This window comes from Paenibacillus sp. J2R1T-4 (genome assembly GCF_059692235.1).
Genome location: NZ_JCAUBA010000003.1, coordinates 57,672 through 115,342 on the forward strand (window position 1 = coordinate 57,672; position 57,671 = coordinate 115,342).

Here is a 57,671-nt window from a genome sequence, read left to right on the forward strand (position 1 = left end):
TTGCTGCTCAAGATCGCTCATACCTGGTACCTTCATTGTTGTACCAACTCCTCATGATCATATGTAATTTATATAAATTATATATAATATTTTCGAAACCGTCAATTTAGATTTATTTATTTAGGAAGGATTTAAATAGAAAAAAGCTGCCCGATAGCAGATTATCTACTAAAGAGCAGCCTTTCTATGAAATGCCTGCAGACTGATAGAGTTAGAGCCACTCGTTCTTGGCCAACTCCGATTGGTCGAACTGTCCGATATGGACGAACTCGCGATAGGAACGGTGTATATGCTCCCTCATTACCGCTTCAGCCTGATCCGGATCTCCTTGCTTCAACGCCTCGATCAGTTCCCAGTGCTCTTCCACTTCCCTTTCTTTGGTGAAGGTTCGGCCGACAATTCGGTTGACCAATTGAATCCGAAACGAAATGTACTCGAACATGCCGAGCAGGACGGAATGTTTAGACAGCTTGAAAATGTAATGATGAATATACGCGGAATCTTGTGACAAGGAGCGGATAGACTCGTCTGCCAGCTTCTCCTTCATCTCACTGTAGAACTGCTCCAAATGCCGAATATCTGTATTAGAAGCGTTATGAACCGCTAATCGGATGGCCATCCCTTCGAGTACAGCCCTATAGGAGTATAATTCAAAAATATCTTTGGCACTGAACGTTCGCACTAACGGGCCTTTATTCGGGACGATCGTCACAACCCCTTCTCCCGCAAGTTGACGAATAGCTTCCCGAATCGGAGTTTGACTGATATCCAGTTCACGGGCCAATCTGGTCTCTACGATCCTGTCCCCAGGATTCAGTTCACCTGCAATGATTTTCTGCTTGATCAGTGACACAATATCGGAACTTAAGCTATTTTTGTCTATGGCATTCGATTGATCGGTAACTAGCATCATTATCCACCCTCGGCAAATTATATAATATTGTCAAATTATATATATTATTAGTGGTGGAAGTCAAATTTCTCTCTTATGCTAAAAGAAAAACCTGACCTGAAGTTCGATATGAATATCGAATATACCCGATCAAGCCATTGCTGTATCCGAGTGGCAAAAACGGATGTTTGGAAATATACCTTACACCTTTTTTCCAATCAAATGTTGGCGAATCCGTTCAATCGTCATCGCATATTCCTCGTTGGTCAGAAATTTCTCATTGCCCTCGCCCGCCGTCAGTTCGAACGACCAGCCCCAGTTTTTCGATCGATCTCGTTTGCATCGAGCGCCCGATCGAACAACTCGACCTCTCGTATGCGTCCGGAGTAATGGCATTGCGGCCCCTTCCCCAACACGAACGGGAATCCGCTCACCGATAACGCGGAAGCACGACCAGATTCGTCGTTCGCCTGTGGCGGAACCTCAACCGATGAAACAAGCGCCCCGTCGATATATAGGGAGAGCCGTTCCCGATCATAAATCGCGGTCGCACGGTGCCATCCGTTGGAAAGACTCTCATCGCTGGTCGCAAGCGGATCGTGCGTCAGGCTCCAGACTTTGCCGCCCGGCAGCGTCCCGGTAAATAGTTGACCATTGTAGACCGCCATCGTCCATATCCGACGGTACCGAATATGGGGATCCGGCTGCTCCAACACCCCGATCAGCTCCCATTGATGGTCATTCCCAGCATAACGATACACGTGTCCGCCAGGCAGCGTCCCACCGTAGAGCTTGCCGTTGAACACGGCGATCCCCATCACTTCTTTTTCCTTACCCATCAGACCGTAGTTGCTCCAGTCTTGTCCATGCTCATACTTGAGCATTCTCGCCTCCGGCCAGATGCCTGTCAAGAGTTCGTTGTGGAATACTGAGAAGCAATACACCTGATCGCAATTCGCCACAGCACCGCTGTCACTCCACGGATCGCTGAGCGTTCTCCTAGATACCCCTTGATGCTCATTACAGCCGACGAACAGTTGGCCCCGGAACGGCGACAGCGTCATCGTCCTCGTCTTGCCTTCCGGACCCGGCGCTCCAAGCGACTCACAGGAGCCGTTCTCACTGAACGCGAATATGCCATGCGGGTAGAACGACATGGCGATCAGCTTGCCGTCATAGACGGTAAGTGCGCCAACGCTGTCGTTGTTCTCGACCGGTAGCCGACCGAACAGCGTCCATTTCTTGCCGCCATCATATCGGTATATACTGCCGCCCAATTCCTGATTCGGCGATTCGGGCAATGCCGAGCCGGACGCTCGATACTTCATCGTCCCAACATACAGCTTGCCATTGTATTCTGCCATCGACCAGACAGAGTTGCTGTTATCGGGATTGCCGCAGTCTACCCAAACGCCGTCCTTGCCAAGCCGGTACACATGACCCCGATGATCCGATGCATCATCGAACGTCCCAACGTACAGACTGTCGTCATATACACACATCGAACAGATCAACCTGCCGTTACCCGGGCTCCCCCAGTCCTTCCATTGGATCGGCGATTTTCCGGTGCTCCAGCCGAACTGCACGTTACGCCAGTTCGGCTGGCTCGATGTCACCCCTGCTTGGCTCAGCACGGACAGGTGCCATCCTTCCATTGTCTCTTCCGAGTAACGGCTCGCAAGACCGCCGGGGAGATAGCCGCGCCCATCGTTCACTTCAAACTCGAGCGACAACGTGAACGGTCGACTGCCATCGGTTTCGGGAAAATCAGGCAGTTTCACCACCGATGAGACCCCGTCAAATATGGCGCCGTCCTCGAACTTCACGCTTTGTGCAGCTCCGTGCCGTCCAAATTCGCTATAATCGTCACTATTTACTCTAAGCGGCCAATATCCAATCCGTCCAGGACGCTTCTCCTGACTCATACCTTATCCCACCTCATGCTCCGAATGTATCGGGTACTGTCGAATCTTCATCCAGCCCCAACCCTCTCAAATCGCCAATCGTATACATCGACCACTTCTTGTATCCCACTTCAAAGGGCTATCCTTTCACGCTTCCAATCGTAACGCCTTGAATGAAATATTTTTGCGCTGCAATAAACACGATCAGAATCGGCAATGCAGCACTAACAGAACCGGCCATCACACCCGCATACTGGACAAAATATTTGTCCTCCGACATTACTTTCAGTGCCAGCGGCAGCGTGTATAGCTCAGGAGAACGCAAATAGATCAGCGGGCCTTCGTAGTTGTTCCAATACCCAATAAAGTTGAAAATAACCATGGTTGCAATGACGGGCTTAGCTAACGGCAGCATAATGTTGATGAATATCCGAAAGTGTCCCGCTCCATCTATCTCCGCTGCTTCATTTAATTCTATAGGAATTGCAGAGAAATATTGCTTAAACAGGAACGTCCCGAACGGAGAACCAAGACAGGCTCCCAGCCAGATTGCGGCATGTGTGTTTACCAAACCAAGTTCTTTATAAATCATAAAGTTGGGAAGCATGACGACCTGAGAAGGAATCATCATCGTCGCCAATAGCATTAGAAAAATAACATTTCGACCTGGGAAATTCATTCTTGCGTAAGCATATCCTGCGAACGAACATGTAATCAGCGCACCGAACATGGCGATAAACGTCACTTTGATACTGTTCCAGTAATATAACCACATGGAATACCCGAGCACCGGCTTAATCCACACCGATTTGTAACCATCCCAATTCACTGGGTCTGGAATCATTGCAAACGGGAAATCAAATATTTTTCGCTCCACAGTAAAGGAAGCCACCGCCATCCATATAAACGGATATACCATACCTAGACAAAATGTAAGCAAGAGCACCGTTCGAACAACTTTCCAGAATAGATTTCGTTTTGTCAAAGTTAACCACCTCCCCCGCCCGGCCTCAATAGTGGACCCATTTTTTCTGTAAACGCCATTGCAGCAAGGTGAACAGAAATACGACAACGAATAGTACCCAGGCCATCGCAGAAGCATAGCCCATCTGACCGAATTCGAATGCAGCTTTATAGATGTAGTATCCAATAACTGTGCTTGAGCTTCCCGGACCACCACCGGTCAAAATCTGTATGTGCGCCCAGGATTGAAACACGCTGATCATCGAGGTGATGACGATAAAGAAGGTTGTAGGTGATATAAGCGGAAATGTAATGTACCAAAACTTGCTGATCGGCTTGACGCCATCAATCTCCGCTGATTCATAAATTTCCTTGGAAATACCAACCAGTCCAGATAGAAACAGGATGACATTCAATCCAATCCCCGCCCAGGTATTCATCAAAATAATGGCTGGCTTCACCCATGCGCTGCTGCCAAGCCATCCTGGCGGATCCATAATCCCGATCAAACGAAGCACATTGTTTATAATACCGTCTCCTGGGTTTAGTAGCATTCCCCAAACAATCGCAATAATGACCGCATTGGTCACGTAAGGCAGGAACAACGCAGTACGAATGGTTTTACTAAAAAAAACGTTTTCGTTAATTACGACGGCAATCAACAGCGCAAGAAAAATTTGCAAGGGAACGAATGCTGCAAAATACAATATATTTAGCATGGAATCGATGAACCATGGATCATCTAACATCTTCACAAAATTTTTGATACCGTTAAATCTCATATTTCCAAGACCGGTTGTTATATCCCAGTCGGTAAAGCTGACGACCAGCGAAAAGCCTATCGAAAATAAAGTAAACACCAGGAATCCAACCAGATTGGGAAGAATAAACAAATACCCTTCAATAGCTCTTCTTACTTTTCTCTTAGTTCCGCCTCTCATTCCACCACCACCGATTATCGGGGACCGTCAATCCCATAAGGTAAGACGATATTGACGGCCCGATTATACTTGTTATTTCTTTTCTTGCTCGTAAATTTTGAAAGTAGCGACTTTGGCCTTCTCAATCGTTTCGTCCAGCTTTGCCTCTTTAGCGAACAACAGTGACAAATGTTTCTCCAGTTCAATTTCCATCTTTGCCGCGTACGTATATTTAACAGAATTTTTGAAGTAGATCGGCGTAATTTTCGGGTCCAGCATTCGGCTGTAGAGATCATTCCGCTCTTTACCAAGTGTCAGCTTGCCATCTTTATTGTTGAAATAACGCCAGTTTTCCAGCAGTGTGGACTTATTCAACAGTTTAGATGCCGGCACCCGGTGTGCGACCTTCGAGGCAATCTCGATCGATTTCGTTGCATGCCACTTGATGAAGGTAAAGGCCTCGTTCGGATTTTTCGTCAACTTGGAAATGGAGTCGCCGACAACCGTTTCGAAAGCGAGCTTTTTCGGCGAACTTGCATCCCATCTTGGCATCGGAGCCAACGTATGGTAACCAGCCGCATCTTCTTCAGGAGTCAATTGACCATATTCAACTGCAAGATCCTGGAATATGGCGCCATTACGACCGCCGATGCCCATTGAGTTGACACCTTTATAATAATCATTCTGCCAATGCAGTTTTTTCGCGATCAATTCTGCCGGACTTGCCATCGACCTATCCACATAAACTGCATCGTAGAGCAGTTTAACTGCTTTCTTGAAATTCGTCCAATCCGTGTTGAATGAGCCGTCTTCCTTCAGAATTTCCCAACCGCTGTACAAAGCGATCTGCAGGGCAGTAGCCGCTAAGCCATCCGTACCGAAGCCCCAATCCTGTACTCCGTAGCGAACAATTTCCCCTTTCTCGTCATACTTGGTCAGCTTTTTCGCGGTTCTGAAAAATTCCTCCCATGTCCAATCACCAGAAGACGGGTCGGGCAGCCCTGCTTCTTCAAAGTGCTTCTTGTTGTACCAAACGCCATTCGGTGCTACTGCACGCGGAATACCATACAGCTTGCCGCCGATTTTAAACTGACTCATGTAATCGCCATATTCGGCAGCCAAATCCCATCCGTCTTTTGCGACTAAATCGTCTAGCGGCAAGTATAAGCTATTCGGATTAACTCGCTCTAATTCGGTACTTCCAGTATAGACGATATCAATCTGTTCGCCGGCGATGGTTGCCATCTTGACGCTAGTATTGAACTCGCCGCCTGAAATCAATACCAGTTCCACTTCGATGTTCGGATACAGTTTCTGCCACTCAGGGTAAGCTGCTTTAAATTCGACTTGATCATAAGCGGAAGGCGTGTAATACCTCAGCTTGACCTTTTTGTTTGGATCAAGCTCTAATTTCCCGGGGCTTTCCGATTTTGCCGGTTTTTCTGGTGTTTTCGGTGTTTCCGTAGGCTTCGTTTCTACATTTCTGCTGCATCCGGCAACTATGAGCAGACAGACAAGAGAAAAGACGATCGCCAATTTGACCCTTTTCCATTTTTTCATACTCTTCAATACCTCCCCAATGTGACTCTGATTTTTGATACACCTTAATTATAGCGACAGCTTTGCGACACAAAAATGAGCGCCGTTTAATAAACGGTGGAGTATTTTAACCGTTTGCATGGGAACCGCTTTCATCCGCAGGAATCCTTACCATTACTGAAGTGCCTTCGTTAGCGACACTGCCAATTTCAAACCCGTATTGTTGACCGTATAACATCTTTATCCGCTGTTGAATATTTAACAGGCCATAACCCCCTCTACCATAGTCAGCCCCCGTCACGCCGAGTTTCGAGATGTGCTCTTGCAACCGCTCCATCCGTTCTTCATCCATTCCGACCCCATCGTCCCACACTGTAATCTGTAATTCTCCCCGCTCAACCACAGCTTTAATCCCGATTTTCCCTCTGCCGCTCTTCAGCTTGATCCCGTGATACAATGAATTCTCCACAATGGGTTGCAGCGTAATTTTAGGGACAATACATTTCAAAGCCGCATCGGAAGCCTCACAAATAAAATCGATTTTATCCTTATAACGGTGACTCATAATTTTTATATAACGATTCACATGCTCCAGTTCTTCTGCGAGTGTTATCGTTCTTCTTCCTTGACTCAGACTGAGGCGGAAGTATTCGGCCAATGTCGTCACCAAATCGGATACTTCATTATCGCCACCCATCTGGAATGCCGTTTTCCAGCGAATGACTTCCAATGTGTTGTAAAGAAAATGAGGATTAATTTGCGACTGCAGTGTGATCAATTCGGCTTCCTTCTGCTTCAATTCCGCTTCGTTCTTCTTGAGCTGTATTTCATAAACTTCCTTAATTAATGTGTTGATCTTTGAAATCATTAAATAAACATTACTTCGCAACTGCTCAATCTCATCTCCATCACTCATCGCCTGCTCATATTCATCGACATATTCGTATGCCAAACCGACTACTTGATTAGTTAATTGCTTCATAGGCCTGCTGATTTGTCCCGTATATCGGATGACAAAAATCCCTATGGACAACACGCTACCCAGCAATACAAACAAGCCGTAGAGTAGTATCCTCTCCATACTCTCATCAACGGACATCAATGATGCAATGTTGACAATTTTCCACCCTGTAGTTCCGATTTCAGCGTAGCTGACAACAATATTGCCCCGAATTCCTCTTACCACTTCCCCTTCACTTTCAGTATGATCGATATAGCTCGCTAGCTGCGGTTCAAGCTGAGAGCCAATCTTGTTCTTGTTGGCATGCGACATGATCCGATTATCGTGGTTAATAATGAACGAATTGTTCCAAGCCGTCTGTGCCCCGCTATAATTTTTTGCCAAATCCGTCTCTCTGAATGTTATAAAGATATAGCCTAGCATGCGATCGGTTTCTACATCACCGATCTTCCTTCCGAACGTGATTAGATCGTCCTTGTAATAATCCCGATACGTATCAAGCCACGCATGATTCTCAATCGATTCTGGTTTCGTTGCCGGATACATAAACCGGTCGCTTCTGTTTTCCGATGCATAGATTCTTTGCATGTCTGGACGATAAATATCGATGTACACAATATCTTTTTTTTGATTTAACACATTCTCAACTGTACTTTCCAGTGTACGATAGGGTTCTGATTGCGGCATGCTGATATAAGCTTGGTCGCTTCCTAACGATGAAATGAATGGGTCATGGTAATAAAAATAATAGACTGTTTTCTCCAGATTGGACGTATAGGATTTAACTCTTTTGATCGTTTGTTCTGCATTAATCGTACTCACTTCAATGACTTTCTGCTTGACAAGCGAATGTGTAAAGCTATAGGAAAGAACCATCAGGATGATTACGGGCATCACAATACAAGCGATCAAGACGACAGCCAGTTTAGTTTTAAATTGAAAACGCGCAAGAAACCCGGAACGGGGTGTATAGGGTGGTAATGCATTGATGGGAATGAATGCGGCTCGATTCATGGAATCGACGGTATCATTCAACGCATGCAACGGGGCAATTAACCGTTTGGCAGCAAATATGATCAAAGAGGTAAATACCAAGAGACATAGAATCGTTAATATTACCCATCCGGTCCCTTCCGTCAGTAATAGGACAAATATATCCTGATAGGACGTTGCAATGTACAGCTTCCATCCGGTATAACCGGATTCGACGGAGGATACAAGGAAGGATTCATTTTGCACAGATCTGATTTCATGAACACCCGCGGGCAGAGCAAGTTGTTCAGGGATCAGAGTACCTATCCGCGCAGCATCATTAGATGAAATAATGCGATTGTTCCGATCCACAATCATCATCGTCTTGGTTTTCGCATCCGGATAGAAATTTTCGAAGGTTCGCTCTTTCAGCAACACAAGCATAAAACCGTTATATGTACCGGCATCGTCATAGATCGTGCGACCGATACCGATCAATTTTCTACTAACGGCATCAATATCCATCACCGTGTATGTCCATACAAAACTGCCGTTGCCCTGTTCAAGCAACTTGCGAAACATCGCTTCATCCCATCGGGCACCCCCCCCTCCAAGTACGCTGGAGTATTGCTGACCTTGCTTCCCGACAATATATACTTGCTCTACATGGTCCATGACGTTAATGAAACGCTTAATTATTCGGGACATCTCAATCTTATTTCGCACAATCGTATCGATGTTAGTGGTTGGCTGTAGATATGGATTAAAATCGATTTCCTCGAATGCGTTTATCGTCTCGCGTTCAATTCCATGCAACACAAAATCAATGTTTTCTATTGTCTGCTCGGCGATACTCCCATTCGTTTCCACGATACTGTTATAGATCGTTGCCGAAGCAATCCTGTAAGAAACTAAACCGATAATAAGCCAGTTGATCAGCAGTACAACGACTGAATATACAATGATCTTGTTCTTGAGATTCAGCGAACGCATCCCCGACACCTCCTCATGTCTCCAATAAATCGTCCATGTAACCGAGCACTAGCTTGCGATACTCCTTTGGGGTTACTCCGACGGCCTGTTTGAACACCTTGCTAAAATACCTGGGATCGCTGTAACCAACCATATCGCTGACGGCATATATTTTCAAACTGTAGTCGCCAAGAAGCTCTTTCGCTTTCGTAACGCGAATCTCCGTCAAGTATTCGACAAAGTTTTTCCCTGTTTCCTTCTTAAACCATCTACTGACGTACACCGGGTGCATATACACACGCTCAGCCGCTGTCTCTAACGTAATCTCCTCGGCATAATGGTTTTCCAGGTATGTAATCAATTCATCCATCATCCGGTTTTGCGATTGCGCTCCATTCACACCCAACCGCCGAATGATCTCGGCATACATCTGAATGATCGAATCTTTGAGTTCATCCATCGTCTCCATATCACGTATATTGTAATAGTCCTGCTCTCTTACCATTTCCATATTCGATAGCAACGGTTGGTATTTCTCTTTCAGCTTGACCGCCACCTTCATAAACTGGGCATAGGTTTCAACCGCTGCTTCTTTCGTCCTGATTCCCGAGAAAGCAGTATCCACATATTCGCCTAGCTCCGAAAAATCCGATTCCTGCACCAACGCAATCAACCGTTCAATATGAAGAGGGACTAACGGAGTTTGTGAATCAGTTTGAAAGGAGAGGTACTCCTCCTCCGTAATCCGACGATTCTTTCCGAAATAAAATTTCAGTTCTGTCAGGTCTAATGCCCTTTCAAACGACTCATGAATAAGATAAGCGCTTTCAACAGTTGGGCCGATATAAACCGTTATCTTGAGTTTTAACAATTCCGTTGAAGTTGCAATAAGCTGATCCGTAATTTCATTAATAAGAGTTGTGCTGCTGGACCCATGTGCGTAAAGGAACCCACACGCCGGATGATCACAATCGAAGAACGACACCTCACCTGTGGATTGGAACAATTCCTCAGCGATATTTTTCAGCGCATACTGCAACAGCTCCATATCATCCTTGCTGTACCTTGCCCGGATGCGGTTCAATTCGTCAAATTCTATCAACAGCACCGTGAATAAATTATGCCTGAGATTAATACCAACTCCATTTGCCCGCTGGAATAATTGTTTCATGATTTCCGGTCTTCCTTGCACGAGCTCTGTAACAAATTCTTCTCGAAGCAGCTTGAAGGCCTGCTTCTTCTTCATATCCTCCGTAATCAGCAAATCCAATTCCTGCTTTAGCTTTCCGAATACTTCTTTCATTTTGTCGATATTGATCGGCTTTAACAAATAGCCAGAGGCGCCCGAATCAATTGCAGCATTCGCATATTCAAATTCATCGTAACCACTTAAAACAACAAATTTAACCGTCTTGTTATGCTGTCTTACTTTCTCCATAAATTCGATCCCAGTGCAGAATGGCATTCGAATATCTGTCAGCACGACATGTGGTTGCAACTGGTTCACTAGCTCCAAAGCCTGTTTTCCGTCCTCCGCCTCTCCCACAACTGTAAACCCCATCATTTTCCAATCAATGAACGTCTTTAAGCCGTCGCGGATCCATTCCTCGTCATCGGCTATAATTACTTTGTACATGTGACCACCCCTTGCGTTTTATGACTTGCTACGACAGGTTTCGTACGAGAGCAGCGCCCATTAAAGAAACAATAATATCCCGAACGAATGGCTCGAGCCATTCGTTCGGGATACACAATCTGGTTAGTTCGTTGAATATAAACTCATCACTCATTAAAGCAACGTAATTGCCTGACTCAGATGATACCTACTTTCTTATTCTACACAGGAGTGACGAAACCTTTTCGTGGTGGCTTTGTTCTTAACTTAGGTGACATGTACATAGCGTCCTCATCTCTTAGGACCTTCCAACCTACCTCTACTATAAATCAGGTGATTGCAGGAAATAAGGATGCATAATAAATAAAAAGTGTAATAATTTAACCTGAAATTCGAAAGTCCATTTAAGAAAAAGCCATTTTGCGCTCAACTACCGCAAAATGGCTTCCTTCTCGCTTCTTATCCTTTCAGGATCCTCACCGCTTTGGACCATTCGGAGATGGCTTCCGTGTATGGACCAGATAGTCGTACACCTTCTGGGAACCATCCTTTGCTGTTACGGTAACCGCAAGGATTCCGACTTTTGAATCCCCTTCTACAAGCTCGGAATAGTTTGTTGCTGTTACTGCAGCGCCGCTGCTTACTGTCACATCCAGCTTTTTGGTATCCACCTTATCATCGTATACTTCCATGGAGTTAATCCCAAAGCGGCTCACTAGCTCAAACTTGTTTTTATTTTTGTACGAAATGGATTCAATGGCCACAGCATTAGTACTCGCAGATAATTCAACCCATACCGGGTTGGAGAAGGCAAAACCAGTACCGGTTAGAGGCCCTATCCCTGAGCTATTCTCATTGGCCTTTTCACTGAATACCTCCAGACGGTAAAACTCCTTGTTCGCCACAGGCAAAGATAAGCTTTTAATTACAGTATTCGTCTTTAATGACGTAAGATCGGCTTCAAATACAATTTCTCTGCTCGCATAATCCGCTATATCGCCGGTAACAGGATATTTGATCACACGCACACGGGTCAGATTAGAGTTCGGGTCATACGCTTGTATAGTAAATGGAGCGTCTCCGCTTCTCTCGAGCTTCAACGTCCCGCCCATATCAACTCCGCCAATGGAGAACCGGATCTCAGGACCGTTGCTTCCGTAGTAGCCTCCGTTCCTCAGCAGCGTCAATACATTCGCTTCGGTAAGGCTAGGCATCCACCCCTTGCTATACGTATCGCCTACCTTATCCTTCGTATGGCCGTCGGTATTGGCGATCCCGTAGTACTTCGCTTCGCCGCGGATGTTGATTTCGTCCCAGAACTTGAATGCTCTTTCATTCACGCCATTGTCGAGCGCATGCCATGTGCCGTTCCATACTTCAACGCCGGTGAATCCTGTCCATTGATAAGGATCTTGGAACAGATACGTCTGTTCGAATGGATGGGCAATATAGATCAATCCACCCTGACTTGTTACCTCGTTGATGCTATCCTGCCAGCTGAATCCTTCGGGACCTGCATTGTTATTAATGTCGAACCGGGGCAGGCTGTTCAACCCGTAGACAAGCGCGTGACCAGCATGCGTTGTTATTTCGGTACCCGCTAGGCTAAGAAACCGGTCGCCATAGCTCGCTGTGACGGTATCTGCATCTTGCTTATGCGAGTAAATATTGTGCTCTGTACTCCAAACCCAGTTCAGCAGCCTTTTGTTATACACGCTGTCCGCATTCTGGGCAATGGTGTGAACCCCGTCCGTATGCTTGGTATGGGTATGGTTGTCACCAGCGTAATAACCGCCGCCGTTAACGTCAAAGCTGCTTTTTCTTGTTATGTTAAAGAGGTCGTGGGATACATTGGCTTTGATAACCGATCTTCCGCCCTCCAACGCAACAGCCCTGATGGTAACCTCGACTTGGGATTGTGCTTCCATCATGGGGATTGTGACTGTTCCATCATCTAGCAGGTCCACAAAGTAAGGCGGCTGCACATCAACGGTTACATCGTTCAATATCTCGTTTGTAAGATTGCGTACAGTTATCGTAATGTCGAACGGAGTATCGGTTGTTAAATCCGAAGGCAGCCCTACAGTGACGTCGGCATACTTCTTCAACACGAAGTCAGCCTGTATCCTTCTGACATCCGCGATTTCGATTGTCCTGCTGTCGACCGAATATTCTTCATGCACAGGAGTGATCTCGTACGTACCCTTCTTCGCGAAAATCTGATATTTTCCGTCGCTTGTAGTCATTGCTCGAGCGTAAATGTTCCCGCTGCTGTCCCTGCTAACAACTTCCGTAAAGGCCACAGGAGCTCCTGCCTCATCGGTAACCTTGCCGATTATGCTTCCATATTCCTCCGGATTGCCGTGTTCTCTAATCACTTTGGCCCAGAATTCAGCAAGCCCATAAGGCTTATCTGCCGGTCCGGCAATATGAGGCATATGGTAGATCACATAGCTCTTGCTCTGCCCATTCGGTATGGATGCATCGAACCAGGCTCCGACAAATACTCCCTCGTGGATAATGATTTCAGGTTGCTGTTCCTGAGGCCAAATAATGGCGTGTGCGCTTTTGCCTGTAAATGAATTGTTGATTCCGCTGAATAGGTAGTTATCGGTCCAGCCGCTCTTGATCGCATTCTTCTCCTGGCTGAACACCCAATTTCTCCCCGGCAGGTAGCTGTGCTGCTCTCCTGGTTGATCCGGATCTACGATATAGCCGAAATTGCCGTTGAAATCGACACCCGTCTGGTTGTTCAGCGTAATATCCATTCGGATCAAAGGTGTGCCCTCTACAATGGAATACTGTACAGACGATTTCATCTTATCATTCTTGTCCCAGTCCCCATTGGCCACAATACTATTGCCATTCCGGCTTATATCGGGCAGCTCCAGCTTGTTCAACGGGTGGAACCAGGACCATTCCATATGCAAGCCATTTGCTTCGTCCTCCGGGGTAACGCCTAGGTTGTCGCTCAAAACAAACTCCGTGTAGTCTATATTTTCCTGCATATTAAGCTTGGGAACCGCATCCATCATGTGGCCGGGTGTCAGCGTTCCCCACTTGTTGTTGCCTGATGCATCATTCGTCCAGTTGACAGGATCCATGCCCGCCGTCCTTACCGTACCAACGGTCAGCTTGATTTCGGGGCTTTCGATGTAGTAGTAATCGTCTCTAGGCCACCAATCTCTGGATGTCCCTTCATAGGTGAATCCCGGATCTCCCTTGGTGACTCCAGTAACAATCTCCTTCACTGGCGCCGCCATTGTAAAATCGACCTGTGCCCTATTCCCAGCTAGCCGTTCGGGTTGTGTCAAATCAAAATGATCGGTTCCATTGGTTGCATGCAAGCTATACACACTCCCTGTAACCGTGTATACACTGTACATCCCACGACTGTCAGTCGTGGCCGACGCAACCTTGCTGCCCGATTGTGATCTCAGCTCGATCTCTACATTACGGGAAGGGGTCCCTTCCAGATCGGTTACAGTGCCTGTTATTGAACCTATTGTTGATGGATCGATTCCGTTCTTTACCGCGTCCGCCCAAAACTCCGCTGCCTTATAGGACTCATACGCTGGCGCAGGATTATGCGGGAGATGGTAGATCACAAGCTCCTTCGTTCCATTCGGAGCCAAGGCAACTTCAAACCAGGCACCGGTTATGTAACCTTCCGGAATAAGTGCGCTAGGCTGTTGGTTGTCTGGCCAAATGATGGCGTGAGCTGTATTCCCCGTATACTTGTCCTGAATCCCGTTGAAGATATAGTTCTTGTTCCAGCCGGAAGTGATAAATTCACTCACTTGTCCGCCTCTCCAGCCCCAGCCAGGTACATAGCTTTGTTGCTCTAATCCCTCTTCCGGGTCTATGATATAGGCCAAGTTGCCGGTAAAATTAGCGGTTCCCTCATTCGTCAGCCTGACCTTCATTTTGATGAGTGGAGAGTTTTCTACTGTTGTATAAGTTACTTGAGCTTTAATGTTCGGATCGCTATCCCATGTTCCTTTTGAGACAATCGAGTGGTCCATTACCTGAATATCGGGCATGCTGAGCTTTTGCGTCGGATACCACCACGTTCGCCCCACATTCGGACTGAGCACAAACTCTGAATAATCCAGGTTATCCCTTCCGCTGAACTTGGGAGCCGTATCCATAATATGTCCGGGCGTCAAAGTCCCCCATTTGTTATTACCCGATAAAGCATCGCTAAAGTCTGTAGGATGCGGAGTAGCTAATGTACTCGTCCCAATGGTGAGCTTAACCTCATCGCTCTCTATATAGTAATACTCTTGATCCGCTACCCAATCCCTTGAGGCGGGGCCATATGTAAAACCAGGATCACCGCTTCCCGTATTGGCAATAGCAGCCGTTGAATCCGGAAGCTCTGGAGCAGCGGCACCTGTAAGCAGCAAGCTGAAATTGGTTTCTGCCCGGTCAACTGCAGCGAGGCTAGTATTCTTCGACGCGGTTTGATAGCCGTTTTTCACAGCTTCCACTCTGTAATTCGAGCCTTTCATGGTATAGAGCTGATAAAAACCCGCGCTGTTCGTGACTGCCCTCGCAACCGTTTGGCCTAATGCATCTTTCGTATAAATTTCGGCATTGGGAATTCCGAGTCCGTCGCTATCCTTCACCGTGCCAGTGATCATGCCTGCGCTAGAAGGGTCAGTTCCCTGCCAAATCATATTAGCCCAAAACTCAGCCGTCATGTAAGGACTGTCCGCAGGTCCAGCCACGTGAGGGAGGTGATAGAACGTTATCGTTTTGCTTTCTCCGATTGCCATATTGGCATCAAACCATACCCCTTGGATGTAGCCCTCCGGCACAAGAGCAGTCGGTTGATTCTGCTGCGGCCAAATGACGGCATGGGCAGGTCTGCCTGTGAACTTGTCTTTCACGCCATTAAAGATGTAATTTTTATTCCAGCCTGAAGTAATCCACTCACTCGCTTGAGCCGTACGCCACCCCCAACCTGGGACGTAGCTGTGCTGTTCGGCAGACTCATCCGAGTCTAAGAAATAACCAAAGTGTCCGCTGAAATTAATCGTGCTTTGATTCGTAAGCGTAAGCTCCATTTTAATTAGAGGCGTATTCTCCACTAGGGAATATACGATTGATGATTTAATAGCAGGGTTCTTATCCCAGTCCCCGCTTGCCGTAATGGTATGATCGGTATTGCCGATCGTGTCCATTTCCAGCTTTTCGGTCGGATACCACCAGGTCCTGTGGGGTTGTTCCCTAAGGACAAATTCCGTATAGTCCAGGTTGTCGCGCATATTGGGTTTGGGAGCGGCATCCATCAAGCTTCCCTTTGTCAGAGAGCCCCACTTATCATTGCCTGTTGCATTCGAGCTGGAGTCCGTGGTGCTCATGGTGCTCAGTCTTACCGTTCCAACCGTAAATTTCACATGCTCGTTCTCCAGGTAGTAGTAGTCCGCCGAGGTCACCCAATCTCTTGCAGCAGGTCCGTATGTGAACCCGGGATCCTCACGCGAGACGCCGTACACTGCAGTAGTAACAGCATCAGCCTGTTGAGTGTTGAAGGTGCCTAGTACTAGGATAACTATTGTGACTAACGTTGCTGCGAAACCAGTTGTTAGAATACGCTTTACCATCGATTTTCCTCCCTCTTTCTGGATTGCAGCATAATCATAATGTACAGGTGGGGGGAAGGAAATAATACATTATTAACCAATTCATGCTGTTTTATGAACATTGGGCGGCATCTTAACAAAGGCATATGGATTGTTGAAAAAGTGCTATATGGATTCCGTGCCGGACGTGCTACAATGTGATGTTTCAATGAAACAAAAGAAAACTGCCGACCCGGTACGAATCAGCAGTTCCATATCTTTAACCCTATTCCTGTAGAATCACGAGGTCTGTTTCCCTTGCAAAAGCCTGAATTTCTTAGGCGGCACTCCCTTAATCCTCACTTAAGTAATCGTATTGTAAATCGCTATAAATCCAATGGAGCTGCCATCCTTGTCAAAGACCTGCATTTTTCTCGAAACGGTTCCGAGTGAAGTGGCCGTCTGCGTTCCATTCGTACTGATGCTTGAGTTAACCGTAGAGAAGATATTCGGCGTCGTTCCTGCGTCATATCCGATTTTTCGAATATTTACGTTTTCAATCGTGTTCATGGTGCAGTTTACGTTCGTTTCCGTCCCGAAGCAATAGACACCGTAATTGGTTTGGCCCGTTTTTCCGATGATGACATTTCCAATCAAATGACAATTTGAGATGCCGGTGTTAAGAACGACCCCGAACGAACCGCCGTATATATAACAGCCTTCGACTATGACCCGCTCGCAAACGCCCTGAGATTGGATCCCCGCATTGGTCGTATTGTAGATGTGGCAATTGGTAATCAAGATATCGGTAGCGTTGAATAAAATCCCTTGCGTTCCGGCTCCATTAATCCGTATGTTATCCAAGGTCAACCCGATAATCTTCCCGCCAATTTGTCTGACATATATCGACGGGCCCAAACCCGCTACCCGTTCCATCGTCACATTGGACACCCTGGTGTTCAACAATGCCCCGGGTGCGGCGCTCGGGGTGCCGATCTGAATGCCTCCCGTATTCGATGCGCTCCAGTCATTGATCGTAAGCCCGTCAATGAAGTTTCCTGTAACATCTGCCGGCGAAGCGTTCGTAATGGCGGCCCCCGCTCCGCATTTTTTGACGGTGCAGCCGATAATTCCCGATAGACTGGATTTTTCAATGACAAAACCCGTATCCGTACAATTCTGGGCGATGCAGTTCATAATCAGATTTTGCGTACCGCTCGTATATACTCCGTCAGCTGCTTTGCCGGCGACGCCGCAATCTTTGAGAATGCAGCTGGTTATTCTGCAACGTACCGAAGCTCCCCCGAGCGCGATTCCTACTCCCGGTATGCCGTTCCCGCCAATCGTATTCTGAACGGTGCAATTGTCGACCGACGAATCTATACAACTTGCCAGATATATGCCTACCGTTCGGATCGACAAGCTAACCCGATTCCCATGATTAGCATCCACGACCAAATCGGCAACCTCGATCCCGTTCAACCCGCTTGCTAGAATCATCGTTTCATAGTTGGATGTGTTAGCCGCTTTGATCACCGTCGAGTTACCGCTTCCCATGATCTTAACGTTAGGATAGGGAATGTTTAGGGTCGAGCTGACGATATAGGTCGATGCCGGCAGAAACACAACACCGCCGCTTGTCAGACTATTAATTGCGGCTTGTATGGCCGCGGTATCGTCCACACTCCCGTTGCCTTTTGCCCCGAACCATTTGACATTGACCGGGCCTTCGTAAATTCGCTTGAATCGGTTCCCGGAAGTACTGACCAGCACCAGGCCTGTATTATCTGGCGATACGGTATCGGCGGCATCGTAGTAGAAATGCCCTTCCTGCATCGTATCAGTTACATAGTAAACGCTACCCGAAACCGGAGTCACCATGGCTCTTAGCTCTGCTATTGTCGCCAGAACAACGCAGCTTTCGTCAATCATGGTTGAAACGTAGCTTTCTACTTTCCGTTCCAATCCGTTTCCGAGGTTATCCCCCTCCCCGGATTCCGACGGTCCGTAAACCGATTCCGAAACGGAGCCTCCCGACTTGGCGAATGCAGTCCCATAGTTCAACATAGTCCCGGCCGCCATACCCAATCCGGCGATCCCGATGGTAGAGAGCAGTTTTCTTCTGCTGATTAGGCTATTCGTATCCCCTGTTTGGCGATCCCCTTGATCCTCTTGTACCTCTAGTACCTCTTGATCCACTTGCCCTGAATGCAAACGATTTTTCATTTCATTTCCCTCCTCATTTTTAATAAATGATTGACTTGGAAGCGCTAACAAAATAGCGAGCGTACACAAGTTCCTTTTTTCCTATCATTCCCTCCTCCTACTAATTTTCGTCTCGCTATTATCATGATAGAACCAACCCCGGAATCGATCTTTATCCTTCTTTCCGTTTTTTTTGCACATTCGTGTCATTCACTACCCGCCGCTTATAGCGTTAAATAACGCGATTTTCTTGCTGGCTCCTCGGTCGCTTAACTGCATACGGCTCTCATACTCCGCCTACACAGATAAGCCATGTTACTACTGTCTATTTGGGCGATTTCATCATTCAGCCAAGAATTAGCCAATCGGACTATCCTCTATTTCCTCATTGTGTACCCATTTTTCTCAAAACCTGGCCAATAACCAATAGTAAACTTGCTATTACAGAAAAAGCCGTCTTTTCAGCCCAAATAACCTATACTAGCGCTGGCTAACAGATCTTCTCCATAATATCTAAGTAGTAACACCCACTGATAGAAAAGACCAGGAGACGCCGTTATTATTAACCGCGAAAGGATGGCGTCTCTAATAATCGGTCAGCTCATCTTCAATTCCAAATAAAACGACTGCAGAAATTTTTTGACGTTCACTTTGCTGCTTGTCCCTTCCGTTTCTTGTTCCAACTCCCGCATGCGCGTTCGCACTTCCTGAAATTCGAACAGTCGGCTAGCGTAATGCTCGAATATCGGGTTTGCATAATCGCTCAGCCCAAGCGAAGACAAATGGGTAAGCGACTGCAGCACCATTCGACGCATCCGCTGCTCTAATGCGCGAACCTCTCTTTCCGAATGCTTGTCGGGTCCCGGCTCCTTTTCCTTCCGCAGCACTTGACTGTACAATTCCTTCAGGGGCGGCAATTCCCGAAGAGGTCCACTTCGGCGTTCCTCCTCCTCCAACCATCGGATCAACTTCATTAAATCTCCCGCTCCCGCTTCGCCTGCAATTCCCAACTGCAGCATCAGCGTCCCTGCCCTTTCTTCCAAGGAAATCTTCTGCCGCAGCGGCGGGAGCGTAGCGGCAGCCCCTCCCAAAGCACTAAGCGAATGGCGGATGGAATCGATGGAACGGACGAGGCTCAAGTGGTGATCGACACGTTTTAATACCGACAACACTTCGTAACGATTGATAGGCTTCCGGATAAAAGTATCGACTCCTTCCTGGTAAGCTTCCCCCACCAACTCTTTGTGCTCTACTTGCGAGATCATCACGAACGTTCCGGCGTAGCCTTCCCTTCGAAGCGCTTTGATCGTCTGGATCCCATCCCGCCCGGGCATTAAGAGATCCATAAGTACGACGTCAACATCAGCCAACTGTCCAGCCGTCACATGCAAGCCGTCCGCCGCCTCGCCCACGACTTCCCCCAGTTGGCTTTCCGTTATCATCCGCGACAGCATTTTGCGAACAGCAGCATCGTCATCAATCAGAAACAGGTTCATCTTCTTCATGCTCCCCCTTTCGCATCAATTGTTGAATCGGAACTCTCAGCTCGAAGCGCGTTCCATATTCCATATCCGGGCTCAAGATCAGGGTACCGCCCATAGCCCGCGCAAGATCTCTCGCATGCGTCAACCCGATGCCCGTAGAAAAATAACCTTCCGGATTGAACTTGGTCGAATAACCCGGCTCAAACACCAAATCCCGTTCCTGCTCGGAAATGCCGGGTCCATCATCGATCACCCGGACCACCAGCCAATCCTCTGCCAGTTCCGCTTCTACAAGGACTGCTCCGTGCTCTGGTATCGCTTCCACTGCGTTGATCAGCAAGTTGTTCAAGATGGAAAGCATCGCATAAGTTTGATTGGTGAACAACTGGACGTCCGCTTCAAGACGAAAGGCAATTTGTTTGCCGCTAGCTTCCGCAACCTTCTCATTCGCCTGGACGGCCAAACCGCAAAGCTCAATGATCCCCAACCGGTCTCCGGCCATTGTAGGCTTCATCAGCTTCGACAATCCGGCGACGATCCGCTGCAAATCTTTTTTCAACTCGTGTACGTTTTCCGCCAAATGCAGGGCTTCGCGATGCTCGGGCAGACGCTGTTCCATTAATTTCTTATACAACCTATAGCTTTCGTGCGTGAGCTTCTCGACGTGGGCCATTAATTTTCGCATATAAAACGATTCCGTGTACAGACTCGAATTTAGCAAAATCAGCCTCTCCAGCTCCAGCTTCCTCCACTCCCCGAGTTGGCGCACTTGGCGAATGGACAGCATGTTGTACAGACCTACGACAAAAAAACTGCGGAGCACGCCGGTTATGCCGATCAAAATCAATCCTCTCCATGTCAACGTGACCGAATCGAGGATCAAGAAACGGACGAATAATTCCATGCAATTGGAGATCGTATCTGCAGCCGCCCCGATTAAACCCACCTGTATCGGAAACTCCGCCTGTTTGCGAATCCGGAGCAGCTGTACGGACACAGCGAAGGTCATATAAAAGCCGAAGGTTGGAATATGATGCAGGAAGCTTGTAAACAGATCGGCGCCGCTAACAGCATCCATGCCAATACGGAACAATACGACCGAAGCTCCCGTATATAAGCCTGTTGAAAGCACGGGAACGGAGAACCAGAGCAGCCCGAAAAAATAAGCGACGATTCCGAGTGAGAACCGAAACGAGTCTCCGAACGGATTCAATTTAACTTCTCCGAGCAATACCGTACTCACCAAAATGACGATCAGGATGCGAACACGATCCGACATGGCGTTAGAACCTCCCTACTAAACGAAAGAAAGCAAAAGAGATCATCCTTCCTAGGTTGCCCAAGAAATGGAGATCTCTTTCAGTCGATCAAACGTGCTTATTTTCCAGCTTCTTGGAAAGGACGGACAACGCGTAGTTGACCGCGAAGTATATGAACGCCACCAAGATGAAGGTCGGAATGACATAATTCACGTTGCGCCCGTTAATGATTTGGGCATGATTCATCAGCTCTGGAAGCGCGATGACAACCGCCAGCGACGTATCCTTCAGCAGCGATATAAATTGGCTGACGAGCGGTGGAACCATGCGGCGTAGCGCCTGCGGCAGAATGACGAACCGCATCGTTTGAATTGAGGACAAGCCCGAAGAACGGGCCGCTTCCACCTGTCCTTTCTCGATGGAATTCAAGCCGCTGCGGACAATTTCCGCCAGCATGGCCGATTCGAAGATGACCAGCGCTACGATCGCCGCGTTCATCTTGCTCATCTTGATTCCGACTTCCGGAAGGGCAAAGTACGTGAAGAAAATGATCAAAAGCAGCGGTAAATTCCGGATCGTCTCCACCAAAATCGCCATCAAGGAGGAGAGTATGGGAATGCGCCAATAGCGTACAATCCCGACTATCGTACCGATCAAGAAGCTGAGCGCAATCGAGATGATCGCGACTTCAAGTGTCACCAATAAGCCTTGCAGCAAAAACTTCAAATGAGAAGGAGCATAGGCGCCGATAAAATCCATGTTGGAACCCTCCTCACCGTGCTCTCGCCATGCGGCGCTCCAGATAACGGAGACCGAAGCTAAGCGGAATGGTTAATGCCAAATAAAACAGGGCTACGAATATATATACATCGAACGTAACGAAGGTAGACGCAGAGATCAAATCGCCGTAATACATGAGATCAAGCCCTGCGACGACCCCCAATACGGATGAATTTTTGATCAAATTCAGAAATTGGTTGCCGAGCGGCGGAATCACGATTTTGACGGCTTGCGGTAAAATAATATAACGCATCACCTGAACGTAACCGAATCCGGACGCGCGTCCCGCTTCCATTTGCCCTTTGGGCACCGACTGAATGCCGGCGCGTATCGTTTCGGCGATGAAGGAAGACGTGTAAATTGTCAAGCCCACGGTTCCCGCCGTAAATGGATTCAAGCGGATCCCGATCGACGGAAGCCCGACAAACATAAAGAATACGATTACGATTAGAGGAATGTTTCGGATAAATTCCACGTAAACCGCCCCGACTGCATTCAGGATCCGTATGGGCGCAATGCGAAACACTGCAAAAACGGCACCCAGCAAGAAACTGCCGATCAAAGCTAGAAGGCTGGCCTTTATCGTATTCGTAAAGCCTTCCAAATATTGGTCCCAATGATTCGTCAGGATGGAAAAATCGATCATCCCTGCCCCTCCTTTCTTAAAGTAACCCCACAAAGTGACGCGGGATCTTCGAAGCGTACTCCTCGGCGAAGCCCCTTTGCAGGGACCCAAAAACCTAGACGGGATAGGCGTAATTGCCTACCCCGTCGGCTTTAGTCACTTCTTCGGTTTTTCACCCATCCATTTCTCATAGAGCTTGTCGTACTCTCCGTTTGCTTTCATTTCTTTAATCACGGCGTTCACCAGTGCGACCAAATCTTCCTCTTTTTTACGCATCCCAATTCCGTATGGTTCTTCCGTGAACGTCTCTTGCACAACGCGATAGTTCGGATCCTGTTTCGCCATTCCGAAGAGAAGAGCGTTATCCGTCGTCAACGCATCGCCTTGCCCTGCCTTAAGCGCGGTAAAGGCTTCCGCATAGTTTTCGAATTCCAGAATCGGAGTGTCCGGAGATTTCGCGCGGATATTGGTGGTTGAAGTAGAGCCTTTTGCGGTAACGATTTTGGTGTTCTTGTTCAAATCAGCGAGTCCGTTGATTTTGCTGTCTTTTTTAACAAGTAACGACTGTCCGGCCATGAAATATACGTCGGAAAAGTCGATTTCTTTTTTGCGGTCTTCGGTAATCGTCATCGTGGCTACGATCATGTCGATTTCGCCGTTTTTCAGCATCGGAATCCGCGTTTTAGACGTAACTTCCTTCAGCTCGATTTTGGTTTCATCGCCGAATATTTTTTTGGCGATCGCCTTCGAGAGATCGATGTCGAAGCCTTCCACTTTACCGGAAGCCGGATCTTTCAAGCCGAATAAGTTCAAGTCGTACTTCACGCCTACCGAAAGCTTGCCTCGAGCTTTGATCTGTTCGACGGCTCCGGCTTTCGTACCAGCGTTCGCCCCTTGCGTCGGTTCCTGCCCGGATTTCTCTCCGCCGGCGCAAGCCGCAAGAGAAACGGCCATTACGGCGGTCAGCGTAATACCTGTCAACTTTTTCATCATGTTCATGTCAATCTCCCCTTTTTCGTTAATCAACTTAAGACTATCAATGATTCAAAACACGGCTTAAAAACAAGCGGGCCCGTTCTTCTCTCGGGTCGGCGAAAAATTCGGATGGAGCCGCTTCCTCTACGATCCTGCCTTGATCCATAAACACGACGCGGTCGGCCACTTCCCGGGCAAATCCCATTTCGTGAGTGACAACGACCATCGTCATTCCTTCAAATGCAAGCGTTTTCATTACATCCAGAACTTCTCCGATCGTTTCCGGGTCGAGTGCGGACGTCGGTTCGTCAAAAAGCATAATTTTCGGCTTCATCGCGAGTCCCCTGGCAATGGCTACGCGCTGCTGTTGTCCGCCGGACAGCTGTGAGGGAAAGGCATCCGCTTTTTCGGAAATGCCGACCTTTTCAAGATAGAACATCGCGGTTTCCCGCGCTTCCGCTTTGGAAATGTTCGCCACTTGAAGCGGCGCAAGCGTAATATTGTTCAAAACCGACATGTGAGGGTACAGATTGAAATGCTGAAACACCATTCCGATGTTCCGGCGGAGCAGGTTAATGTCCGTTTTTTTGTCGTTGACACGGATACCGTCTACAATCAGCTCCCCATCTGTAATCGTTTCCAATCGATTAATGCAGCGTACTAGCGTGCTTTTTCCTGAACCGGAAGGTCCGATTACGACGACAACTTCCCCGGATTTAACCGACAAATTGATGTCCTTCAACACATGAAATTGCCCGTAATGTTTATTGACTTGGTGAAACCGGATCATTATATCCCTCCTTCCAAGCTTTGCTAATGATGACTCAGACATATTGTATCGAGCAGCCAACCGAATCCGACCAGAAACGACACAAAGTTGTTAATTATTTATTAACCACATTTCTTCCTAACCTAACGACTTGCCCATAAAAAAAAAATGAAGCCCGCAATTTGTGGGCTCCATCTAGTCTAGGTTTATTTGGGGACCCTCGATAATTCCCGATTAAGAAAATAAAAACAGAACGGAAAGACTTCAGCTCTCAAATCCTTTCAGCCAGTAGTAGAGCGCATCGGCCATTTGATTGTATCCCGTGTCAGCAGGGTGAACACCGTCCGTTTGACGGGCAATCGTCATGTTATTCCTTGAATTTGCTGCAACGGTCGACACCTTCATATTGTGTTCCGTGTCTAGGATAGCATTAAGCGGGACAAGATAAATATTGTCTGCGGTCCGGTCTTTGAAATTTGCAAGAATCGCTTTATTCCATCGGAACCAGTTACGTTTATATTGCCATTTCGTTTGTCCGGAGCCGTAGTTATTCCCGAATGCGTCCTGATGCCTTGACGGCGGAATCGTTAAGCACATGCCGATCTTAACGTTCGGGAACGATGTCTTAATATTAGTGATCATCTTGTTATAAGTCGTGACCGCCGCATTAACGACAGCGTCAGCGCCGGAATCGCTCGTTTCGTTGAAAATATCATTGATTCCCAGGTGGAAGATCACATAATCGACTCCGATATACCCTTGACTGCTCATATATTGCGAAAAGTTAAATGCACCATTGAACACAAAGGGGCTGGAGGAATCCTTATTATATTGATCCACTCGCCAGCCTGGCCGACCTTCGTGAATATTCGGTGCCGTTCCTTGCGAACCTAGCAGCGTGATGTCCATCGCGTCAAAGCTGAACAGGTTGAGTAATTCGTTGGTATATTTACCCACAGCCGTGGTGCTATCCCCAACAAACAAGGCACTTTTCGTGACGCCGGTTCCCACGCTGCTCGATCTGACGATTACTGTGGCCGAAGCTGTACCGACCTTCTGCATGCTCTTTTTGTCATACACGTTGATCGTGATTGGATATGTTCCTGCTTTATTCGTGTTCAATGTCCAACGTTCATTTTGTTGGATGCCAGCTGAGCAGATAACGTCGAATAGGTAATCATCCGCATTGCCAACAATCAGATTGTCAAAGTAAATGTTGATTTCTTTGCCTGTCATTGCGATTATCGTCGGGGGCAGTTGAACCTCAATCGTATCCATTGGAGGATCATATTTATTCTTTGTATCATGGGGTGTTGTTAGTTTCTCTGTCGGATTTGGAATTACTGACTTGCTCGCACTCCTGCCGTACAGAGCCGCTATAACAACAAACACCGCTACGAGCGCGAAGGCGCTCTTTGTTCCTTTCCTTCTCCCTTGCTGCGTCATACTACGCGCACTCTCCTATTAATTACGCTAACCGAAAGTTATGCGGAAGGTTTGAATTTTCCACGGTCCCAGATGAACGTCAAAGCCATTCGAATCATGTGAAATCTCTCCTGCAGGCTCTTCAAGCAAATTCATCGCCGTCACATCCGTTATACGCTTAAAGCACGTGAACCGGGCAGATGATGGCCGTTCTGATAAATTGAAGAAACGAACAATTAGCTCCCCTTCGTTACCGCTTTCCGGGCGCTTGATGACGCTCAAGCAAATGTCGGAATTCGATAATTCGAAATAGCTTACAGGCTGGGCCGGAACGTGATCATCAGGTACTTTCGCGTAAACGGGATACATATCGACTTGCAAACAATCTTGCAGGCGTGTCAAATCCGCATAAGAAGTGGAAGCATCAAGAACAGCTAGTGCATATTTGAATGTTAACTTCCCGGCAATTTGACCGCCTTCTTCCCCATTCGTCCTATATGGTTTCCAGAACGAACGATACATCGTTACATGCAGGGAGCCCCGATTGTCATCCGGTGCGGAACATTCGTGCAAACCGAAGGCTGAAACGAACGCCAGACCGCCTCCGTCTATTCTGCGTTTGCCAACAATCCCGCTCATTTGTTTCTCCGGCACCTCGCATTCCTTCCAATCCTGCGTTTCCGTACGAATGCCCGTCGGCCTTTCCACAAAAGCAAAGGGCTGATTGGCAAAAAAGGTCGGGGATAACACATCCGTGGGGATAACCAGACGAAGCCGATGATCCCGGGCTTGATTGTCTATTACGGTTTCAACATCGACATGTGATGCGCCTCTTGAAAGCCCTATCAATGAGCGAATCGCTAGCGTAACATGCTCTTCCGAACGCTTTAATCCATGGGGATGCCGTTCCATAGACTGGGGAACCCGAATATAATGGGTAATTTGAAATACGGCACGAACCGGACCGTTTTCGACCGTTTCAATGACACATTCGCTTCCCCCGCTACCGATCAGACGATCTTTGACAGGGTTGGCGTGAAACCATCCGTCGCCGATTTCCCCATCGTTGAGATAACTTAACAGATTGTCATAGCGTTCGCCGGTGCGTTTATCGTAAATAGCGACCGTCCCGTTGTCGTTGACTGTAAGTTTGATATATTCGTTCTCCGCTTCCTTTTCGGAGCGGGATAACCGGTCCAAATATCGGGACGGCTTCTTGCTAGGAACAATTAAGTATTCAGCCTTCCCCATCGCAGGAACATCCACTTCCAGCGATACGGTATGGCGGTCCACCGTTCTCGTCACTTTCGTCTTCGTTCCAAGCCCGTTTACGATAAAGTTTTTCTTCATCTGACATAGGCCATAAGGAACTTCTCGTCCATGGCAATCATGGATGGTAAAGCTGTTTTTCACTTCATAACCGAAAGGCTCCTGATAATTGGCGGGATATTGCTGATCGAAATCAATGTCCACTGTGACAGTGCCGCGCCTTGGGAACGGCAGTGGATTCCACAATGTCAGCACGCTAGTATGGTCGCTTCCTCCCTCATCGTTCCTGAGCGTTTCCTTTTCCAAAATGTTACTGATTACGTACTTAGAAATCTCTTTTACTTGGTCGAATCGATACTCCATGTCTTTATGTACCTGATCGATCGAGCACCCGCAGATCGAATCATGCGGATGGTTTTGCATCAAATACTTGTAGGCCAGATCGACATAAGACTTCTTGACGGAATAACCTCGAAGCTCAGATAATGCAACCATCGGCTCTACCCATTTTTCCAGCAGCGCCTGGCATTCGTCGTTCGCCTTTTTGAGTGGATAACGGCTGGACAGCGTATGAGTAATCAAGTAATTGGAACCTGGCTGTTTGCCCGGTTCGTTCAATTCCCCCATTTTGACCGGCATCTGCTCAGCGTAGCCTTCCAACTGCTTTCCCATCTGCTCCAAACTGCCATGCTTAACCTCCGAATCCGGATACAGTTCGCGAATCATCCCCAGATAATCCACCGTATTTCGGCGAATCGATGCGTGATCCATGCAGTCCAAAAGCAACCAGACGGGGATCGGGCTTCGTTCCATTTCCTTGTCGATAAAGGCTTTGATTCGCTGCTTCGTATCATCGGGCGATAAATGACGGTGCTCCGCATCCATGATGATTACTAAAAAAGAGGCATAGGCGTTTTCATCCGGCAGTTTGAAGGTGATGCATTCGCTGCCGTCCGGCGAACTCCAACGAAAGTGCGCAGGCACATTGTGCTCGTTAAGCCCTCTCCCTAGCATCGCATAAGGGATATTACATCCGTTGAATATTTGCGGCATTTGGGCAATATGGCCGAAAATATCGCAAACATAGCCGTATTTCCAAGGCTCGGCACCCCACTCTTGGCTTATTTGTCGACCAGTCATCAAGTTTCGGATCAAACTTTCACCGGATAGAAGAAACTCATCGGGCATGACATACCAAGGGCCGATAACGATTCTGCCCTCCTGAATCAATCGGGCAAGACGTCCCCTTTGTGCCGGTTCGATTTCCATGAAATCCTCCAGCACAATCGTTTGCCCATCCAAGTAGAACATTTCAAAATCCGGCTGATTCTCCAGTACCTCAACCAGATCGTCCATCATGTCGACAAGCCGGAAACGAAAGCCTTGAAAAGATTCGTACCACTCCCGGTCCCAATGGGAACTGGAAAAATAATAAAATGTCGGTTTCGTCATGTGTGACAAACCTCCCGGTATATGATTGTGATGTAATAGAACCCCTTAAGATACTACTACGCATCCTAAGAGGTCCTTTACGTACTCCGATTATTGGCCTGAAGCCGCCTTCCTTAAGTCCAGCGTCTTTTTATTCCATGCATCGATTTTTGCTTTGAGCGTACTCATATCCCCGCCCGCCAGTATGGTTTCCGCCAAAAACGTAAACGGATGTTCTTGGAATACAGGAATGGTAGCACCTGGAGCGATGCAGCACAAATCCTTGGTTAATTTTACAGCCGCCGTATTTTTACCCTTCCATAGTGGTGACTGGTCGATATAATTCTTCAAAGAATCATCGATGACGGACGCGTTGGAGCCATGATCAATTTTCCACTTCTGCGCTTCGTTTTCAAACTGGAAGCTGATCCACAGCCACGCCTCCTCCTTATGCTTCGAACTAGCTAACAAGCCGATTGGGCCATAAATATGATGAGTAACCTGCGACACTTTACCTTTAGGGAACGGCAAGACGTCGTAATTGAATTTCGCTTGTTTTGCCAACGATTCCAAGACCCAGTCCCCGCCGATATCGAACAATGTTTTGCCATTAATAAATTTACTGACTGAACCGCCCAACTCCGTCGCCTTCTTTGTGTCTGGGTAGGAACCGTCTTTCGTAATTAACTCTTGTATCCATTTCAAATCGTTCATCGCTTCCGGCTTATCCAGCACAGTCTGTGTCAAATCTTCATTCATATACCATAGATTAGGAGAACTTCCGTTAGCTACCGACATTGCAGACAAGAAATATCGGGCGAAAATACCATTGCTCGTCAAGCCATATTCCCCTGCCGCAGGGTCTGTTGCCGCTTTTGCGAGCTCACGGAATTTATCGTACGTCCAATCGTTTTTCGGCATTTCCAAGCCATGCTTGGCAAGCAGATCCTTGTTCACCAAGACCCACATCGGAACGTCAACCATCGGAACGGCAAAACGCTGGCCCTTCGCGTTATCGAACGATTCGAAGAATCCTTTTGGAAGCTTCTTGCTTTTGAGTGATTCGTCCTTCGCAATATACGGCTTCAAATCTTCTAGCAAGCCGCCTTTCGTATACTGACTCAAGTCGGTGAGCCAAGTCAGATCCGCCGGTGTTCCCGCAGCTTGCAAAGCGGCAATTTTTTCGATAATACTAGTATCTAATCCGTTTGCCGGGAAGTTCGGTTCAATTGTGATCCACGGGTATTTCTCGTTAAATTTTTTGTACAGATCGGTGTACGATTGTTCCCATGTGACAATTTTTAGCGTTACCGGATCACGCTTCTCCTGCGGCTTTACGGTTGCTGTTGCTGTTGCCGTCGGAGCAGTCGTTGCACTCCCTTTGTCGTCTCCTGATGAGCATGCCGACAAGAACATCGATAATACGAGGATAATGCCAACCACTAAAACTAAATACCGTTTTGTCTTCATTCCTTTACCTCCCTTAGTAGATGCGAACTAAAAACCTTCATGCAATAGCTTCTCTCAGCTGCAACTGACCGTGCGTGGTACTAAAATGGTGCTAACGTGGTGCTAGATGTCTGCCAATAACCACCTCCCTTCAAGAAGTCGCCTTATTCCACAAGCCCGGATCGTTCTATACTTTCCACGAACCACCTCTGGAGAAACATGTAGAGGATAAGGGGTGGAAACATAATCAGAAACGCCGCGGCCATTTTGGCGCCTTCGTTGATCGATACGCCGCCAGTTAAGGTGGAATAAGCGGCAGGTGTTCCGGTCAGAACTTCATTCATACGGTTCAGGCTGATCGACAACGGAATGTACTTGTCATTCAGGAAAAACGACGGCTCGTAGTACATGTTCCAGTACCAAATGAACGAGAACAGAAAAACGACGAGGCAAGCTGAACGAGCAAGCGGAAGCATAATCGTAAAGAAAAGGCGGAAAGTAGATGCCCCGTCCAGTTTGGCTGCTTCCTCCAGCGTTACCGGTTGCGATTTGAAAAACTGGCGAAAGATCAAGATGAATAGAGCGCTTCGCAGCCCTTGCCCGAACAATGCAGGAACGATGAACACAAACGGCGTATTCAACAAGCCCAGCTTGCTGTAGATGACGTAGAGCGGAATAATGATGATCTGCGGCGGGATCAGAAAAGTTAGAATGACACAGAACGTAACCAGGGCTCTACCCGGAAAATATAGTTTCGCAAGCGCATATCCCGATAGCGAGCAGACTATCACCTGAATGATCGAGCATGTGAGCGCAATCGTAAACGTGTTCGCTAGCGCTTCAGGGTATTTCAACCCTTTCCAAGCTTGCTCCAGATTTGCCCATTCGAGCTGACGCGGGAACCATTTGACAGTCGGATCGAACAAATCCTGTACGTTTTTGAACATGGTGCTAATGACGTACAATAACGGCTGCAAGTACAGATAAGCCAATATGGATAGCAAATAAAAAATGATCAGCTTGGCTATCCACCCATCGTTGACATGTCTGCCGAGCGCCAGCATTTTCACCTTCTGCATCTTTCTGCCCCATATGAATCGGCTTACGGTTTGCGTCGCGTTCCGATAGCTTTTGATGATATTCACCCTCTTCCCCCCCTTCGTTTTGCGCTTCTTCCGAACATCCACGAAACAGCCGCCAGCAGGACGAAGATGATTGCAAAATATATCCAGGCCAACGCACTCGCATATCCATAACCGGTGGCAGGATTAAACATATTTTTGCGCACGAGGTCCAGCACCGGATTTAACGGAAACGTAAACAAATCGACAATCGTATAAAGTAGATTCAAGCTGATAAACGGCACAATGCCAGGCAGCGTAATTTTCCAGAAGCTATCCCATGGAGAGGCGCCGTCAATCCGGACCGCTTCATATACCGACTTCGGAATTGTCTGGAAGCCCGCAATAAAAATCAGAATTTGCACACCTGAATACCATAAAATGATGACTGTCCGCTTGAGTACCTCCACAACAGGACCGGCAAACTGTCTGCCAACATTATCATGGACAAGCGTATCAATGTTGTATTGTTCCATGAACGGGATTTCCCCGGCGCCTTGCACGAACAACTCGGTTAGCACCTGTCCTGTGGCGAAAATAACCGGGAGGAAGAAGATCGCCCGGTACAAAAAACGTCCGGGAAATTTCTGATTAAGCAACAGCGATACGAGCAGTGCAAAAATAACGATGATTGGAATGATCAACAGCATTTCCTGAACGTATAAGATAAGCTGGACGGGATATTCGTTATCGACAACGAACGCATTCTTGAAATTGCGCAGACCGGCCCATGAATATACGAACCCTTGTGCCGTCAGCGTCACCTTGTTAAAGCTCAGAAACAGCGACCACACAATCGGAAACGCGATAAGTGAAAGAAAGCCGATCAGCCAGGGCAGCATGAACAAATAGCCAACCCCGTAATGCTTCCATTTGTGAGCGAGGTATGCTTTCCGATGAGGCAGCGGCAGCTTCATTCGGTTCCTCCTCCCCTCACAGCGAACGTTTTGTTCCCGTAATCGACGACGACCTGAGTACCGCCTTCATACGTGGTGACGTATACGCCGTCCGTTTTCTTCTCATGGTTGACAATCCTGCGGTTATATAGCAGCGCCAACTTGTCGAAATCCCGGTATTCCTGCACAATCCGTTCCTTCCATAGCGCGAACTCGCTGCTGTACAAGTACTCGGACGGTGTATTCTTCAACACCCGTGACGATTCGTAAGTAACAAAGAAGGAAGGCACAGCGCCATATTCGATTGCTTTGAGAAATTCCGCCTTGTTATCATTGCGGAAATTAGCCGGCGTCGTTGAATACGGGACGAAGCCGTGAAGTACGATCGGATAGAAGGGCACTGTCTCGTCGATCATGAAGTCGTTGCTCGAATCCAGCGTGAAATCACTTATATAATCGGCTTCACCCAGCATATAATCGTTCCCCTGGTAAATCCCTGATTGGCCAAGCTCTTCCCCCGTATAAGCAAGCAACTGCCGGTAAACATCTGCCGTCTGCCCCCGCTCTGTCGGTTTCGACTCATAATCGCGGAAAATCAATTCGCCGAGCCAATTGTAATGAATACCGTCGACACCGATGTCCTTCAGCAAGGCAATCTTCTGTGCCGCATAACCAGCCGTAAGCTGCGGTTTTAGAATAAACTTGTCATTCCAGCTCATAAACACCGTACCGTCAATGCCCCGAATTCCGTTAGTCTTGGCGGACAGCGAGGAACGTTCGTCGACAAAGACGAAATTATCCTCAAACATAACTTTCAGATTCATCCCATGCATCGTATCGACAAACGATTGGGCTGCCACTTGTCCGCCCAGCTTGCTTTCAATCGGATCCCGCTTTGTCGAAGTGAAATCGATGCCATTCTGCCATCCGTAATAAATAATTCTCATGCTGTCGACCCCACTGTCCTTCAGTTGCTTCACCATCTCCGTCGCTTGGGCAAAGGTCGTCGCTGCGACATATCTCTCGCTGTTGAACGCCTCCTGAACGTTACCGCCTACCACACTCAAATGCAGTGGGATGTGTGTTGCGGTCTGGAGCTGCTGCGGCAGCTGCTTGGAATCCGACAAATATTGCCGGTAAGCATTGGCCATCCCGACATAGTTGGCCTCATCACTGTTCAGAAATCGGTATTCGATCGAACGGTCGAGCGGTATCCGGTTTTTTTCCACCGTTTTGACAGGCGTTGTCAATCGGCCCGTCTTGTGCAAATATTCCTCACGGTATTGAAATTTGGTATCTATACTATAAAATGTTGATTTCAGGCCGGGCGACTGTGCCTGAATATTCGCCGCATATTTCCCTTCCTTGACGATCGCAACGAACGCGTCATCGTGGTGTTTAACGCCGAATACCGGGTAAGCAATCGTTTTTCGTTTTGTTTGACGTCTGGCTGCATTCAAGTCCGGACGTTCGTTGGACACTTCCCTGCCGTAGATGGGATGCATGTATCCTTGCCCCGTACCCGATCGGTCCGCAACGAAACGAATTAATCCTCCGGGCCCGTCAGGGACGAACATATACCCGTCTTCCCCCGCTTGCGAGGCTCCGAAGTAAGGCATTACTTCCAGGGAGAACAAGGCATACTCGCCTTTCTCTTCAATCCCCTTTGTAGGCACATGAACTTCCAACCCATGCTCAGTCAGTTCGTATTGAAGCGAAAAGCTGATCCCCGTATCCTCGAACAAGTAGGTGACCTGCAGCCCCTTGTCATATTTGACAAATGAATTCTTCAGCTTCATATCTGCTGCGTTCGTAACGCCCCGCCTCGCCTTGTTATCGCCGGCTACCTGGAAGTACTCCATAATAAATGGAGATTTCAAGTTCGACAGAAGCAGCCCTTTCACCGTCTCCGCTTGGAGCCGTTCCTTTGGCGGATTGCTCCGCCATTCATACCCGGTGCGTTTGATTGTCACGATCGTTTGCGTCGTTAACGGATCGATGCGGAGTACAAAATCACGGTTTTCGAGCGCAGTCACAAACCCCTCTGCATCTGCGAGTCCCGGTTTCCACGGCTCTCCCTCATACACAGGCAAGTTCGGTTCCTGCTCCATCTTCATATTCATCTGCTCCAGAGTAGGAATGTCGTTGCCGCTCACTGCGCGATAAATAAACAAGCAACTAGCAACTACGGCAAAGACGAGAATCAGTACGATCCCCTGCTGTCGCTTCAGACGGATGTTATACATATTGCCTCACCTCCCGCTGCAGCTGGTACAGAAAGTCGTAAACATTGTAAGTTAACCCGGACGCGACAAACACGAAAAACCAGATTATCAGAACGGTAACTACAGTTATTAGCGAGTTTTTAAACGTTTCTACAAACTCGAAATTGTGTATGACCTGTGTCATGACAAAAAACAGCACTCCAAGCCAGATATACATAAGTTGTTCCAGAGACGTGACGAGCACTTTCTCTTCAAGCACGACGACATTAGATAAGATCAATATGGGTATGGAGAAAAACAAATACGGGATTAAAGCATATACACTTGCCTGAAACACTTCGTGAAAACGTCCTTCACCGCTTCTGACGCTACAAACGAGGTAGTTGGCAATAACCCAAGTGACCCATGGCACAACGAAAAAGGCAAGCTCAGAGAACACGTTAATCAAGCTTATATCCACCGGATTAAAGATGAATCCCGTCCCATAGATCCGCATGATTTTGACAAGTACAGCGAGCAGCAGGATACATAGTATGACGACGAACGAAACCTTCCGCTCCTTCAATTTGTAGAAGCCTTGATACGGATGAATCAATACGCTGCCCAAATCTTTGAACTCATTGGCGTACCGGACGAGCTTCGGCGGCCAGGGCCGCTTCACAGCGTATCGGAAAAACCGCTTCAACGCATACCTCATCACAAGAATGACGATTACCAAAGCAGCCAACAATGTGATCAAATAACGCTGCAGCCATTGCAGCCGGACATCCCAGAACGCCCGGGAATAACCGTCCACATCATAGGCAATTTTGAAATGGTCCATCGCCTGGGCATACTTACCCTCCGCCAAATCTACTTTGCCTATCCCTTGATAGATGGAGTTGATCATGTTGTTCTGCATCTGTACCTTTTCCCAATAAGGCTTGCTTTCCTCATACCTGCCTTGCATATATAATTTGGTGCCTGTAAACATGTTTTGACCGAACTCGGTGCGGACGAACGTCTGTATCTGTTTCGTTTTGCTGTCCGTTACCCATATTTCATGCTGTGAATTCAGCGCAATACCCGTCGGATAGCCGAATATCCCATTTTGCCGTGTATCCGCATCGATATCGCCGAATGCGAACAAGGCGCTGCCGTAAGGATCGTAAATGGTAACCGTACCAGAATCGAAATCGATTCCATATAGGAAGCCATCCCGATCGACCGCGAGATCGATTATTTTCATCGAATGCCGAATATAACGGTTAAGGAAAGCATTAAATCCCCCTGCATTCAACTTTTTGATTCCGCCCTGGGCCCTCGGAGTTGCTGTGTACAAAAATCCGAATGCATCCATCGTTGCATTCACGATCGGTTGCGGGAGGTTGGCCACTTCTTTTTCAAGCTGTTCCTTATTGAGAACGAGACGTTTGACCCAGTTCGTATACGATTGCTCCGCTTTGTTCGCGCCAAAATAGCCCGTATACCGCCCTTCTGCGTCCATTCGAAACAACCCTCTATTCTCCCCGCTGAGCACGATATACATGACGCCGCGCTTATCAACGACAAGCTTGGACGGAACAAAATAATCGTCCTTGGTAAGATACGGGGAATCGGGCTTCGTATACGCTCGTAGAAACTTCCCCTCCTCCGAGAACAGAGCTATTCGCTTATTGCCCGAGTCAGCAATGTAAATTGTACCGTCACCGGTCACAAACACTCCCTCAGGCGCATTCAAGGCACCTTGACCTTCAGTATCCCCAACGGTACGGAGCTTCTGACCGTCGCGATTCGTCACGACAACCCGATTGGCAGCCCGATCCACGATATAGGCGATGTCCCGATCGTCGATGTACAGATCCATCGGCTCCATGAACGACTGACGGATGACCTTATCAGGGACATATACGGCTTGGCTCTCGCGCCATTTATTCGAGTTGCTGTCCACGTAAAACGATTCGTAAGGCAAGCCCGCATGGACGGGAGCTGGAAGAAGCGCAAACAAGAAGCAGACCAAAAGCGTGATAATCGGGAGTCGTTTGTTCATCCGTGTTTCTTCCTTTATTGTCATGGGCTATTTCACCCCGGAATGAAGCATCGTGGATAATACCCTTTTCTGAAACAATAGAAATATGATCAGATTGGGCAAAAAGATCAAAAGACCTGCAGCTGCCGCCATCGATTGTCCGGCTACGCTGTTGTGCAGTCCGCCCGCCAAGCTGCTGACGTAAAATGACAAGGTGCGCAACGTTTCATCCTGTACGTATAGCGAGGACGTTTCGGTATCCCCCCAAACCCCCTGAAACGTAAAAATCGAAATGGTTGCTATAGCGGGAGCGGATAACGGAATGATCAGCCTGGCAAAAATGCCAATTTCTGATGCTCCGTCAAGTTTGGCGGCTTCCACCAGCTCGTTAGGAATTTGCGAAATAAACCCGATCAATAGAAACACGGCAACAGGCGATGCTAAATGAGGCACAATATGAGCCAAATACGTATTGGTTATCCCGATGCTGCTGACGATTAAAAAACGCGGAATTTGTACCGTTTCCGGCGCAAACATAAGGGAAAGCATAATCATGGACATCGTCAGCGCTTTGAAATGAAAACTGCGTTTGGCCAGCACGTAAGCCGCCAAAGTGCTAACGATAATAACCGCCGCCAACGTGATGGATGCAACAATGACGGTATTGAACAAATATCTGGTGAACGGCACGACATCGCTGTTCGCGTGCAGAAACAACAATTCGAAGCTGCGCGTTGTCGGATGCTTGACCAAAAAGGTCGGCGGAAACAAAAACAGTTCGTTCATCGGCTTGAATGCCTGGCTAATAATAAACACGATGGGCAGCAGCATGAACAGCGCAAGAGCGGTTAATCCTACTAAGAGTACGACTTCAAATGGCTGAATGCTGCGGAGCCGCTTGCTGATTTGCACGATCTATTCATCCCCCTTCGTTCCGAACAGCCGGTACGCGAATCTCATGACGAAGAACGAGATAACCAGCAGCACCACGGAGACGGCAGAAGCGTACCCGATTTGGAAGCGGATGAATGCGTAATCGTCGATATGATTGCTGATCAAGTGGCCGATGTATTCAGGCGTAATCGCCATCCCCGTCAGTTGAACGGATATACCCCCGGCTTTCAACGTCGACACGATCGTCATGACGGCGCTGAACAGCATTTGCGGCTTCATTGACGGTAAGGTAATATAGAAAACTTCCTGCAGCCTGTTCTTGATGCCGTCGAGCCGCCCCGCTTCGTAAAGCTCGGTGTTGACGGTTTGCAATCCGGCGAGCATCGCCAGGAAGCCGACGCTAAAGCTGATCCACAAGGAAACAAGTATCATAATGTCGAGCAAGTAACGCGAATCCTGCAGCCAGATACGGGGCAAATCGATCCACCCCATCTCGATCAGGAAGTTGTTGAGATAACCGACCCGGTCTCCGCTGAACGTGGCGATCCATACGACTGAAAGCGCGACGCCGCCCGCCATCGACGGAGCATAGAACGCTAGTGTATAATAGTCGCGCATCTTTTTGGGCAGCTGATGAATGAGCCACGCAAACAGAAACGATAGCAGGTAGCCCCCCGGACCGACAATCAACGCGAATTTGAACGTATGGGGCAGCGCGTGCTTCAGAAACACGATATCCTGTGTCAACAAGACAATGTAATTTTTAAATCCGATAAAGGCAGGAAGCGCGAACCCATCGAACGAGGTAAAGCTTAACAATCCCGCCATAAACACCGGCACGATAATAAACATTGTGAATACAAGCAGGAACGGAGCCAAAAACAAATAACAGATCCGATCCCGCCAGCATTCGCTCACAAATTGCCGCAGCCTTTGTGCAAACAAGGGAGCTCGCGCAGTTGTACCCGTTTCTAAAGATACTTCCGTGTTGTGCGTCATTGTCTCTTCACCTCCCCGTCGAATGGATGATCGATAGCGGGAACATGCAGGTTAGCATCTCCTGTGATGCCAAAATCCTCTTGCCTTCGCTTCATCTCACGTTGCAAAGAAACCTCCGCCGACTCCAGCACCTCTTTGGGTGGTTTGCCCTTTAATACCGCGGAGTTCCAAGCAAAATCCATTTCCCTCGTCAAAAAGTAGTATCCCGGCACATAAGGTACATTTTTCGCCCAGCGCCCTTGCTCCACGATCGTCTCCAGATCCTTGACCGGCCACGAAAGGGATGTCATGGCTTGCAAATTGGCCGTATTCCATCGATATTCCAAACCGTACAACGACTCGATATCGTTCCCGTATTGGATTTGTGTCTGTTTCGAGGTCCACCATTGCATAAATTCCCATGCTTGCTTCTGTTTACTGCTCTTCTCCATGATGATCGCACCGGAAACCGATTGATCCGTCCAACGGACAATTTCCCCATTCTTCTGTTTGATTCCGGGAACGCGTGCGATTTTCCAATGCCCCGTAATTTCAGGAGCCGCTACCATCAACTGCACATACATGTTGAAATCAGCTAAGCCGATCGGCATATCGCCGTCACGAAAGTGATTGAGGAAAGCTGGCGCCTCCAGGGGCAAATAATATTTCGTATACAAATTCGTCCATTGTTCAAAAGCGGCCAACGCCTGTTCGCTGCCAAGGTTGTTACTGAGCCCCTCCGGTGAGTACAGATCAGCCCCGTTCTGAAACATGTAGGGCAGGAAGTTTTTGGTCGGCACGTACATCGTCATCCCATTTTCTTGCAAGGTGGGCAGCAGCTCATACACGTCATCCCACGTATCGGGTACTTTCAGCTTCAACTGATCGAATATATCCGTCCGGTAAAACAACACCTGGAAGTTCTGCACTTCAGGAAGCGCATACGTACCGCCGTTGTAGGCGAACGATCGCATCGCTCCAGGGTTGAAACGGTCATACACCTCTTGGAAGCCGGCGAATTTCGTCAAATCGGCGACTGCCCCCCGCATCGCGTAATCGACCGGCGTTTCCATCGAGACACCCAGCGCTACGTCTGGCTGTTCACCGGAAGCATTGCTGAGAATAAGTTGGTTCGGATTGGGCATTAGATTGATATTGACTTCAATTCCGGTGTTTGGCGTAAAATCGCGATCGACCATTTCCCGCAACAAGTTGGCATAGTCGCGTCCGCGCTGTACCCACACCGTAATCGCTTCCTGCTTGTTCAGCTTGCGCGTATCGTAGGACATATAGAAGGTACGCGCAAAATTACCAAGCGCATAGGGAATACGGTTAAGCGCATTCGGTTCTTTGAGGCCGGTTTGGGCATCAGGTGTACGAACGACGATATAATCGAGCAGTACAGACTGATTGCTGAGTGTCGGCAGCCATGTGACGATATTGCTTTGAATCCTGGCAAAGTCAGTCATCCGGTTCGGGATATCATTCACATAGGCAGCCATCGTCTGCAAGTTGTCAATGGCAACATCGATGGCGGTCGTAAGATTGGACTTATCCTGGTTTAACCCGTCTACAAATGTAGCTACTTGTTGAAATTGCTCAATAATCGATCGTAGCTTGTTATTGATGCCAGGATCGGATTTCTGCAAATTCCAGGTACGCAGCATATCCAAATTTTGCTTCGTAGCGCCATCGCCTTGGCCGTAATTACCCGTGATGAGACGGATTGATCTATCCAAGGCATCCATCTCTTGAAGCGCATGCTGCATAGCGAGCACGGCCGGCTTCGTCAGGGAAGCATCCGCTATGAGGCGCAATGTATGTTTGCCTTTCGTCAAATAAAATTGGAACGGATTATTGTTCTCATCCTGAAGTGAACGAATCTGAAAGTTAGCGTTTGCGGGAATGGAATAATGGAGCATTTCCCTAAAAGGCACTTTGCCGTCCAGCATTATGGTTCGATAAGCCTGTAATCCTCTCCGAAAACCCTGATTAAATTTCAGATCGATCTCGTACCAGCCGTCATCAGGTGCCTCAATTGTCCATTCCACCCAATCACCGGCAGTCCTCCAGCGTTCTCCTCCCAGTACGTTATAAACGATCCGGCCCTTCGGATCCGGGGAAATATACGGCTCAGAATAATAATTCGTTTGCACTGCAATATTGGATTTTTGCAAATACCGCTCCGCTTCGATAATTTCATACCACGTTTTCGCAGCGGTGTCGGGATGGGCTTGCTTATACTCGTTGTAAGCCGGGATCGCTTCCGGAGCCGACCAGCGGAGCTTGGTCAGCGCAACCGGCTCTTTGCCGCTAATGAGCCGGATTGTATGAACGCCCTTCGTAAGCTGAAACTCCAGCGGCGTAGACGATACGTCATAGCTTGTGACGAATGTTCTTTTGGCGCCCTCGATTTCCGTCTGAACAGGGCGAACCTCCTGGCCGATCGCGTTTTTGTCGTAAGGAAATTTAGCATCCTTCCAGTACCGTTCCAGTGTGATTTGCTCTGCTTCTGCGAACGGGATGCTGCCGTCAATCATCAGACCGCGGACGATGTTTGAATAGCTCCCCTTTAATGGTTGATAAGCAACTTCCAACCGGTAAACGCCTGTTTTTGGAACGTCAACTTTCCATTCCACCCACCCCGACTCGTTGGTCCAATACAACGCCTTCTCACCTGACGGCTCTTTTCGGATTTCGAGCGAGGCATCCGGAGAAGCGTCTGAATAGTCGACCGCGTTAATATCGAAAGCAAGAGTATTAGCGGGATCGCCAACGCTTGCACTGTCTTTGTGAAGCTTGGCGTAGGAAGGTGCGGTTCCCGCTTTTGGCTCGAACGAGAGCAAATCAGCAGCGCTTACATTTTGTGCGTATGAGATCTGCTCTTCCCAGGAAAAGAACCGGACGACTGTCACCAACAGGACCGTTACCGCCGTAAGGATTATCATTTTGCGGTACTTTCGCTTCATTTCTGTGCAGCTCCCCGATACCCAATCGATTCACAAGTTTCTCTATCGAAATAATGGGCTTTATGCATATTAAAAGAAATGTGGACGTGATCGCCCTTTCCTACCGGGACGTGTGTCCCGGCTCTTGAGATGATGCTGTAATCCCCGATCTTCAGGTAAACATAGGAATCCGCTCCCATTAACTCGATCATGTCGACGATGGCGGGTACGGACCAATCCTCTGCTCCCTCCGCTCCCTCTGGTTTGAACAGCGTCACCTGCTCCGGTCTTATGCCAAGCACAACTTGCCGCAAATTGGTGGAGCTGTTACTCAAAACCTTTGTATGCTCTTTGGGTACCGGAAGCTTAAGTCTGTTATTTTCGAAAAAATACTCCTCATCCCTTATGAAGATGCCGCCCTCAATGAGGTTCATTTGGGGCGATCCGATAAAGCCTGCTACAAATAAGTTCACCGGGTATTCATACAGCTCATGCGGAGGTGACACTTGCTGAATGATCCCATCCTTCATGACGACAATCCGGGTCCCCATTGTCATGGCCTCGACCTGATCGTGCGTCACATATACGGTCGTCGTTTGCAGCGTACCATGCAGCTTAATCAGCTCTGCCCGGGTTTGCGCGCGCAGCTTTGCATCGAGGTTGGACAATGGTTCATCCATCAGAAACACCTTCGGCTCCCTGACAATCGCTCTGCCCAGCGCGACACGCTGCTTTTGTCCTCCCGACAGTTGATTCGGCTTTTTGTCGAGCAAATGCGATATTTCCAATATGCGGGCCGCACGAGTTACTTTCAGCTCGATTTCATGTTTGGCCGTCTTACGCAGCTTTAATCCGAGCGCCATATTCTCATAGACGGATAAGTTCGGGTATAAGGCGTAGTTTTGAAACACCATGGCGATATCGCGGTTTTTGGGAGAAACGTAATTCATATATTTGTCATCTATGTACAGTTCGCCATCCGTAATATCCTCTAAACCGGCAAGCATGCGCAACGTCGTCGATTTACCGCATCCAGACGGTCCGACTAACACCAGAAACTCTCCGTCATCTACGGATAGATCGAAATCTTTGACTGAGGGTTGAGCTTCTCCCTTGTACTTTTTATATACATGTTTAAAATGAATGCTTCCCATACGTCCACCCCCTTGCCCTTTTCAAACGTAATGACTCGCTTAAGTAATCGTATTGTAGATCGGTAGAAATCCAATGGAGCTGCCATCCTTGTCAAAGACTTGCAATTTTCTCTCAACCTTTCCGAGTGAACTGGCCGTCTGCGTTCCATTCGTACTGATGCTTGCATTCACCGTGGAGAATATATTCGGCGTCGTTCCTGAGTCATATCCGATATTTAGAGCGCTGACGTTTTCAATCGTGTTCATGATGCAGTTAATGTTCGTTCCTATCCCGAAGCAATAGACGCCATAACTGGTTTGTCCCGTTTTTCCGATGATGACATTTCCAACCAAATGACAATCCGAGCAGCCGGAGGTGAGAGCTATCCCGGTCGAGCCGCCGTATATATAACAGCCTTCGACTATGACCCGTTCGCAACTGCCGTGTGATTGGATCCCTGCGAGTGTCGTATTGTATACGTGGCAATTCGCAATCATGATATCGGTTGCGGTAAACAAAATCCCTTGCGTTCCGGCTCCATTGATCCGTATGTTCTCCAGAGTCAACCCGATAATCTTCCCGCCTATTTGTCTGGCATATATCGATGGGCCCACACCCGCTACCCGTTCCATCGTCACATTGGACACCCTGGTGTTCAGCAATGCCCCGGGTGCGGCGATCGGGGTGCCGATCTGAATGCCTCCTGTATTCACTGCGCTCCAGTCATATATCGTAAGCCCGTCAATGAAGTTTCCTGTAACGTCTACCGCCGAAGCGTTCGTAATAGCGGCTCCTGCTGAGCATTGTTTGGCCGTGCAGCCGATAATTCCCGATAGACTGGATTTTTCAATGACAAAGCCCGTATCCACACAATTCAGGGCGATACAGTTCATAATCAGATTTTGCGTACCGCTTGTATACACTCCGTCAGCCGCTTTGCCGGTGACGCCGTTATCTTTCAGGATGCAGCTGGTTATTTTGCAACGTACCGAAGCTCCGCCGAGCGCGATTCCTACTCCCGGTATGTCGTTCCCTCCAATCGTATTCTGCACGATGCAATTGTCGACGGTCGAATCCGTACAACTTGCAAAATATATGCCTACCGTTCGAATCGTCAATCCGACCCGCTTCCCATGATTGGCATCCACGACCAAATCGGTAACTTCGATCCCACTCAGCCCGCTTGCCATAATCATCGTTTCATAGTTGGATTTGTCGGCCGCTTTGATTATCGTCGAGCTTCCGCTTCCCATGACCTTAACGTTAGGTTTGCGAATGTTGAGAGTCGCACTGACGATATAGGTTGATGAAGGCAGAAACGCAACACCGCCGCTTTTCAGGCTATCGATAGCGGTCTGTATGGCCACGGTATCGTCTACGCTTCCGTCACCTTTTGCCCCGAACCATTTGACATTGACCGGACCGTCATAAATCCGCTTGAATCGGTTCCCGGAAGTACTGACCAGCACCAGGCCCGTATTGTCAGGCGAAACGGTATCGGCGGCATCGAAGTAGAAATGCCCTTCCTGCATCGAATCGGTTGCATAGTAAACGCTACCCGAAGCCGGGTTCCTCATATCTCTCAGCTCTGCTATCGTCGTCAGAACAACGCAGTTATCGTCCATTTTGTCCGAGACGGAGCCCCCAGGCTTAGCGTATCCAATCCCGTAGGTGAGCAAAGTCCCGGCCGCAACGCCCATTCCGGCGATACCGATGGAAGAGAGCAGTTTTCTTCTGCTTATTAAACTGCTCGGATCCCCTGATTGGCTATCCCCTTGACCCTCTTGCCCTGAATTTAAACGATTCTTCAATGCATTTCCCCCTCATTTTTTATAAATGATTGACATGGAAGCGCTAACAGAATAGTGAAAGTACACAGGTTCCTTTTTTTTCTATCCTTCCCTCCTCTTGCTAAATTTCATTTCGCTATTCTCATGATAGAACCAACCATGGAATCGATCTTTATCCTTCTTTCCGTTTTTTTTGCACATTCGTGTCAATCGCTCCCTTCATCTTTTCCCTGTGCTGAAATAAAAAAAGAGGCTAATCCCTTAGGTCTTTACAGACCTTTGGGACAGCCCCTTGCTTGCTAATATTCAGCTGTCAAACTGTCTTTTCTTTATTTAATCCAAGGTGCGTTATCCAATAGTCTCGCCAAAAGCAATGCCATCTCACCACGGTTTGCTTGTCGGGTTTTCATAAATTCAAAGACATCATCTACCTTTAAAATCCCATGACTAAGGATCAGAGTTGCTGCCTCTTCAGCCCAACCATCTACCCATTCCACTGAACCAGACACCGTTTGAATCTCAGAATGAATTACTCGAATTGAATTGGCAAACATTTGCAAGGCCTCCTGATGGGTGACGCCTTGTTCCGGTCTAAAAGTTCCATCTTCATAGCCGGCGATGAGCTTTGCTTCTGCAGCCGTGTTTACCACATCACTGAACCAGTCAGAAGATTTTACATCTCTAAATGCTGAAGCGGTATTCAACTTCGAGGGTATCCCCAAACCTCGGACTAACATAGCCGCCAACTCCGCCCGTGTTACACCCTGCCCGGCTCGAAAAGTTTGATCCTCAAAACCATTCAATATTCTTTTTGCGGTTAGAGTCTGAACAGCAGAGTATGCAAAATGCGAGTCATCCAGGTCGTCATACGAAATTGCACCAGTTTTAAACACAGCGTATACAGAGTTCCCGTTTCTCCAAAGCGTTGCATATGCAGGTTGGGTTCCTGCGGCCGGTGTAATCGTAAGAGGAATCGGCGTAATCGTATCAGTGACGGGATCCCACACAGCCCCATAAAGAGTTTCCCCTGCTGATAGCTTAAAATCGTAAGGAAGAGGAACGGTATGGCCTACATATTCCTTGAAGGCGTAAATCGGCATTTTCTTGTCATCTTGATCTACTAAAAACAATTCGAAGGAAACAGGTCTGCCAATAAGAGTACCCCGATTTTCTTCCGATCCGCTTATTGTTTTTTCTTCTTGACTGGACAAATAATCGATTTGAACAAGCACTGAATTGCCCTTCGATATGTTTCCGCCGATTACATCCTGCAATACGTTAGCTGGAAAGTTAATCTCACCCGCCGCGGTTTCAATAGATAAAGAGGCGTCACTTCGAGCTTTAAGCATCTTCTCCAGGGCATCCGCTTTTAAAGTAAAACGGTAGCCGTCCGCAGGTTTATCCAGTGTTATCGTTACTTTTCCTGTGCTGCTTTCTTTGAATATGGATTCATAATATTGCTCGAATTTTTCCGTATCAAAGTTGGAATCCATCACAGATATTCCGTTTTTCACTACTATTTTCCATTCCGCTTTTGCTTCCTTGGTGTTGGTAGGAATCATTCCTCCTCCAGGAATAATACCGCCACTTCCACCGCCTCCAGGGATGACCACACCACCCCCGCCATTGCCTCCGCCTGGAGCTGCGCTTTCCCGCGCATAGGTCTTCAAGACGGACAAGCTTTCTACTTTTCCCGGACTCGTTACGGAGAGAATTACAACTCCCCCATGGGTAGAAAGTGTCAAGCCCATTGTGAGCGAGTTCTGTCCGTCAACTACTTTTGCTTGTGTAAGGATTTCACCCTCCGTATCGTAGATCTTTACAAGATCACCGGAGGTTAGTTGGGAAACTGTTACACTATCCGAAGGCCCAACCACATTCAGAACCGTAATTTGCTGCTGCGAAGGAGCAATTGTCATGCGATCCGAGATCGGAACAATTACAGGAACGGGCGCGAGTTCTTCTCGCTCATTAACCATCACGATCCCAAAGGCGATCGCCTGGTCCGGAATTCGACTGCCTTTCGGAATGGAAATAGAATAGCTTTGTTGCCCTACGGGCAGAGTTGCTAGCGGTGAGCCGATATATTTATCGCCCGATATGAAGTAGACTCGATATTGGGAGCCTTCCTTTTCATTGGATGCTCTGGACCAACTTACAGTTCCTCCTACGGCATTCGGATCAGAATCTAAGTCAACGAACTGCGACTCTGTTGGCCTATAAGCTGGGAAGTCCCACAGTGCAATCAACCTGGGTTCGGACTGGATACTTGATGAATTGTTGGAGTTGTATATATTGGACACGATTCCTAGATAATGAGCTCCTTCAGGTATATTGGCGGAAAAATTTTTACGATAATAACCATTCGAGATCTCATTCTTGAAAATTGTAGTCATATAGCTCAGTACTTTTTCTCCCGACCGGTTATAAAAGCCAACTGAATAATTGCTTATAAACGTTTCGTCCTCAGCAGGATCAAAATAAATATTCCCGCTTATATAGCCTTCAACGAAGTCCGTATCAAGAAATAAGCCTTCGCCGGGATGTGCACCCTCTTTCAACAAATACCTAAGCGATGCTATTGATTCATATTTCAAAAGACGAGATGGGGAGGAATAAGATGAATTATAGTAATTTTCCCCTTGGTACAAGAACAGATTACCCGAATCATTCATATGCGCACGTTGAACGTTAAAAGGGAATGCAAGAATGGAAACTGCCGTATCGGAGTCATATATTCCATTGTTCGTAATGACATAATTGTCTTTGGCAAATAACACCGTTCCAGGATAAGTAGCAAATATTTGATTGGGTTGGAGCAGGTTGCGCTTCGAATTCCCAATATACAGGTATTGATCCTTTTTAGTTAATGAAAATACTGAATTTATACCGTCAGTATGACTGATATAGTTATTTGTAGTTGCATTTATTTTGTAAAAGGTGTTCGAAGCGCCCGCCATCAAGACATTAGTGTTCTCATCATAAAGTAATTTTGCATGTCTCACCATCTGAGGGAATGACGAGTTAGGAACTTGCAGCTTAATCGTTTCTGCCCTATTGTAAACAGCAGTGGATACAGTCAATTCCTGGAATCCACTCTGATTTACATAGAAAATCTTTTCGTCTGCCGGTTCAATCTCAAGGGGCAGGCCATATAGATTCCAACTACTAACCGCATCCCCGTAAACGGTATCAATGACAGATACATACGTTGATCCAAGACCTGCTACATATACTTTTCCGTTATAATAATCGATGTCTATTGGGCGAGATGTAACTGGGAAATTTTTTTCAACCCCAAGCGTTCCCTGATTTATCTTTAGAAGTTGATTGTCCATTGAAATAGCATAAAGGTATTGTCCTACCTCCACCCAATCAACAATCGGAGTAGTCAGTTTTAACTGGGTTCCCTCCAAGCTCCAACCAGGTTGTTCAACAGGGACACTCCACTTCCATTTTTCAATTGATTTGGTTGCTGAGTTGAACAGATAAAGATTGTTTGCTGAATCGAGTGACGCTACGTCGGATTCATATGGGAATTCCCGAACAACCCGGTACGTTTCCTTGTCGTAAATTCTTTTGTCACTAACAACGTATGATCCGCGAACATCGAGAATGTTATCGGTATGGTACTGTGAATAAGGCTTGTAGAGTCCCTTGATTGTCCTCAAATCGGATCCATTAAATCTTTGCCCTCCGAAATACACGTCATTGCCTTGAACCAACACTGGTTTGCCGTAATTATATCCACCGAAATCCCCGAACACTTCAACTGACATGTTATTTAAATTTACGGATAGGATATTATAGCTTCCAGCAATATACAGCCTCTTTTCCTGCGTATTTACCGCAAGATCAAAAAATGTAGTTACACTAGTATCCCGATTAGGGCCGGACACATCCGACCTGCTGCTAATATCATAAATACGGAGACCCTCAGAAGCATAATAATAGATCCTGCCGTCGTGAACGACCATCCGATTTGGATTAGCAGAAGTTATATGTGTATCTATAATTTCCATTGATTCGGGGTCAACTACTTTAACCAAGGTGGCTCCATTTAACGCAATATAAAGCTTTCCTTCATACAAATCCAGATCGGAAGGCATCGATCCGAGGGCTAATGTTTTCAGCACAGTAAGATCACTTATTCGTACAAAATACAATGTATTCGCTTCTCGAGAGATCCCATATATAACTCCCCGATTCTCATCCATAAGCCATTCCGTAATATTGGCCCCAATTCCTTTCATGGAAATTCGTTCCATAGGTAGTGGCGATGCTGCAATGGCTTGAGACCCAGCATTCTCCTCTTCTGCCTGCACCAATGAAGGGACTAAACTTTGAAACAATAACGCAAGTACAGCAATCAATAGTACAAGTGAGCGAGGCAATAAAGTGGAATTCATGAACAGTCTCCTTCAAATATTTATAATATTTTCCATCTTCAGATTTAGTTCTCTGAGATTCACTTCTTTTCCTGCTTTTTATTATAAAATCAATATTAATAAAGAAATCGCAGTAATCCATGGAATGAACAATGCTTCGATAATTCTACCTCCGTAGAAAAACTGGAAAAGCCATGATACGTCAGATACAGACAGCTCAACTTATCATACAAGTTTTGCTGTCGGTTCTATTGGATTATTTTGCTCGGAGCCTGGCGCTAGATTGACAGCGGCGTGATATAAAGACGGCTTGACCCTTGCAGAGTGGTAAATCTGCTGGATCAAGCCCTCTTCTCGTTATATGGAAATTCAGCCGATTATCTCGTACTCCATGCCCGGCTCCAGTTGGAAAACAAAGGTTCCTGGCCTGTCCCTAAGTTTTGAACTCACTACAGTATCGCTGTTTCGATCGCAGACATCGATCCTTCCGGCAGCAGGCAAACTCCGCATTCTAAGTCGGTTATACCTAACAGTAAATAAGAGCGATGGACGGATATTTCCGTATCGCTCTTACTTTTAAAAGCTCCATTATACTACCAAAAATTGATTGATCGATCTCATTAATTGTTTTCCATTTATAGTTACTTGATGTGATCCATATGCTGTAACCTTTCCAGGTCCAAAAATCTTTAAATTCCCTTGTCTTGCTTCTATTGTACAGCCTTGGCTTCTAGCTTTTTCAAAATCTAAATCTTCTGTAAGTATAGTTCCTGTTGCCAGCATATCAAAACCTCCAAAGTATTTTTATGGACATTGTACATTAACCATTTTATCCAATTCACTGCTACAATAATTCCACCATCCCAATTATAATTCTTTCTCACACTTAGCCTTTCACCACCTAGTTAATCGCCATGCGTGGCACACCAAGAAGAAGGCTGCCGCAATCGCGGCAGCCTTGTGCTATCCAACATCATCCCGTTCCTGCAAAATCCATGTTTCTAATCGCGTTTAACTCTCGAATTTTCACCGGTTTCGTTCATCTCATGATTCTGATTGTGATTTCCCGACTCTTTTGGCGGCTCTCCACATCCATCCTTCGGTCCTTTGCAGGCATTGATGGTTACCGTATAAACGGTTTTATCTGTGCCTCTCGGCGCCCGAACTTCTAACGAGACGTAGGTTTGGCCCTTCTTCACGTTCAAAATTACAGGTTGGCCGGTGCCAAGTGCCTTTCCATTAACGATAATCGTAGCACCAGCATCCTCCGTTACCGCGAAGATCTGAATCTCCTTGACAGAGGGCCATACGTTGACCCGATAATCATGGGCAGACGCTTGAAAAGCAGGATCCCAGACACCCGTATCAGAAAAAAGCGAAGCGAGAGTAGACTTTCCGGGGTTTTCCACGTTTAACGTAAATACCTGCAAGGCTTGTTGGCCGTCTTGGGACATTACTGTAATGCCGAAGCTATAGCTGCCAGGCAAGGTTGGCAAACCGGAGAGCGTTCCGGTGACAGGGTCTAACGTGAGACCTTTTGGGAGTCCCCCGTCAGTTAAGGTGAACGTGTATGGCGCCTTCCCTCCATATACGGCCAAGCTTACGCTGTAGGGTTCACCTCCCAGTGCGGGAGTCATGGCTGGGGATGCAGCCCAATACAACAATGGATGAACGACGGCGGACAATGGCTGTGTGCTTTGGTTTCCAGCGTAATCGACTGCTATCACAGAATATGTGCCTGGAGCTGAGGCTTCCGCTTGCAGCAGCAGCGAGGCCTTGCCATTAGCTGCTGATCTGCTCAGCGTGCCAAAAGCAGTGACAGCTGCGCCGTCACGGTAAATTTGGAAGCTTTTCATATCCGCATTAACCGGCCACTCCAGCTGCAGGCTACCGTTCTCCCTCCAGATGCTGCTCAATACGGCATCCTGCCCAAAGGAAGGCGCAATGTTGTCGTACATGTATAAATCCGTGCTGTTCTTCGTCGTATAGATCCGACCGAAAGCGTCTTGTGCGAAATAGTTCCCATTCGTGAGAGTAGTGTACTCCCAGGTTTGGGGATCGAAACGGAAAATTCGGGTGGCCGCTTCCCCATACAGCATGCCGTCGTGGAAGTTAAGGTACCCTCCAGCGAGCACGATATCCTTCCATACGTACGGGTATAACACTTTTGTGCGAACCACTTGCCGTTTGGCCGGGTCGAACTGGAACAAAGTCCCATTGGTAAGACCCCACAACATGCCTGACTTGTCAAAAGTCAATGCGGTGATTGCCCTCTCCCCAGGCACGGGGTTCACTTCAAACACTTTCTGTTTGGTCTTAGGATCGAAAATAAATAATGTGCCATCCTGCTCCACCGGGTCGGCCGCGATTCCTCCCCAAACGGTCGTACCGCCATAAATTAAGCCGTCCTTGTAGGCCAGTGCCATCGGGCTCTCGTTTTCGACGATTGGATAAAACACCTCCGATGCTTTCGACAATGTATCATAAAGCACAAGGGAGCCGCCTAATTTGCCTGCAATCGGCACGGTTCCGATAGTCAGCTTGTCACCCGCATCCGCGAACGCGAAAGGCCGATCCTGAAGGTATGTTTCCAAATTCAAGTTTAGGCGAGCAGGGTTTGTTCCTTGCGATCCCGTCCATGGAAGAGCCGGGTCGTACTCGAATACCGCAGCTCCGGGATAAACACCCATATAAAGCTTATTGTTGTAAATGCCCATACCTTCGACTTGCGACATGCCGGTAAGCGATTCCATCTTGAAGGTGTCCAGATTAAAGCGCGTCATAGAGGACGGAGATAAATAGCCTCCGACATAAATATTTCCGTCAGGACCGGTTGAAACCGAACGAAGCGTGTTGGCGGACCCGAGAGGATCGCCGTCGTACACCTTCCCCTTGCCCGTAGCCGGGTTGTACGCCAGAATCACGCCTCTGGAAGTAATAGTTATGAGCGTCGCACCCGGCATATCCGGCTGATTCAGATGGAACCATCCGAATCCCCTGCTGGCTGAATTGCCTATAGCGAAGGAAGTCGGGGTGATGGTCCGATTGGCAACATTATAAGCCATCAGAACACTGTTCTGTACAAAATAGACGTTCCCGTCCGGTCCGATTGGAGAAACGTCCAGTCCCGGCGTTTTGGGGAGTTCTCCGATCCAGGTTCCGCTTCCGGTATCGTAGATGAGAGTTACGTTATTTTGTTCGCTAGTAGGGTCCGCTGCTGTCATGCGGGCAAAAAGCAGACCAGATGTGAATGTTAAATCGTACACTTCTTTACTCGATGAATAAGTTTCCGGTAGCGGAATTGGTTTCTTCTCACCGGATACAGCGTTGATTTCGAACAGCTGTGCTTTTACTACTCCCGTGCCCGCATATACCTTTCCATTGCCATACGCGATGCTTCGGACATATTTCTCATCTGGAGCTAGCTGTCCATAATCTGTATACGTCCCCGTCGCCGGGTTATACTTGAACACCTTCCCATTCGGATAAGTTCCACCGTAGATGTTACCTTGTTCGTCAGCCGTGACCCGATATAAATGAGTTTCGGTAGGTATCGGTTTGCCTACATTCTCGAGCCGATTCGTGCTTGGCCGGTATCGGTACAAATACCCGTTCCGCTGGGTAGCTATATACACATCGCCGTTCGGAGCAACAATTGTGCCCCAGGAATAGCCGGCTTGATCGAGCGGAAACGATGCTACTCGTTCCCCTGTGTCGGCTCTCACGACCGAAAAAACAGCAGGAGCCCCGTTAGCTGTCGTATAAATATACGGTTCGCCGTTCGGTCCCAAGCCGTACCCCGCATGGGGAATCGTTATCGAGTTGATCGCCGTCCCAATCCGCACCACGTGCTGATCCGCAGGCTCGGGTTCATTGTCCGTTTCAACCTTAAGCTGAACATCATCAAAGTACGCGTCTGTAATCGTGGTAGTGCCCGAATAAAGCAGCACAGTCACATATTTAGTTCCTGAAGGCGCTTTTAAGGATGCTGTTAATGGTTTCCAGTTATTCAGTCCAGACTCAGAGACCGATTTATAACCGATTCTAACTTTGTTCTCATCGTGAAATTGCAAATAAATGCTTGAGGATCCCTTCAATACATAAGTGAATACCGACGCTTCATACATCAAGTTCGGTTCGGCGGGAAGAAATACGCTTTGCATTCCGTAATTACGGCTGTCATTATCATGAATAACCAGAGAATATGTGCCGGTATTGCTCTGCTCGTCCGTAACCGCGAACTTGCCGGTTCCAAAAGTTTGAGTCCACCCTGGGTACGGTGCTCCTGTGGATAACTCAAAACCAGGATTCACCAATTCAATTTGCGTCATTGCAGCTCCTGCCTTATTGGGTAACTGTAGCATACCAACAATACCCAGTACCATACTTACAAGTATTAGCCAGGTCCACTTCCTTTTCATATATCCCACCACTTTCATGAATTTAATCGGGTTAAGTTACTTGAATAATGGAACCCGAGAACCTGCCCGGCCTAATGCTTCCACTTCACGGGAATTAATTGACATGGTACCGCTTTCATCTTTCAACTACAAAGTAGAGGAATAACTGGCAACCGGCCTAAAAGGAAGAATTTATGGAGATCATCTCCTTATTAATTGATTCACATCTGACTCACTCTAATTTTATTCCGCTCAGACAAATTATGTCAATGATTTTCATGCAATCTTGTTCTCAATGGAGCAGGAAGCCGCTATGGGATCTGGCCTTCCTTACAATTCACAGCTAACGAAGGCATACAGCCATTATGCAGATTCCCTGTCGCATTCTTCGCAATCCATCAAGAAAGAGCCCTGATCCAGTGCAGTACATGCAATGATCAGGGCGTATACTTCATACAGCGCTTATTCGTTGAGATTTCTGACCTTCGCAGTCAATCTATATTCCGTAGGCGTAACACCTGTATGCTTCTTAAAAACGGTGTAAAAGTATTTCTTATTCTCCCAACCAATCCTATCAATAATTTCATCAATATTGTATCGACTGTCAAGCAGCAGCCTTTTCGCCTCAGACAATCGTTTGTTCGTAATATACTCCGCCACGGATGATGAGGTGTGCTCGCGAAATAATCGGCCTAGATAAGACGGCGAGAGCTTGAAGAAGTCAGCTATCATGTTAAGCGAGAGCATGCTTTCCTTGTAGTGCGATTCAATATATTGCGTCGTATTCGTTACGATAAACTCGGTTTTATCATCTCTGAAATGAATGATGTGATCAACGATCCGTTTGAACAACTCCATGTATTCGTGCTCGACTTCCTCCAACGTTTCCAACGATTTGATTTGGTTATCGAATACTACGAAGTCCAGCTCGAATGACATCGCACTGTTCTTCTCAAGCAGGTTCAATGTATTGAAGACAGAGGATGAGATGTACGAGAGTGTGAACATCATATTATTGTAAGAATATTCGCTCAACAAATCGATCATTTGTCCAAAGCTTAAGCGGATCTCCTCCAGTTTGGCACTCTTGACTGCATTCAACAGCTCGCTTATCATCAAGTCGTCAATCGCATAGTTATTGTACATCCTCCTCTCCATCTCCTCCTGCTTGATGATGCACCCGTGGCCGAACACCATGCGATATTTCAATAAATCCAGGATACCCGGATATAGCAAATACACATTATTGATGTTAGCGGTTGGAGCACTCAGGGCTGCCGAAACTGATATAGAAGAGTAATGTAGGAACGCGTCCTGAATATGTCGGATTGCTTCTTCTATGCTCGCATCGCCTTCCCAGGTGTTAACCAAAACAACTATATGATCGTCTTCCATATCGACACCATTGCTCTTTGCAATTGGTTTCAGAATTTCCTCAGACATATTAATTAATCCGTATTTCAAGAGCACCCGATCAGAGTCGGTGTACTTCCTGCAAATCCCGTCATAATGGTCGATCCGGAACACCAGGACAGTCAGTGGGCTATGCATGTCAATTTTTACGTTCATATTCAAGGAGTGCTTATCGTATTCTTTGTGCATGGTTGTGGGATTCATTATCATTTTTTTGAAATAATCCTGTGTCAGCTTGAACAAGTTTTCGTCTTTAAACGATTTCAATGTCAACAGCTGTTCGTGCGCAGAATCGAATGAATGGGCAATGAAATCAAGCTCGTTGCCGCCAGTCAGAGCAGGATTGGGCTTTCCGATCCTCGCTCCAATACTCTTCCTTAGCACATTAATGGGCGAATACAAATTTTTAGATAACAGGAAAGCTGCTAATATGCAGATTACGAAAACAATTGAACCGATAGTCACTGCTATTGACTTCACTCTTTTCAAGGTTCCTGCAAGATATTCATAAGGAGTAATACTGATCAGTGTCCAGGGGGGAGACTGATAGGATGAGAAAGTAACGACAGAATCGACACCTTCATTCGATGCCAAGAAATACCCGGACCCTTTGTCGGAAGTCAAAATATCCTGAACAATAGGCTCTGTGGACAGATCCTGCAAAAACAAGCTTTTATCAGAATGCCCGATTGCCTTGCCCTTCGAATCGATGATGAGAATATTATTGCCACTAAGAGAACCCGTTTCTTTATAGGACTGGAGTGATTTGAAAATCCACTCGGCCTTCACATTGATAATGAGTGCCCCCTTCAGCTTCATTCTCGTATCGGCGTAATCAGGCAACACATAGGTGTATACCTGGACATCTCTCTCGGGGAACCATTCTGAATAAGCAATTGTTCTGGGGATTGGAACTAGTGTCTCTAGTTGAGGATCGGAGAGCATCTTGACGATTCCTTGATCGAATAAATCATCATGTCGGATCGTCGGGTTCGGTCCAAGCGTATAGAAAGTATTCGTTGTCCCATTGTAAACATACGCGGATAGCAGAAATGGCGTTATGCTTAGCGAAACGTCGAGATTTCGTATGCTGTTCAGAATCTCAACTGGTGTCGGGGGAGTGCTGCTTCCTGCACCCATCAGTTTCCGAGCATCTGGATGGCTGAACATTGAAAGCGTATACGTTTTCACATACGAATTCACCTGCAATGCATTCTCGAACACCTGATTCATCAATTTCTCATTCGACTTGTTGAGCAAGTCAAAAGCATAATTTTTATAATTGTAATACAAGAAAAAGGTCAGTAAAAGAATGATAATGGTTGTCAAAAATATAATTCGGGCGAAAATGGTTTGGAAATAGTTCATTTTTCTTTGTTCCAAAGAAAATCATCCTCTATGCTTGAATTCCGATCTTTTGTAACTCTATATTCGGGTATCGGATGGATACTGTCAACATGCTTAGTGTTTCAATGGCTCAATTGCACTTTTTCCTATAATTTGAACCTTCAATTGAATAAATAATCCGATATTGCAACTGGCAGTCTGGTTTTCAATTCGATACCTTTAGGATAAGAGCATTTGGTTTCCTATCTTCCGAATGCCCTATTCCAAATTTGTATTAAGGGGGAACGCCATGATTAAAAGGGTTTGCCAAATTGCCTTGTTCAGTCTTGTCGCAGCAATGTTCTCAGGAAGCAATATCATCCATGCCGAGCTTGGAAGTGAGGATCGTGTATTTATCGAAAATCACTCTTCTTTAGAGCAGGAAATCGTAAGCTCCTATGGACAATTCGGTTATGGAAGCCTTGCGGAAGGAGATTCATCCATATTGGCATGGAACGAGGGACCCGTACTAGACTCCTATCTCAAGCTGTACCAGAGTACGAATGATACGGATTATCTGACTTCCTTGGTTGAGCATGCTGACCACAGCTTGGCACTTATGACGGATTACGCTCAAGATGGCTTTCTCGGTTGGCACACAGGAGCGAATAGCAGCAGCTCATTGACCAAGAATGGAAGCTTTTCAATCCCACCGTACAACTTTAATACAGGGCAGGGGCAGAACATCCCCATCCTTCCTGATGGATGGTCGATTGCTTCAAGCAGCGACAAGTCGAAAATAACGATAGGCGACGAGGTTGATGTCGTATTGGAATCTGCAACAGGGTATACGCAAAAGGTTATTTATTATTTGACTGATTACTTCCCCGATACCGATTATACCCTCTCGTTGCGCATGAAAACAGATAGCTCTGGTGCTGGTGCACGAATGTTCTTCTCCGATTGGGGAGCAACACCTGCTGGAGTAACGAGGGATGTCTACGGGAATCTCATGGATGCCAAGAAGCAGGACACCAATTGGGTTCAGGTGCAATATCAATTCAAAACACCGTCTTATGTGAATAAGCTTGGTATCGTGTTGTCACATATACAGCCTGCGATAAGTGGTGGTATGGCTTATTTCGATGACATCCAATTAACAGCTTTCGTGAAACCCGAAGACCAGGATGTGAATTCATGGGCCCTGCTTTCTACAGCTGATGCTCAACATGTGCATTTAGACAGCACACAAGGATATTCTGGAAACGGATTGGTCATTCAGTCCGACGAAGTGAATGTACAAGGGGTTAGAGCATTCATCCATTCCTATGTACCCGAACAATGGTATCAGCTTACTTTCTATGCGAAGGATGAACCCACTTCAGGACAACCCCCTCATCTCGCAGGAGGACGAGTCTATATCTACGACATGACAGCGGACGAGATATTGGATGATGTAGACTTGCAGCCTCTAGACATAACAATTCAGAATCAGTCTGATTGGAAGCGCTACTCGCTCGACTTCAAAACACCTGTTGCCGGGCATGAGTTGATCGCCTATATTCTCAACAATGATCCTGATGAAACTGGAACCTTGTATGTCGATGAGGTGCAGATTTCCCGATCCTTCGAATATTTGGTGCATGATGCTAACATGTTCGCTCCGATCGCCATGTTCGTGGAGGAAGTGAACTCTAACAGCACACTCGCTAACACGATTTACTCCGGCACCGATACTTTCGGAGATAAGGCAGACGAGTACTTGCCGTATTTGATCGATCTGGTTGATAAGTGGGAGAAGGACTGGGAGGATGTATCGACAACCGAAGGCGTATATGTTCAACCTGATGAGGAAGCTACTTATCCTGGCAATACACTCCCGCATAACCAATATCTGAAGATGGTCTCTGTATTGCTCCCCTTATATTCGATTACGAATGACACCGTTTACTTGGATAAAGCAGTCAAGATGCTGACCTTCTTCAAAAATCAATTGCAATTGATTAACAACAAATATTATACATGGCATTACTATGATCCAGCATTTACCAACGAAATCCCACAAATTATCAAGCCAGAAGATGTCTCTCATGCCAATTTGGACATAGAGGCGGCATTGGCTGGCTATAAGCGTGGGCTTGTATTCACAGAGCAAGATATGCAGCGGTTCG

33 protein-coding genes (2 of these 33 cut by a window edge) are annotated in these 57,671 nt (G+C 47.3%); 1 reads left to right on the top strand and 32 read right to left on the bottom strand.

All coding sequences use genetic code 11. The features are described from left to right. The 32 genes from AC58QD_RS07220 to AC58QD_RS07375 form a co-directional block, all read right to left on the bottom strand. Positions 1–36 carry the 5' portion of a M20 family metallopeptidase gene (locus AC58QD_RS07220; RefSeq protein ID WP_497331532.1) on the bottom strand. 1,173 nt of this gene lie to the left of the window's left edge, so 36 of the gene's 1,209 nt are visible here — the first part of the coding sequence; it begins with the start codon at positions 34–36; its stop codon lies off the left edge, out of view. Positions 37–211: 175 nt separating this feature from the next. Continuing rightward, on the bottom strand, positions 212–913 hold the full coding sequence (locus AC58QD_RS07225; protein ID WP_497331534.1) for a GntR family transcriptional regulator: 702 nt from the start codon (positions 911–913) through the stop codon (positions 212–214). A gap of 275 nt (positions 914–1,188) precedes the next feature. Then, the gene (locus tag AC58QD_RS07230) at positions 1,189–2,817 is read right to left on the bottom strand and encodes a LamG-like jellyroll fold domain-containing protein (RefSeq protein WP_497331536.1); all 1,629 of its coding nucleotides are present in this window, start codon (positions 2,815–2,817) and stop codon (positions 1,189–1,191) included. A 118-nt stretch (positions 2,818–2,935) separates the two neighbouring features. Next, positions 2,936–3,781, bottom strand: coding sequence for a carbohydrate ABC transporter permease (locus tag AC58QD_RS07235; RefSeq protein ID WP_497331538.1), 846 nt, complete (start codon positions 3,779–3,781; stop codon positions 2,936–2,938). 25 nt (positions 3,782–3,806) lie between these two features. Then, a complete protein-coding gene (locus tag AC58QD_RS07240; RefSeq protein WP_497331540.1) occupies positions 3,807–4,700 on the bottom strand; it encodes a carbohydrate ABC transporter permease in 894 nt (297 codons plus the stop codon). A 72-nt stretch (positions 4,701–4,772) separates the two neighbouring features. Beyond that, entirely contained in the window at positions 4,773–6,239 is a 1,467-nt protein-coding gene (locus tag AC58QD_RS07245; protein WP_497331542.1) for an ABC transporter substrate-binding protein, read from the bottom strand. A gap of 106 nt (positions 6,240–6,345) precedes the next feature. Continuing rightward, positions 6,346–9,144, bottom strand: coding sequence for a cache domain-containing sensor histidine kinase (locus AC58QD_RS07250; RefSeq protein WP_497331544.1), 2,799 nt, complete (start codon positions 9,142–9,144; stop codon positions 6,346–6,348). A gap of 13 nt (positions 9,145–9,157) precedes the next feature. After that, on the bottom strand, positions 9,158–10,759 hold the full coding sequence (locus AC58QD_RS07255) for a response regulator (RefSeq protein WP_497331546.1): 1,602 nt from the start codon (positions 10,757–10,759) through the stop codon (positions 9,158–9,160). Positions 10,760–11,214: 455 nt separating this feature from the next. Beyond that, positions 11,215–16,350 (bottom strand): CehA/McbA family metallohydrolase, encoded by a 5,136-nt coding sequence (locus tag AC58QD_RS07260; RefSeq protein ID WP_497331548.1) that lies wholly within the window; start codon positions 16,348–16,350, stop codon positions 11,215–11,217. 321 nt (positions 16,351–16,671) lie between these two features. Beyond that, positions 16,672–18,534: a glycosyl hydrolase family 28-related protein gene (locus tag AC58QD_RS07265; RefSeq protein ID WP_497331550.1), complete on the bottom strand. Its 1,863-nt coding sequence runs from the start codon at positions 18,532–18,534 to the stop codon at positions 16,672–16,674. Between the two features lie 575 nt (positions 18,535–19,109). Further along, complete coding sequence (locus tag AC58QD_RS07270; protein ID WP_497332160.1) at positions 19,110–20,009, bottom strand: response regulator; 900 nt, start codon at positions 20,007–20,009, stop codon at positions 19,110–19,112. Then, positions 19,990–21,276: an ATP-binding protein gene (locus AC58QD_RS07275; RefSeq protein WP_497331552.1), complete on the bottom strand. Its 1,287-nt coding sequence runs from the start codon at positions 21,274–21,276 to the stop codon at positions 19,990–19,992. Before AC58QD_RS07275 ends, AC58QD_RS07270 begins: the two co-directional genes overlap by 20 nt. 88 nt (positions 21,277–21,364) lie before the next feature. Next, entirely contained in the window at positions 21,365–22,015 is a 651-nt protein-coding gene (locus AC58QD_RS07280; RefSeq protein ID WP_497331554.1) for an amino acid ABC transporter permease, read from the bottom strand. Positions 22,016–22,028: 13 nt separating this feature from the next. Further along, positions 22,029–22,682: an amino acid ABC transporter permease gene (locus AC58QD_RS07285; protein ID WP_497331556.1), complete on the bottom strand. Its 654-nt coding sequence runs from the start codon at positions 22,680–22,682 to the stop codon at positions 22,029–22,031. A 135-nt stretch (positions 22,683–22,817) separates the two neighbouring features. Beyond that, positions 22,818–23,660: a glutamate ABC transporter substrate-binding protein gene (locus AC58QD_RS07290; RefSeq protein ID WP_497331558.1), complete on the bottom strand. Its 843-nt coding sequence runs from the start codon at positions 23,658–23,660 to the stop codon at positions 22,818–22,820. A 37-nt stretch (positions 23,661–23,697) separates the two neighbouring features. Further along, a complete protein-coding gene (locus AC58QD_RS07295) occupies positions 23,698–24,426 on the bottom strand; it encodes an amino acid ABC transporter ATP-binding protein (RefSeq protein WP_497331560.1) in 729 nt (242 codons plus the stop codon). Between the two features lie 243 nt (positions 24,427–24,669). Further along, on the bottom strand, positions 24,670–25,851 hold the full coding sequence (locus AC58QD_RS07300) for an SGNH/GDSL hydrolase family protein (RefSeq protein WP_497331562.1): 1,182 nt from the start codon (positions 25,849–25,851) through the stop codon (positions 24,670–24,672). 27 nt (positions 25,852–25,878) lie between these two features. Next, a complete protein-coding gene (locus AC58QD_RS07305; protein ID WP_497331564.1) occupies positions 25,879–28,551 on the bottom strand; it encodes an alpha-mannosidase in 2,673 nt (890 codons plus the stop codon). 90 nt (positions 28,552–28,641) lie between these two features. Beyond that, positions 28,642–30,000, bottom strand: a complete 1,359-nt coding sequence (locus tag AC58QD_RS07310; protein ID WP_497331566.1) for an ABC transporter substrate-binding protein — start codon at positions 29,998–30,000, stop codon at positions 28,642–28,644. A gap of 143 nt (positions 30,001–30,143) precedes the next feature. Beyond that, entirely contained in the window at positions 30,144–31,124 is a 981-nt protein-coding gene (locus AC58QD_RS07315) for a carbohydrate ABC transporter permease (protein WP_497331568.1), read from the bottom strand. Then, positions 31,121–32,017, bottom strand: a complete 897-nt coding sequence (locus AC58QD_RS07320) for a carbohydrate ABC transporter permease (protein ID WP_497331570.1) — start codon at positions 32,015–32,017, stop codon at positions 31,121–31,123. Before AC58QD_RS07320 ends, AC58QD_RS07315 begins: the two co-directional genes overlap by 4 nt. Beyond that, positions 32,014–34,242, bottom strand: coding sequence for a DUF5696 domain-containing protein (locus AC58QD_RS07325; RefSeq protein WP_497331572.1), 2,229 nt, complete (start codon positions 34,240–34,242; stop codon positions 32,014–32,016). The genes AC58QD_RS07320 and AC58QD_RS07325 overlap by 4 nt, the downstream gene beginning before the upstream one ends. Continuing rightward, positions 34,235–36,250 (bottom strand): YIP1 family protein, encoded by a 2,016-nt coding sequence (locus AC58QD_RS07330; RefSeq protein ID WP_497331574.1) that lies wholly within the window; start codon positions 36,248–36,250, stop codon positions 34,235–34,237. The genes AC58QD_RS07325 and AC58QD_RS07330 overlap by 8 nt, the downstream gene beginning before the upstream one ends. Before the next feature lie 27 nt (positions 36,251–36,277). After that, positions 36,278–37,141 carry a carbohydrate ABC transporter permease gene (locus AC58QD_RS07335; RefSeq protein ID WP_497331576.1) on the bottom strand — a complete coding sequence of 288 codons (864 nt, stop codon included), beginning with the start codon at positions 37,139–37,141 and terminating at the stop codon, positions 36,278–36,280. A gap of 3 nt (positions 37,142–37,144) precedes the next feature. Next, complete coding sequence (locus AC58QD_RS07340) at positions 37,145–38,122, bottom strand: carbohydrate ABC transporter permease (protein WP_497331578.1); 978 nt, start codon at positions 38,120–38,122, stop codon at positions 37,145–37,147. Then, complete coding sequence (locus AC58QD_RS07345; protein ID WP_497331580.1) at positions 38,119–41,070, bottom strand: extracellular solute-binding protein; 2,952 nt, start codon at positions 41,068–41,070, stop codon at positions 38,119–38,121. The genes AC58QD_RS07340 and AC58QD_RS07345 overlap by 4 nt, the downstream gene beginning before the upstream one ends. After that, a complete protein-coding gene (locus tag AC58QD_RS07350) occupies positions 41,067–42,203 on the bottom strand; it encodes an ABC transporter ATP-binding protein (RefSeq protein ID WP_497331582.1) in 1,137 nt (378 codons plus the stop codon). Before AC58QD_RS07350 ends, AC58QD_RS07345 begins: the two co-directional genes overlap by 4 nt. Before the next feature lie 39 nt (positions 42,204–42,242). Beyond that, on the bottom strand, positions 42,243–43,994 hold the full coding sequence (locus AC58QD_RS07355) for a right-handed parallel beta-helix repeat-containing protein (RefSeq protein WP_497331584.1): 1,752 nt from the start codon (positions 43,992–43,994) through the stop codon (positions 42,243–42,245). Positions 43,995–44,302: 308 nt separating this feature from the next. Continuing rightward, on the bottom strand, positions 44,303–48,382 hold the full coding sequence (locus tag AC58QD_RS07360; RefSeq protein ID WP_497331586.1) for an S-layer homology domain-containing protein: 4,080 nt from the start codon (positions 48,380–48,382) through the stop codon (positions 44,303–44,305). Between the two features lie 567 nt (positions 48,383–48,949). Further along, positions 48,950–49,144, bottom strand: a complete 195-nt coding sequence (locus tag AC58QD_RS07365; RefSeq protein ID WP_497331588.1) for a hypothetical protein — start codon at positions 49,142–49,144, stop codon at positions 48,950–48,952. 218 nt (positions 49,145–49,362) lie between these two features. Beyond that, the gene (locus AC58QD_RS07370) at positions 49,363–52,692 is read right to left on the bottom strand and encodes a putative Ig domain-containing protein (RefSeq protein WP_497331590.1); all 3,330 of its coding nucleotides are present in this window, start codon (positions 52,690–52,692) and stop codon (positions 49,363–49,365) included. A gap of 531 nt (positions 52,693–53,223) precedes the next feature. Further along, complete coding sequence (locus AC58QD_RS07375; RefSeq protein ID WP_497331592.1) at positions 53,224–55,557, bottom strand: AraC family transcriptional regulator; 2,334 nt, start codon at positions 55,555–55,557, stop codon at positions 53,224–53,226. Between the two features lie 253 nt (positions 55,558–55,810). Here AC58QD_RS07375 and AC58QD_RS07380 point away from each other — a divergent pair, with 253 nt between their 5' ends. Next, positions 55,811–57,671: the 5' portion of an Ig-like domain-containing protein gene (locus AC58QD_RS07380; RefSeq protein ID WP_497331594.1), read on the top strand. Its footprint extends 494 nt past the window's final position; 1,861 of the gene's 2,355 nt are visible here — the first part of the coding sequence; it begins with the start codon at positions 55,811–55,813; the stop codon falls past the right edge of the window.

What these genes read in the sequence shown, in the direction of transcription:
- AC58QD_RS07225 (WP_497331534.1), bottom strand. Translation starts at nt 913, where the DNA reads ATGATGCTAGTTACCGATCAATCGAATGCCATAGACAAAAATAGCTTA.
- AC58QD_RS07280 (WP_497331554.1), bottom strand. Translation starts at nt 22,015, where the DNA reads ATGGATTTTATCGGCGCCTATGCTCCTTCTCATTTGAAGTTTTTGCTG.
- AC58QD_RS07340 (WP_497331578.1), bottom strand. Translation starts at nt 38,122, where the DNA reads ATGACGCACAACACGGAAGTATCTTTAGAAACGGGTACAACTGCGCGA.
- AC58QD_RS07305 (WP_497331564.1), bottom strand. Translation starts at nt 28,551, where the DNA reads ATGACGAAACCGACATTTTATTATTTTTCCAGTTCCCATTGGGACCGG.
- AC58QD_RS07295 (WP_497331560.1), bottom strand. Translation starts at nt 24,426, where the DNA reads ATGATCCGGTTTCACCAAGTCAATAAACATTACGGGCAATTTCATGTG.
- AC58QD_RS07320 (WP_497331570.1), bottom strand. Translation starts at nt 32,017, where the DNA reads ATGAAGCTGCCGCTGCCTCATCGGAAAGCATACCTCGCTCACAAATGG.
- AC58QD_RS07240 (WP_497331540.1), bottom strand. Translation starts at nt 4,700, where the DNA reads ATGAGAGGCGGAACTAAGAGAAAAGTAAGAAGAGCTATTGAAGGGTAT.
- AC58QD_RS07310 (WP_497331566.1), bottom strand. Translation starts at nt 30,000, where the DNA reads ATGAAGACAAAACGGTATTTAGTTTTAGTGGTTGGCATTATCCTCGTA.
- AC58QD_RS07345 (WP_497331580.1), bottom strand. Translation starts at nt 41,070, where the DNA reads ATGAAGCGAAAGTACCGCAAAATGATAATCCTTACGGCGGTAACGGTC.
- AC58QD_RS07300 (WP_497331562.1), bottom strand. Translation starts at nt 25,851, where the DNA reads ATGACGCAGCAAGGGAGAAGGAAAGGAACAAAGAGCGCCTTCGCGCTC.
- AC58QD_RS07230 (WP_497331536.1), bottom strand. Translation starts at nt 2,817, where the DNA reads ATGAGTCAGGAGAAGCGTCCTGGACGGATTGGATATTGGCCGCTTAGA.
- AC58QD_RS07290 (WP_497331558.1), bottom strand. Translation starts at nt 23,660, where the DNA reads ATGAACATGATGAAAAAGTTGACAGGTATTACGCTGACCGCCGTAATG.
- AC58QD_RS07250 (WP_497331544.1), bottom strand. Translation starts at nt 9,144, where the DNA reads ATGCGTTCGCTGAATCTCAAGAACAAGATCATTGTATATTCAGTCGTT.
- AC58QD_RS07370 (WP_497331590.1), bottom strand. Translation starts at nt 52,692, where the DNA reads ATGACGCAAATTGAATTGGTGAATCCTGGTTTTGAGTTATCCACAGGA.
- AC58QD_RS07270 (WP_497332160.1), bottom strand. Translation starts at nt 20,009, where the DNA reads ATGAACCTGTTTCTGATTGATGACGATGCTGCTGTTCGCAAAATGCTG.
- AC58QD_RS07365 (WP_497331588.1), bottom strand. Translation starts at nt 49,144, where the DNA reads ATGCTGGCAACAGGAACTATACTTACAGAAGATTTAGATTTTGAAAAA.
- AC58QD_RS07330 (WP_497331574.1), bottom strand. Translation starts at nt 36,250, where the DNA reads ATGAACAAACGACTCCCGATTATCACGCTTTTGGTCTGCTTCTTGTTT.
- AC58QD_RS07260 (WP_497331548.1), bottom strand. Translation starts at nt 16,350, where the DNA reads ATGGTAAAGCGTATTCTAACAACTGGTTTCGCAGCAACGTTAGTCACA.
- AC58QD_RS07325 (WP_497331572.1), bottom strand. Translation starts at nt 34,242, where the DNA reads ATGTATAACATCCGTCTGAAGCGACAGCAGGGGATCGTACTGATTCTC.
- AC58QD_RS07285 (WP_497331556.1), bottom strand. Translation starts at nt 22,682, where the DNA reads ATGATCGATTTTTCCATCCTGACGAATCATTGGGACCAATATTTGGAA.
- AC58QD_RS07350 (WP_497331582.1), bottom strand. Translation starts at nt 42,203, where the DNA reads ATGGGAAGCATTCATTTTAAACATGTATATAAAAAGTACAAGGGAGAA.
- AC58QD_RS07245 (WP_497331542.1), bottom strand. Translation starts at nt 6,239, where the DNA reads ATGAAAAAATGGAAAAGGGTCAAATTGGCGATCGTCTTTTCTCTTGTC.
- AC58QD_RS07265 (WP_497331550.1), bottom strand. Translation starts at nt 18,534, where the DNA reads ATGAAAAATCGTTTGCATTCAGGGCAAGTGGATCAAGAGGTACTAGAG.
- AC58QD_RS07255 (WP_497331546.1), bottom strand. Translation starts at nt 10,759, where the DNA reads ATGTACAAAGTAATTATAGCCGATGACGAGGAATGGATCCGCGACGGC.
- AC58QD_RS07275 (WP_497331552.1), bottom strand. Translation starts at nt 21,276, where the DNA reads ATGTCGGATCGTGTTCGCATCCTGATCGTCATTTTGGTGAGTACGGTA.
- AC58QD_RS07360 (WP_497331586.1), bottom strand. Translation starts at nt 48,382, where the DNA reads ATGAATTCCACTTTATTGCCTCGCTCACTTGTACTATTGATTGCTGTA.